Origin of the sequence: Porcibacter vitabionis (genome assembly GCF_046263795.1) — a bacterium.
GTDB lineage: Bacteria > Bacillota > Clostridia > Lachnospirales > Lachnospiraceae > Lachnocurva.
Genome location: NZ_JBJYZD010000009.1, coordinates 57,672 through 115,342, shown reverse-complemented (window position 1 = coordinate 115,342; position 57,671 = coordinate 57,672). Strand labels below are relative to the sequence as shown.

52 protein-coding genes, 1 other RNA gene and 2 pseudogenes (1 of these 55 only partly in view) are annotated in these 57,671 nt (G+C 48.5%); 50 read left to right on the top strand and 5 right to left on the bottom strand.

The genetic code is table 11. The annotated features are described in order from the left end of the window. Positions 1 to 117 precede the first annotated feature (117 nt). The 4 genes and pseudogenes from ACKX2L_RS08180 to ACKX2L_RS08165 all read left to right on the top strand — a co-directional run. Positions 118 to 591, top strand: a pseudogene (locus tag ACKX2L_RS08180) (MetQ/NlpA family ABC transporter substrate-binding protein); the annotation flags it as partial. 81 nt (positions 592 to 672) lie between these two features. Next, positions 673 to 957: pseudogene (locus ACKX2L_RS08175) on the top strand (MetQ/NlpA family ABC transporter substrate-binding protein); the annotation flags it as partial. 205 nt (positions 958 to 1,162) lie between these two features. Beyond that, positions 1,163 to 2,161, top strand: a complete 999-nt coding sequence (locus ACKX2L_RS08170; protein WP_497553048.1) for a methionine ABC transporter ATP-binding protein — start codon at positions 1,163 to 1,165, stop codon at positions 2,159 to 2,161. Further along, a complete protein-coding gene (locus ACKX2L_RS08165) occupies positions 2,162 to 2,863 on the top strand; it encodes a methionine ABC transporter permease (protein WP_497550165.1) in 702 nt (233 codons plus the stop codon). A gap of 128 nt (positions 2,864 to 2,991) precedes the next feature. Here the strand turns inward: ACKX2L_RS08165 and ACKX2L_RS08160 are convergent, their stop codons facing one another. Next, positions 2,992 to 3,558 (bottom strand): hypothetical protein, encoded by a 567-nt coding sequence (locus tag ACKX2L_RS08160; protein WP_497553047.1) that lies wholly within the window; start codon positions 3,556 to 3,558, stop codon positions 2,992 to 2,994. Next, entirely contained in the window at positions 3,555 to 4,673 is a 1,119-nt protein-coding gene (gene trpS / locus ACKX2L_RS08155; RefSeq protein ID WP_497550163.1) for a tryptophan--tRNA ligase, read from the bottom strand. Before trpS ends, ACKX2L_RS08160 begins: the two co-directional genes overlap by 4 nt. 211 nt (positions 4,674 to 4,884) lie before the next feature. Here trpS and ACKX2L_RS08150 point away from each other — a divergent pair, with 211 nt between their 5' ends. The 14 genes from ACKX2L_RS08150 (at position 4,885) to ACKX2L_RS08085 (ending at position 23,642) form a co-directional block, all read left to right on the top strand. After that, positions 4,885 to 5,913: a deoxyguanosinetriphosphate triphosphohydrolase gene (locus tag ACKX2L_RS08150; protein ID WP_497553046.1), complete on the top strand. Its 1,029-nt coding sequence runs from the start codon at positions 4,885 to 4,887 to the stop codon at positions 5,911 to 5,913. A 15-nt stretch (positions 5,914 to 5,928) separates the two neighbouring features. Next, complete coding sequence (gene dnaG / locus ACKX2L_RS08145; protein ID WP_497553045.1) at positions 5,929 to 7,758, top strand: DNA primase; 1,830 nt, start codon at positions 5,929 to 5,931, stop codon at positions 7,756 to 7,758. Positions 7,759 to 7,849: 91 nt separating this feature from the next. Then, complete coding sequence (gene rpoD / locus ACKX2L_RS08140; protein ID WP_497553044.1) at positions 7,850 to 9,232, top strand: RNA polymerase sigma factor RpoD; 1,383 nt, start codon at positions 7,850 to 7,852, stop codon at positions 9,230 to 9,232. 5 nt (positions 9,233 to 9,237) lie between these two features. Continuing rightward, positions 9,238 to 10,011, top strand: coding sequence for a tRNA (adenine(22)-N(1))-methyltransferase (locus ACKX2L_RS08135; protein ID WP_497553043.1), 774 nt, complete (start codon positions 9,238 to 9,240; stop codon positions 10,009 to 10,011). A 47-nt stretch (positions 10,012 to 10,058) separates the two neighbouring features. Next, the gene (locus ACKX2L_RS08130; RefSeq protein WP_497553042.1) at positions 10,059 to 10,862 is read left to right on the top strand and encodes a Nif3-like dinuclear metal center hexameric protein; all 804 of its coding nucleotides are present in this window, start codon (positions 10,059 to 10,061) and stop codon (positions 10,860 to 10,862) included. Positions 10,863 to 10,916: 54 nt separating this feature from the next. Further along, complete coding sequence (locus ACKX2L_RS08125; protein WP_497553041.1) at positions 10,917 to 12,566, top strand: nucleoside kinase; 1,650 nt, start codon at positions 10,917 to 10,919, stop codon at positions 12,564 to 12,566. Positions 12,567 to 12,732: 166 nt separating this feature from the next. Continuing rightward, positions 12,733 to 13,069: RNase P RNA component class A (rnpB, locus tag ACKX2L_RS08120), an RNA gene on the top strand. Between the two features lie 260 nt (positions 13,070 to 13,329). Then, a complete protein-coding gene (locus ACKX2L_RS08115; protein ID WP_497553040.1) occupies positions 13,330 to 13,809 on the top strand; it encodes a zinc ribbon domain-containing protein in 480 nt (159 codons plus the stop codon). 149 nt (positions 13,810 to 13,958) lie between these two features. Further along, positions 13,959 to 14,804, top strand: a complete 846-nt coding sequence (locus ACKX2L_RS08110; protein ID WP_497553039.1) for a DUF5685 family protein — start codon at positions 13,959 to 13,961, stop codon at positions 14,802 to 14,804. After that, positions 14,804 to 15,433, top strand: a complete 630-nt coding sequence (locus tag ACKX2L_RS08105) for a DnaJ domain-containing protein (RefSeq protein ID WP_497550154.1) — start codon at positions 14,804 to 14,806, stop codon at positions 15,431 to 15,433. The genes ACKX2L_RS08110 and ACKX2L_RS08105 overlap by 1 nt, the downstream gene beginning before the upstream one ends. A 29-nt stretch (positions 15,434 to 15,462) precedes the next feature. Continuing rightward, on the top strand, positions 15,463 to 16,068 hold the full coding sequence (locus ACKX2L_RS08100; RefSeq protein ID WP_497553038.1) for an HAD family hydrolase: 606 nt from the start codon (positions 15,463 to 15,465) through the stop codon (positions 16,066 to 16,068). Between the two features lie 214 nt (positions 16,069 to 16,282). Continuing rightward, entirely contained in the window at positions 16,283 to 21,172 is a 4,890-nt protein-coding gene (locus tag ACKX2L_RS08095) for an alpha-amylase family glycosyl hydrolase (RefSeq protein WP_497553037.1), read from the top strand. 256 nt (positions 21,173 to 21,428) lie between these two features. After that, on the top strand, positions 21,429 to 22,724 hold the full coding sequence (locus ACKX2L_RS08090) for a dihydroorotase (protein WP_497553036.1): 1,296 nt from the start codon (positions 21,429 to 21,431) through the stop codon (positions 22,722 to 22,724). 135 nt (positions 22,725 to 22,859) lie between these two features. After that, the gene (locus ACKX2L_RS08085) at positions 22,860 to 23,642 is read left to right on the top strand and encodes an alpha/beta hydrolase family protein (protein WP_497553035.1); all 783 of its coding nucleotides are present in this window, start codon (positions 22,860 to 22,862) and stop codon (positions 23,640 to 23,642) included. Positions 23,643 to 24,054: 412 nt separating this feature from the next. On the opposite strand, the gene ACKX2L_RS08080 is transcribed toward ACKX2L_RS08085, so the two are convergent. Both ACKX2L_RS08080 and pyrB read right to left on the bottom strand, forming a co-directional pair. Continuing rightward, entirely contained in the window at positions 24,055 to 24,483 is a 429-nt protein-coding gene (locus ACKX2L_RS08080) for an aspartate carbamoyltransferase regulatory subunit (protein ID WP_497550149.1), read from the bottom strand. A 218-nt stretch (positions 24,484 to 24,701) separates the two neighbouring features. Further along, complete coding sequence (gene pyrB, locus ACKX2L_RS08075; protein ID WP_497553034.1) at positions 24,702 to 25,625, bottom strand: aspartate carbamoyltransferase; 924 nt, start codon at positions 25,623 to 25,625, stop codon at positions 24,702 to 24,704. Between the two features lie 289 nt (positions 25,626 to 25,914). Here pyrB and ACKX2L_RS08070 point away from each other — a divergent pair, with 289 nt between their 5' ends. The 14 genes from ACKX2L_RS08070 to ACKX2L_RS08005 all read left to right on the top strand — a co-directional run bounded on the left by ACKX2L_RS08070 (position 25,915) and on the right by ACKX2L_RS08005 (position 41,523). Continuing rightward, positions 25,915 to 27,405 carry a UDP-N-acetylmuramoyl-L-alanyl-D-glutamate--2,6-diaminopimelate ligase gene (locus ACKX2L_RS08070; protein ID WP_497553033.1) on the top strand — a complete coding sequence of 497 codons (1,491 nt, stop codon included), beginning with the start codon at positions 25,915 to 25,917 and terminating at the stop codon, positions 27,403 to 27,405. Positions 27,406 to 27,462: 57 nt separating this feature from the next. Further along, positions 27,463 to 29,709, top strand: a complete 2,247-nt coding sequence (priA, locus tag ACKX2L_RS08065) for a replication restart helicase PriA (protein WP_497550146.1) — start codon at positions 27,463 to 27,465, stop codon at positions 29,707 to 29,709. Positions 29,710 to 29,741: 32 nt separating this feature from the next. Further along, positions 29,742 to 30,245, top strand: coding sequence for a peptide deformylase (def, locus tag ACKX2L_RS08060; protein ID WP_497550145.1), 504 nt, complete (start codon positions 29,742 to 29,744; stop codon positions 30,243 to 30,245). A 2-nt stretch (positions 30,246 to 30,247) separates the two neighbouring features. Further along, a complete protein-coding gene (gene fmt, locus ACKX2L_RS08055; protein ID WP_497553032.1) occupies positions 30,248 to 31,234 on the top strand; it encodes a methionyl-tRNA formyltransferase in 987 nt (328 codons plus the stop codon). A 27-nt stretch (positions 31,235 to 31,261) separates the two neighbouring features. Then, the gene (locus ACKX2L_RS08050; protein WP_497553031.1) at positions 31,262 to 32,005 is read left to right on the top strand and encodes a zinc metallopeptidase; all 744 of its coding nucleotides are present in this window, start codon (positions 31,262 to 31,264) and stop codon (positions 32,003 to 32,005) included. Between the two features lie 56 nt (positions 32,006 to 32,061). Beyond that, positions 32,062 to 33,408 carry a 16S rRNA (cytosine(967)-C(5))-methyltransferase RsmB gene (rsmB, locus tag ACKX2L_RS08045; protein WP_497553030.1) on the top strand — a complete coding sequence of 449 codons (1,347 nt, stop codon included), beginning with the start codon at positions 32,062 to 32,064 and terminating at the stop codon, positions 33,406 to 33,408. Positions 33,409 to 33,451: 43 nt separating this feature from the next. After that, positions 33,452 to 34,546 carry a dual-specificity RNA methyltransferase RlmN gene (rlmN, locus tag ACKX2L_RS08040; RefSeq protein ID WP_497553029.1) on the top strand — a complete coding sequence of 365 codons (1,095 nt, stop codon included), beginning with the start codon at positions 33,452 to 33,454 and terminating at the stop codon, positions 34,544 to 34,546. Then, on the top strand, positions 34,500 to 35,222 hold the full coding sequence (locus tag ACKX2L_RS08035; RefSeq protein ID WP_497550140.1) for a Stp1/IreP family PP2C-type Ser/Thr phosphatase: 723 nt from the start codon (positions 34,500 to 34,502) through the stop codon (positions 35,220 to 35,222). The genes rlmN and ACKX2L_RS08035 overlap by 47 nt, the downstream gene beginning before the upstream one ends. A gap of 79 nt (positions 35,223 to 35,301) precedes the next feature. Then, on the top strand, positions 35,302 to 37,251 hold the full coding sequence (gene pknB / locus ACKX2L_RS08030) for a Stk1 family PASTA domain-containing Ser/Thr kinase (RefSeq protein WP_497553028.1): 1,950 nt from the start codon (positions 35,302 to 35,304) through the stop codon (positions 37,249 to 37,251). 92 nt (positions 37,252 to 37,343) lie between these two features. Beyond that, on the top strand, positions 37,344 to 38,237 hold the full coding sequence (gene rsgA, locus ACKX2L_RS08025) for a ribosome small subunit-dependent GTPase A (protein WP_497553027.1): 894 nt from the start codon (positions 37,344 to 37,346) through the stop codon (positions 38,235 to 38,237). A gap of 48 nt (positions 38,238 to 38,285) precedes the next feature. After that, the gene (rpe, locus tag ACKX2L_RS08020) at positions 38,286 to 38,933 is read left to right on the top strand and encodes a ribulose-phosphate 3-epimerase (RefSeq protein WP_497550137.1); all 648 of its coding nucleotides are present in this window, start codon (positions 38,286 to 38,288) and stop codon (positions 38,931 to 38,933) included. Then, a complete protein-coding gene (locus tag ACKX2L_RS08015; RefSeq protein WP_497553026.1) occupies positions 38,933 to 39,607 on the top strand; it encodes a thiamine diphosphokinase in 675 nt (224 codons plus the stop codon). The genes rpe and ACKX2L_RS08015 overlap by 1 nt, the downstream gene beginning before the upstream one ends. 10 nt (positions 39,608 to 39,617) lie before the next feature. Next, a complete protein-coding gene (gene fliB / locus ACKX2L_RS08010; protein WP_497553025.1) occupies positions 39,618 to 40,787 on the top strand; it encodes a flagellin lysine-N-methylase in 1,170 nt (389 codons plus the stop codon). A 10-nt stretch (positions 40,788 to 40,797) separates the two neighbouring features. After that, entirely contained in the window at positions 40,798 to 41,523 is a 726-nt protein-coding gene (locus ACKX2L_RS08005; protein ID WP_497553024.1) for an SGNH/GDSL hydrolase family protein, read from the top strand. Positions 41,524 to 41,588: 65 nt separating this feature from the next. On the opposite strand, the gene ACKX2L_RS08000 is transcribed toward ACKX2L_RS08005, so the two are convergent. Then, positions 41,589 to 42,020, bottom strand: a complete 432-nt coding sequence (locus tag ACKX2L_RS08000; RefSeq protein WP_497553023.1) for a hypothetical protein — start codon at positions 42,018 to 42,020, stop codon at positions 41,589 to 41,591. Positions 42,021 to 42,108: 88 nt separating this feature from the next. On the opposite strand from ACKX2L_RS08000, the gene ACKX2L_RS07995 reads away from it, so the two are divergent. The 18 genes from ACKX2L_RS07995 to ACKX2L_RS07910 form a co-directional block, all read left to right on the top strand. Next, positions 42,109 to 42,780 (top strand): DUF1653 domain-containing protein, encoded by a 672-nt coding sequence (locus tag ACKX2L_RS07995; protein WP_497550132.1) that lies wholly within the window; start codon positions 42,109 to 42,111, stop codon positions 42,778 to 42,780. A gap of 20 nt (positions 42,781 to 42,800) precedes the next feature. Beyond that, positions 42,801 to 43,319 carry a CYTH domain-containing protein gene (locus ACKX2L_RS07990; RefSeq protein WP_497553022.1) on the top strand — a complete coding sequence of 173 codons (519 nt, stop codon included), beginning with the start codon at positions 42,801 to 42,803 and terminating at the stop codon, positions 43,317 to 43,319. Positions 43,320 to 43,381: 62 nt separating this feature from the next. Further along, positions 43,382 to 43,933: a DJ-1 family glyoxalase III gene (locus ACKX2L_RS07985; protein WP_497553021.1), complete on the top strand. Its 552-nt coding sequence runs from the start codon at positions 43,382 to 43,384 to the stop codon at positions 43,931 to 43,933. Between the two features lie 204 nt (positions 43,934 to 44,137). Next, positions 44,138 to 45,487, top strand: coding sequence for a trigger factor (tig, locus tag ACKX2L_RS07980; protein WP_497553020.1), 1,350 nt, complete (start codon positions 44,138 to 44,140; stop codon positions 45,485 to 45,487). 51 nt (positions 45,488 to 45,538) lie between these two features. After that, positions 45,539 to 46,141 carry an ATP-dependent Clp endopeptidase proteolytic subunit ClpP gene (gene clpP / locus ACKX2L_RS07975; protein WP_497550128.1) on the top strand — a complete coding sequence of 201 codons (603 nt, stop codon included), beginning with the start codon at positions 45,539 to 45,541 and terminating at the stop codon, positions 46,139 to 46,141. Between the two features lie 54 nt (positions 46,142 to 46,195). Further along, positions 46,196 to 47,497 carry an ATP-dependent Clp protease ATP-binding subunit ClpX gene (gene clpX, locus ACKX2L_RS07970; RefSeq protein ID WP_497553019.1) on the top strand — a complete coding sequence of 434 codons (1,302 nt, stop codon included), beginning with the start codon at positions 46,196 to 46,198 and terminating at the stop codon, positions 47,495 to 47,497. Between the two features lie 2 nt (positions 47,498 to 47,499). Beyond that, entirely contained in the window at positions 47,500 to 48,102 is a 603-nt protein-coding gene (gene yihA / locus ACKX2L_RS07965) for a ribosome biogenesis GTP-binding protein YihA/YsxC (RefSeq protein WP_497553018.1), read from the top strand. Further along, entirely contained in the window at positions 48,099 to 49,103 is a 1,005-nt protein-coding gene (locus ACKX2L_RS07960; RefSeq protein ID WP_497553017.1) for a metal ABC transporter substrate-binding protein, read from the top strand. The genes yihA and ACKX2L_RS07960 overlap by 4 nt, the downstream gene beginning before the upstream one ends. Before the next feature lie 36 nt (positions 49,104 to 49,139). Further along, positions 49,140 to 49,922: a metal ABC transporter ATP-binding protein gene (locus ACKX2L_RS07955; RefSeq protein WP_497553016.1), complete on the top strand. Its 783-nt coding sequence runs from the start codon at positions 49,140 to 49,142 to the stop codon at positions 49,920 to 49,922. Then, the gene (locus ACKX2L_RS07950; protein WP_497553015.1) at positions 49,919 to 50,722 is read left to right on the top strand and encodes a metal ABC transporter permease; all 804 of its coding nucleotides are present in this window, start codon (positions 49,919 to 49,921) and stop codon (positions 50,720 to 50,722) included. Before ACKX2L_RS07955 ends, ACKX2L_RS07950 begins: the two co-directional genes overlap by 4 nt. Beyond that, the gene (locus ACKX2L_RS07945; protein ID WP_497553014.1) at positions 50,723 to 51,988 is read left to right on the top strand and encodes an HlyC/CorC family transporter; all 1,266 of its coding nucleotides are present in this window, start codon (positions 50,723 to 50,725) and stop codon (positions 51,986 to 51,988) included. Positions 51,989 to 52,064: 76 nt separating this feature from the next. Then, on the top strand, positions 52,065 to 53,039 hold the full coding sequence (locus ACKX2L_RS07940; protein ID WP_497553013.1) for a tetratricopeptide repeat protein: 975 nt from the start codon (positions 52,065 to 52,067) through the stop codon (positions 53,037 to 53,039). A gap of 63 nt (positions 53,040 to 53,102) precedes the next feature. Next, a complete protein-coding gene (gene pyrF, locus ACKX2L_RS07935; protein ID WP_497550120.1) occupies positions 53,103 to 54,038 on the top strand; it encodes an orotidine-5'-phosphate decarboxylase in 936 nt (311 codons plus the stop codon). Between the two features lie 65 nt (positions 54,039 to 54,103). Next, positions 54,104 to 54,901, top strand: coding sequence for a dihydroorotate dehydrogenase electron transfer subunit (locus tag ACKX2L_RS07930; protein ID WP_497553012.1), 798 nt, complete (start codon positions 54,104 to 54,106; stop codon positions 54,899 to 54,901). After that, a complete protein-coding gene (locus tag ACKX2L_RS07925) occupies positions 54,901 to 55,809 on the top strand; it encodes a dihydroorotate dehydrogenase (RefSeq protein ID WP_497550118.1) in 909 nt (302 codons plus the stop codon). Before ACKX2L_RS07930 ends, ACKX2L_RS07925 begins: the two co-directional genes overlap by 1 nt. A 26-nt stretch (positions 55,810 to 55,835) precedes the next feature. After that, positions 55,836 to 56,513, top strand: coding sequence for an orotate phosphoribosyltransferase (gene pyrE / locus ACKX2L_RS07920; RefSeq protein WP_497550117.1), 678 nt, complete (start codon positions 55,836 to 55,838; stop codon positions 56,511 to 56,513). A gap of 129 nt (positions 56,514 to 56,642) precedes the next feature. Continuing rightward, positions 56,643 to 56,966 (top strand): hypothetical protein, encoded by a 324-nt coding sequence (locus ACKX2L_RS07915; RefSeq protein WP_497550116.1) that lies wholly within the window; start codon positions 56,643 to 56,645, stop codon positions 56,964 to 56,966. 58 nt (positions 56,967 to 57,024) lie between these two features. Beyond that, positions 57,025 to 57,671, top strand: the 5' end (the start) of a protein-coding gene (locus ACKX2L_RS07910) for an aminopeptidase (protein ID WP_497550115.1). Its footprint extends 1,471 nt past the window's final position; the window shows 647 of its 2,118 coding nt (coding positions 1–647); its start codon is at positions 57,025 to 57,027; the stop codon falls past the right edge of the window.

Here is a 57,671-nt window from a genome sequence, read left to right as displayed (position 1 = left end):
GTAGTTTACATAATAGACACAATCGTATAGGATATCGATTGTACAAAAGAACTGACGAATTCCATAGGGAAAAGTGATGACGGATCGAGAGATCCGGACAGAAAGTGAGGATCGATTATGAAAAAAAGGATTTTAGCTTTACTTCTTACCGCGCTTACGGCAGTTGGCCTTCTTGCCGGCTGTGGCAGCAGCAAAAAAGTAACGATCGCTGTTCCAAATGATACAACGAACGAAGCCAGAGCCCTTCTGCTTCTTCAGGAACAGGGCATCATCAAATTAAAGGATAATGCAGGGATCACTGCAACCGTAAAGGATATCAAAGAGAATCCTTACAAGGTCGACTTCAAGGAAGTTGAGGCAGCTCAGGTCCCCAATGTCTTAAAGGACGTGAATTACGCAGTCATTAATTCCAACTACGCACTGGATGCCAAGTTAAATCCCAAGGATGCCCTGGCTCATGAGGGATCTTCCTCCGCTTATGGCAATATCATTGCCGTAAAGAGCGGAAACGAAGACAAGCCGGAGACCAAGGCTCTGGTTGCGGCGCTGGAAAGCAAGCAGGTTCAGGACTACATTAATAAGAAATATAATGGAGCCATCGTTTCTACCGTTGATAACCCGGGCAATGGCTTTGATGATTCCGTTGATTATGACAGCCTGGCAGGAACGACCATCACAGTTGCTGCTTCCCCGACTCCTCATGCAGAGATCCTGAAGGAAGCTGCCAAGATCCTGGCAGAAAAGAATATCAAGCTGGATGTAAAAGAGTTCACGGATTACGTTCAGCCCAACAAGGTCGTTGATTCCGGCGAGATCTATGCCAACTACTTCCAGCACAAGCCTTATCTCGATGACTTCAATAAGGAAAATGGCACAAAGGTTGTTTCTGTAGCCACCATCCATGTAGAGCCGATGGGAATCTACGGCGGTAAGTCGAAATCTCTGGATGATCTGAAGAAATAAAGACCAAGTCCCAAATTCAGAAATAACAGATTCCAAAATTCCAATCAGAAGGAAAAGGCCACAGACAGAAGGATTTTTGCGGAAACGGAAAACCTTCTGTTTGTGGCTTTTTTTCTATTGGAATATAGGAGTATAATAAAAAAGTCGTGTAAAAACAGGGAAGACGATTCATCGCCTTCCGGATTATCAGGAGTAAACTATGATTCAGTTAGATCATCTGAATAAAACTTTTATGACAGGAGACGGGGCTGTCGATGCCTTGAAAGACATCAGTCTGACCGTGAATGACGGCGATATCTACGGAATCATCGGCATGAGCGGAGCCGGTAAGTCGACTTTGGTTCGCTGCATCAACATGCTGGAAAGCCCGACCGACGGAGCCGTGCTTGTGGACGGTGTGGATATGACAAAGCTCAGTCCCGCTGAGCTTCGCGAGAAGCGCCGCAACATCACCATGATTTTCCAGAGCTTTAATCTCCTCATGCAGAGGACCTGTTTAAAGAATATCTGCTTTCCTCTGGAACTTTCCGGGACGCCCAAGGACAAGGCTGAGAAGAAGGCCAGGGAGCTTTTGGAACTGGTAGGCCTTCCGGACAAGGCAAATGTATACCCGGCCCAGCTTTCCGGCGGACAGCAGCAGCGAATTGCAATTGCAAGAGCCCTGGCGACGAACCCTAAAGTCCTCCTCTGCGATGAGGCAACCTCGGCCCTGGATCCCAAGACCACCCATGCTATTCTGGAACTGATCCGGGACATCCACGACAAGATGGGACTGACCGTGATCATTATTACCCATCAGATGAATGTCGTCGAAGAGATCTGTAACCGGGTGGCTATCCTGGATCATGGTTCGGTCGTGGAAGAGGGTAATGTAACGGAGGTATTCTCCCAGCCCAAGTCCGATGCGGCAAAACGACTGGTCTATCCGGATGGCTTCCAGGATGCGGAATTCCCGAAGACCATGCATAAGATCCGTGTCGTTTATAATGGAGCCTATGCGACCAGTAAGCCTCTGATCGCCCAGATGGCACAAGAAGAAGGGATCCTGGCCAGCATTCTTTTCGCTTCTACAAGAAGCATTGGGAAGAAGGCCTATGGAACCATGATCCTGGGGATCGATGACAGTAAAGAAACGGTAGACCGGGCCATCGCTTATATCCGAAAAATCAAAGATATTGAAGTCGAGGAGGTAGAGTAAATGGGTATTTTTTCAGCAGAATCCTTACAGGAGACCTGGGAGATCCTGTCAACGGAGTTTCTTCAGGCGACTTGGGAAACTTTTTATGCAACGATTCTTTCGACCTTTTTTGCCATCCTGATCGGTCTTCCCCTTGGCGTTCTTCTGGTCGTTGGAGAGAAGAAAGGCATTGCTCCGCTGCCTAAGGGCCTGATGTCTTTCTTAAATATCCTGATCAACCTGCTTCGATCCGTTCCCTTTTTGATCCTCATGATCGTTGTCATGCCTTTGACAAGGCTTATCATGGGAACGGTTGTAGGAACCGGGCCCTCGATCATTCCACTGGTGATTGCATCCTTCCCTTTTGTCGCCAGACTTGTGGAGTCCAGTTTGAGAGAAGTCAATCCGAACGTGATCGAAGCGGCCGAGAGCATGGGTGCCACACCCTTTCAGATTATCTGGAAGGTTCTGATCCCGGAAAGTGTACCTTCTTTGATCTCGAATTTTACCATCGCCATTACGACCATCCTCGGTTATACCGCCATGAGCGGTGTCATCGGCGGTGGCGGACTTGGTAAGATTGCCATCAACTATGGCTATTATCGTTACAAATATCTGATTATGATCTGCGCCGTGATCCTTCTGATCATCATGGTCCAGGTATTCCAGTCGATTGGAACCCATCTTGCTGTAAAACTGGATAAGAGGTTGAAGAACCGGTAATTGGTTCATTGTGAAAGAATTAGAAAACATTCATATGATCTGATTACTGTTAATACGGAACGAAGAAGAAAGGCCCGAGAAACAGCTAGTAAGTTGTTTCTCGGGCCCTTTTTCTTTCTGGTCTGCATTTACGGAAAGTAATGATAGTGCTCTTTCGCGTTATAGCGGTCCAGATAATCATTCAGTTTTTCATTATCAATGGAAGGGGTCTGGTAATAATAACCGCCCTGGATCTTCAGAGTGTAATTATTGTAGTACCAGAACTTTATGGTTTGATCTCCTGCCGTAAAGGTTACCTGATAGATGTAGTTACTCTTGTCAAGATTCGTAGTGGTAGCAGAACCATAACGGTTTTTGGAACGAAAGAAGGTTCGGATGACCTCTTTCAATTCCTCTGCATTGTCTTCCTTGGTAAATTTGATGGTCTGCCCCTTCAGGGTACCGGCATTCATATAGATCTCGGCCTTGGTGATCTTCTTGGTATCGACATCCCGGAAAAGTTCGGATTCCCTGATATCCAGCTTCTTGCCGAAAAGCTCGAGATTGCCTCCGGTTCTCTGATGGATGGTCAGAACGGTTGTAAGGATAGCACAGGCAATGGCAAGGAAGAGGACGATGATGAAAATCTTCGCCCGCCGGGTCAGAGGTTTTCTTTCCTTTTTGCCTTCGGTTTTCTTTTCTTTTCTTTTTATCATAATTTCTGATTGGATTCCTTCAGGATCTCTTCCCACTGATCAATGATGGATCTGTCTTTGAAATAATCGATCCTCATAGCGGAACGAACCTCGGCCAAAGTCTGATTGGTCTCTTCAACAGCACGTTCGGTTCCGGCTTTTAAGATATCATAGACATCCGGGATCCGTTTTTCCCACTCGGCGCGGCGTGCACGGATCGGGGAGAGGAGCTCTTCTAAGACTTTGATCAAAAACTTCTTACATTTTACATCACCGAGACCGCCTCTCTTGTAATGCTCTTTCATCTCGTCGAGATTCTTATAATCCGGCAGATATTCTTGAAACAGGTCATCATTGGCAAAGGCATCGAGATAAGTGAATACGATATTGCCTTCGATATGGCCCGGATCCTCGATCCTCAGATGGGTCGGATCCGTATAGGTCCGCTTCATGATCTTCTCTTTGACTTCCTTCGGAGAATCCGAGAGATAGATGCAGTTGCCGAGCGACTTACTCATTTTCGCCTGGCCGTCGATGCCGGGCAGACGAAGCTGGGCCTTCACATCCGGAAGAAGGATCTGGGGTTCTACCAGGACATCGCCATAGATCTGGTTGAATTTCCGGACGATCTCTCTGGCCTGTTCCAGCATGGGCTCCTGGTCCTCGCCGGCCGGTACGGTGGTTGCCTTGAAAGCGGTGATATCCGCGGTCTGCGAAACCGGATAGGTGAAGAAGCCGGCAGGTAGTCCCTCATTGTCGAAGCCCTTCTGTGCCATCTCGGATTTTACGGTCGGATTCCGGGACAGACGGGCCGTTGTTACCAGGTTCATATAATAGAAAGTCAAGGCGTGGAGAGCCGGGATCTGCGACTGGACACAGATATTGGAGATCTCCGGATCGATGCCGACCGAGAGATAATCCAGGGCGACCTGGATCATGTTGTCACGGATCTTCTCGGGATTGTCCGCATTGTCGGTCAATGCCTGATCATCCGCTACCAAAATATAGATCTTATCATACTCTCCGGAATTCTGGAGTTCCACTCTTCTCCGAAGCGATCCGACATAATGTCCCAAATGAAGTCTGCCGGTCGGACGGTCGCCGGTCAGGATAATCTTTTCTTTTATTTCAGCCAAAACAAGCCTCCTTGTCAGGAATTTTAACTAGAATCCTAACTATTCTATCATAGAAGATCAAATCATGTCAGAAATTTAGACCGGCACGAAAATTGTACAAGAATAAAAACAATAATTCTTCGCCTGAAAAAAAGGTTTTTTAGATTTTTTACGGAATAATAAATATGTGACAGATCAGGTTCGATCAGGAACCGGGGAGGAGGTATTTCTTATGACCATTCGGGAACAGATTGAAGAAATTCAGGCAAAGACCCTGAGTCCTTATGCGACTTTAAGTCAGAATTCCAGGGGTCGTGACAGGGAAGAGGCTCAGTGCGATATTCGCCCCCTCTTTCAGAGAGACCGGGATCGGATTCTTCACTGCAAGTCATTTCGACGTCTGAAGAATAAGACCCAGGTTTTCCTCACTCCCCTCGGCGATCATTACAGGACCCGCCTTTCCCATACCCTGGAGGTTTCGCAGATCGCCAGAACCATTGTCAAGGCTCTGCGTCTGAATGAGGATCTGACCGAGGCCATTGCCTTAGGTCACGATCTGGGACATACACCCTTCGGCCATGCCGGCGAGCGGGCTTTGAATCAGAAGCTTACAGACGGCTTCCGCCACAACGAACAATCGGTTCGTATTGTCGAGAGACTGGAAAAAGACGGGCAGGGTCTGAATTTGACCTGGGAAGTCCGGGATGGCATTCGAAATCATGAACTGGAGCTTCATCCGCAAACACCGGAAGGACAGGTGGTCCGTCTGGCGGATAAGATCGCCTATGTGAATGCGGACATTGATGACAGTATCCGGGCGGAGATCCTGGATGAGGAGTCTATTCCTCTGGCAATTCGAAAGACCCTGGGCTTTAATGGCCATGACCGGTTGAATACCCTGGTCCATGATGTTATTGTGAATAGCTATGACAAACCGGATATCCATATGTCCGAGGAGATCTACCAGGCTTTGCTGGACCTGAGGAAGTTCCTTTTTTCCACGGTCTATACCAATCCGGTAGCCAAGGGTGAAGAGGTCAAGGCCATCCGTATGCTGGACGGACTCTTCGACTTCTATATGGAAAATGCAGACTCCATGCCGGAACTGATTCCGGAAAAGTATATGCAGTCCTACCAAAAGGGCGAGGTGTCAAAGGAACGGATGATTGCGGATTATATCTCCGGAATGACCGATCAATATGCAGTTACCAAATTCAATGAACTCTTCATGCCACAGGCCTGGCAGGTGGACGGTTTCTAAAGATGCGAGAGAAAAATGCCAAGATATTCGGAAGAAAAAATTGAAGAAGTCCGGGAGAAGAATGACATCCTCGATGTAATTGGCCAGTATGTCCATCTGGAACGACGGGGGTCGACTTATTTCGGCCTTTGTCCCTTCCATTCGGAGAAAACACCCTCCTTTTCGGTGACCCCTTCCAAGGGCATGTATTATTGCTTCGGCTGTCATAAGGGAGGCAATGTCTTCACTTTTCTTATGGAAAAGGAGAATATGTCCTTTCCGGAGGCAGTGGAGGAACTGGCAAATCGGGCCGGCGTCAGCCTGCCGCAGAGAGAGATGACAAGGGAAGAGAGGAACCGGCAAACAAAAAGAGACCAGCTTCTCCTCATACATAAGGATGCGGCGACTTATTTCTACCGCCTCCTCCATTCCCTGGAAGGACAGGTCGGTCTGAAGTATTTCCAGGGGCGGCAGCTGAGCCCCGAGATCATGAACAAGTTCGGCCTGGGATTTTCCGGAAGCCGAAGTGACGGCCTCTATCAATATCTGAAGGAGAAGGGGTATCCGGATGAACTTTTGAAGGCATCCGGCTTAATTACCTATAAGGATGACCGCGGACCGAAGGACCGCTTCTGGAACCGGGTTATGTTTCCCATTATGGATCCCAGGCGTCATGTGATCGCCTTTGGCGGACGAATCATGGGAAGCCCTGGCAGGCATACACCGAAATATCTGAATTCGCCGGAGACGGAGATTTTCAACAAGAGGCGGACTCTTTACGGTATGCACATTGCCGGAGGATCCCGAAGGAAGGAATTCATCCTTTGTGAGGGATATATGGATGTCATTTCCATGCATCAGGGCGGCTTTGACAATACCATCGCCTCTCTCGGCACAGCTTTAACAGAGGAAAATGTCGATGTCCTGAAGAATTATAGAAAACCGGTTCTGCTTTCCTATGACAGTGATACGGCCGGCGTGGATGCAACTTTAAGAGCCATTCAACTCTTCCGCAAAGCGGATATCCCCTGCCGGATCATCAATATGAAGCCTTACAAGGATCCGGATGAATTCTTAAAAGCGCTTGGCCCCGAGGAATATGAAAAGCGAATCGAGCAAGCGGAGAATGCCTTTCTTTTTGAGATCCGTATGATGATGGCAAATTATGATCTGAGAGATCCTCAGCAGAAGACGGGTTTTCAGAGGGAAATGGCCGATCGGGTGATCCGGACTTTCCCGGAAGAGATCGAGAGGAATAACTATATCGACGTTTTGTGCCGGGATTATCAGATGCCTAAGGAGAGCTTTCTAAAGCTGCTTTCCGACGAAGTGAAAAGAGGGGTCCGAAAGGATCCTGAGCCGAGGGAAGATGCGCCGAAACCCCTCCCCATCGAAAGGAGGGAGAAGCGTCTGCATTCTAAGAATGAAGGATATCGGGAATCGGAACGGCTCCTTTTATCCTGGATGGCAGAATATCCGGATGTCCTGAAGGAAGTCAGCCCTTATCTTAGTCCTTCCGATTTTTCAGAGGGAGTACATCGGGATCTGGCGGAAGATATTTATCAAGGCAGGAATCTGGAAAACGGATACAATCCGGCTGCCCTGATCAATCGATATGAGTTGGAAGACGAGCAGGCAGAGGTGGCCAGGATCTTCCATACCGGAGAAAATCTTCTGGAGACTCCGGATGACTGGTCTAAGGCCTTGAAGGAAACGGTCTTTCGATTAAAGGAAAGAGCAATACAAGAGGAAGAAAAGAAGATGGATCCCAGGGATCCGACCCGTTTTCCTCGGGTCATTGAGAACAAAAATCTGCTCCAGAAGATCCGGCGGACCGAATTTTCGCCTCCGGCGGGAGTGAAGTAAGAAACGAAAAAAAATCATAGATTTTAGATCATTACATTCTTTGACCAGAGTGTCAAAAGGTACATATCATTCTTTGAAGGAAAGGAAAAGTATGGAAGACAATACAAGGGAAGTAAAGAAGACAGAAGAGCTGAGTCCGGCTGCTAAGGCTAAGACCAAGGCTTCGAAAGCTGCAGAGGATAAGAAGACGGAAAGCAAGGCTGTAAAGTCAGAAAGTAAGACCGAAAAGGCCGGGACAAAGACGACAAAATCAGAAACAAAGACCGGTGCAAAATCGAAAGCCAAGACTTCTGCCAAGAAGACAAAGTCTGCAAAAACCGGCGAAAAAGAGAAGGACAAGAAGAGCCAGGGCAGCGAAAAGACGGTAGAAGAGGCCGGAAAAGAGGAAATGTCCAGGCGTCTGCAGGAACTTCTGGCCGATGCCAAGAAGAACAATAATGTCCTGGATTATTCCATGATCAATTCCCATTTTCAGGGCCTAAAGCTTCGGGATGAGCAGTTTGATCTGATCCTGGATTTCCTGGAAAAGAATAATATTGATATTATGCGGGAAGATGATGCCGAAGTCGATGATGATGACATTGATCTCAGTGAAGAAGAGGAGGTCGATACAGCCAATCTCGATCTGTCCGTACCGGATGGTATCTCGATAGAGGATCCGGTTCGTATGTATTTAAAGGAGATCGGTAAGGTTCCCCTTCTTACAGCAGATGAGGAGATCGAGCTTGCCAAGAGAATGGAACTTGGCGATGAATCCGCAAAGCAGCGTCTGGCAGAGGCCAACCTCCGTCTGGTTGTTTCTATTGCCAAGCGTTATGTGGGAAGAGGCATGCTTTTCCTTGATCTGATCCAGGAAGGAAATCTGGGCCTGATCAAGGCGGTAGAGAAGTTTGACTACCGGAAGGGGTATAAGTTCTCGACCTATGCAACCTGGTGGATTCGCCAGGCCATCACCCGTGCCATTGCAGATCAGGCACGTACCATTCGAATCCCTGTCCATATGGTTGAGACCATCAATAAACAGGTCCGTGTGGCTCGGCAGCTGCTCCAGGAATTAGGCCGGGAGCCTACCCCGGAGGAGATCGCCGAGAAGATGGATATCTCGGTGGACCGTGTTCGTGAGATCTTAAAGATCTCTCAGGAGCCGGTTTCCTTGGAGACTCCGATCGGTGAAGAGGAGGACTCCCATCTCGGAGACTTTATTCAGGATGACAATGCACCGGTTCCTGCGGATGCTGCAACCTTCACTCTTCTGAAGGAACAGCTCCAGGAAGTTTTAGGAACTCTGACCGATCGGGAGCAGAAGGTTCTGATCCTTCGTTTCGGTCTGGAAGACGGTCGCTCCAGAACGCTGGAAGAAGTCGGCAAGGAATTCAATGTCACACGTGAAAGGATCCGGCAGATCGAGGCCAAGGCACTGCGTAAGCTTCGTCATCCCAGCCGTTCCAGAAAGCTCAAGGATTATCTGGAGTAAGGAAAATGAAAGAAACTTATCATCCCCTGTCCCCCCGGCTTCAGGCGCTTTTTGACATGGTCCCGGAAGGACTTCGTCTGACCGACATCGGGACAGACCATGGATGGCTGCCTATTGATCTCGTAATGAGCGGGAAGATCAAAAGTGCCATAGCCATGGATTTAAGAGTTGGCCCCCTGGAGCGGGCCAGAAGTCATATTGAGGAAGCCGGCCTGACCGGACAGATTGAGACCCGGCAGTCCGATGGTTTTTCTGCCTTGAAAGTCGGCGAGGCTGATGCAGCAGTGCTTTCCGGCATGGGCGGAAACCTTATGATGAGAATCCTGGATCAGCAGAAGGAGATCGTTTCTTCTATGAAGGTCCTGATCCTCCAGCCCCAGTCGGAACTCTATGATTTCCGGCTGTTTCTCCATAGGGAAGGCTATCGGTTGGTCGATGAAACGATCGCAGAAGAGGAAGGAAAGTTTTACTTTCTGATGAAGGTGCTTCCACCGGGATCTGACTTTTTCAAGGCAAAGGACCTGTCCTCCTTCTGGAGAGGACTTGGTCTGCCGGAGCCTCTTGCCTTAAAACTTGGTTTTACATTTGGACCAGTCCTTCTCATGAAAAAGGATCCGGCCCTGGTCCGCTATCTCCATCATGAAGAGGAGATTCAACTGGGCATTGCCCGTTCTCTGGAAGAAGCGGATTCAAAGGATGAGAGGATCCGGCAGAGGCTTACAAAACTTCGGGAAGACATGGCTCTGTTACATCTGGCTCTTCAGATCGTAGAGGGATAAGCTTGCCTTCTACCATTGTTTCTTTTGTAGTGAGATAGGAAAACAGCATGACAGTAAATGAATTGTATCAGGAGCTGGATCAACTGGCTCCTTTTTCGGATCAGGAAGACTGGGACAATTCCGGCCTTCAGGTCGGGCGATCGGACTGGAAGGCGGACAGAGTTCTTCTCTGCGTGGATGTCACAAAGGAAGTGATCGATCAGGCCGTCGAATGGAAGGCGGATGTGATCTTAAGCCATCATCCTTTGATTTTCCATGGCTTGGATTCTGTAAGTGACAGGAATTTTGTCGGTGAGCGTATTCTTCGCCTGGCAGAGAAGCATATCGCATATATTGCCATGCATACCTGTTTTGACAAATATGGGATGCGGGATGCCATTGACCAAAGGCTTGGATTCTCCAGGGGAGAGCTCTTTCTTTCGGATGGCAGAAGGAATCCTACCCCTTGCCGGCCGCTCGATGAAAAAGCCATGATGGGGTCGCTTTCTGACCTGGATCAGGAAGTGACTTTGGAAGAGATCTGCCGAAAGGTGAAAGAAGGGTTTGATCTTCCCAATGTTCGGATCTTCGGAGATCCGAAAAAGCCTATCCGAAGGATCGCAGTAATCGGAGGATCCGGGAAAAGTGAGATCCAAAATGCTCTGGATGCCAAGGCAGATCTCTTAATCACCGGTGATATCGATCATCACAGCGGGATCGATGCAGTAACGCAGGGACTTTGTGTGATGGATGCAGGTCATTATGGTCTGGAGCATGTTTTCATGGATTATATGGAGGAGGCTTTGCATCTTCGCCTTCCGGATCTTTCCGTGAAAAAAATGCCGGTGAAGGAGCCTTTTCTGGTTCTGTGAGAAAAAGTCAGATCATCTTTTTATTTTTCGGCTAATAACGGGGGTGACAAGGATATGGAAATTAAGGTAGACAAGAAGATTTACAAGCTTCCGCCGAAGTCCGTCTATCAGTCTCTGGCGGATCTGGCAAAAGAAGACGTTCGGGATGATATTGTCCTGGCAAAACAGGATAACCGGCTGCATGAACTTACGGCAGAGATCGAGAATGACCATCCCGTGACGATGATCACCACAAGTGATACGGACGGGCGGAGAGCTTATCGGAGATCGATGATCCTCCTTATGCAGAAGGCCATGGATCTCATTCTCCCGGAGGAAAATCCGGATATTCAGGTTCTTTTTTCTCTGGATCAGGCCTTCTTTTGCAAGTTGGAGTCTAAGACCGGGCTTGATCAAGCCCTCCTGGATCAGCTGAAAGAAACGATGTGGAATCTTGTCAAGCAGGATCTCCCAATCAGGAAATATACGACAACGACCCGGGAGGCCAGAGAAATTTTTCGAAAGGCCAAGATGCCCAATAAGGAAAAACTTCTGAAATACCGCAGTGCATCCACCATTCATCTCTATGATCTCTGCGGTTTAAGGGACTATTTCTATGGCTATATGGTTCCTTCGACCGGCTTCCTTCGTTATTTTGATCTTCAATTATATGAGGATGGCTTTGTTTTGCTTTTTCCCTATCAGGATGCAAAAAAGGTGGCTCCTTTTCATCCGTCGCAGAAACTATATCTCACCCAGCGTCATTCCGGCGGCTGGAGTGAGGAACTTGGGATCCCGACGGTAGGCGCCTTGAATGATGCAGTTTCTCATGGAGGCGCCAGGGATATCATCCTGATGTCCGAAGCACAGATGGAGGAGCGGATCGGAAATTTAGCCCGACAGATCGCAAAGGATCCCAAAAAACGCTTTGTTATGATCGCAGGTCCTTCTTCTTCGGGGAAGACTTCTTTTTCCTACCGCCTGTCGACGCAATTGAGGGCTCAGGGGATTTCGCCCCATCCGCTCTCTCTGGATGATTATTATATGGACCGGGACCGCTGTCCAAGAGATCCCGTGACCGGGGAAATCGATCTGGAGAGTATTGACTGCCTGGACATTGAACGATTTAATCAGGACATGAACGCCTTGCTGCGGGGAGAGCGGGTAGAACTTCCCGTTTTCAATTTTAAGACCGGAAAAAGTGAAAACAGGGGTCGTTTTATGGAGCTGAATAAGGGCGATGTGATGGTAATCGAGGGGATTCACGGCCTGAATGACAGACTCTCTTATCTGATCCCGAGGGAAAATCAATACCGGGTCTATATTTCTGCCCTGACCCAGTTGTCAATAGATGAACATAACCCCCTGTCGACAACGGACGGGCGGTTGATCCGGCGGATCGTAAGAGATGCAAGGACCCGGGGGACTTCGGCAGAGGAAACCTTAAAGATGTGGCACAATGTCCGTGCCGGTGAAGAGAAGAATATTTTCCCTTATCAGGACGGAGCCGATGTCATGTTTAATTCTGCTTTGATCTATGAGATGGCAGTGCTAAAACTCTATGCCTTACCCCAGCTTTATGCCATTGAAGAGGACAGTCCGGTGTTTCCGGAAGCGGTCCGGCTGATCAAGCTCTTGCAGTATTTCCTGTCTATTCCCCCGGAAGACATTAATAATACTTCTCTGGTCAGGGAATTTATCGGAGGGTCGGTTTTTCCGGTCTGAAAAAGGAAGATGGCCTGGGAAAGCGGCTTTCCCGGTCTGAAAAAGGAAGATGGTCTGGGATCTGGCTTCCCGGTCGACAGAATTGGAGACCAGAAAGGCGGATCCCCGGTTCACAAGAAAAGACTTGTCGGATGGCCTGCCTCTCATGTATAATAGACTTTCGGTAAAAGCAGGACAGATGATCGCTGCCGCCTTCGGGCGGGAGAGGAAAGTCCGGGCTTCACAGGGCAAGGATGGCGGATAACGTCCGCCGGAGGCGACTCCCGAGACAGTGCAACAGAGATATACCGCCGGCTTTGGCCGGTAAGGGTGAAAAGGCGGTGTAAGAGACCACCGATTTCCTGGTAACAGGGAATGCCATGTAAACCTCATCCGAAGCAAGTCCAAGACGGAACGTACGCGGCCCGCCAGTTCCAGGTTGGACGCTTGAGGCGTCTGGCAACAGGCGTCCTAGATAGATGATCATCCAATGACATAACCCGGCTTACCGTTCTGCTTTTACTTTGAATTTTAGATCCAGGCTCTCTTTACCAGCGTAAAGAGGGCCTTTTTTGTGGATGATGGACCATGGAAGGATTCGTTTTGTGAACGCTTTCTGACCGGATTCTAAAATGTTTCTTAAATAAAGCCGGCTTCCATTGACAGAACCGGTCTGTCCTTTACAATAAATGCAGTAGCTGGCAAAAAATCGCCATTTGGAATAAGATAGATAGCGGATTGGAATGAAATACTCTCTGTGAAGATCGTGAAAGGAGAGATCAATATGGATTTTAGATTTCAAAGATGGCTTTCGGGAAGGAACGGATTGGACGCACTGGCTAAGACCAGCCTTGTTTCCAGCCTGGTTCTCTTTTTTATCACAGCGATCACCAGAAGTCAGATCCTTTACTTCGTGACGCTTCTGCTTCTTTTTTATTCCTGCTTTCGGACCTTCTCAAGGAATTTGTCCAAGCGGTATTATGAAAACCAGAAATTTTTACAGATGACTTCTCACATTCGTGACTTCTTTTTGAATTTCAAGGACATTGGCTGGAAAACACGGGCTTTTTTTACCGAGTTAGGTAGAAGGATCCGTTTTGGAAGCAATTCAAGTCAGGAAAGAGCAGAGAAGAGGAGACAGAACAGGGCATTTCGGATCTACGCCTGTCCGACCTGCGGTCAGAAGGTTCGCGTCCCAAGAGGCAAGGGAAAAATTGAGATCCGTTGTCCCAAGTGCCAGACCACTTTTGTCAAGAGAAGCTGATGAGATCAGACCGAGAAGACCGGCCGTGAAAGAAAGCAAAGAAAGCAATGATCGATCAGCAGAGTAAGCTCTGCCTGCTGCCAGGCAGATTCGAGGGTCCTGATTCTTGAATTCGAGGATCCTTATTTTTGAAATAGAAAGCGAAATGAATGTTTGGCTATGTGAATGCGAATAAGAAGTCTCTGGCGGAAAAAGACCAGAAGACCTATCAGAGTTACTACTGCGGGCTCTGTCAGAAATTAAAGGAAATTGCGGGAAGCAAAGGCCAGGTCCTTTTGAATTATGATCTGACCTTTCTGGCCCTTCTTCTGTCCGGTCTCTATGAACCCCGGGAGGAAAGCAGACTCTTTACCTGCGCTCTCCATCCTAAGCAGAAAAAACTTGTGGTCTCCAGTGAGATCATGGACTATTGCGCCTATATGGATATCGTCCTGAGTTATTATAATCTTCTGGATGATTACGCGGATGACGGCCGGAGGGCCAAGAAAAAGCTGGCAGATTCCCTTCGCCCGGTGGTAGAGATCGCAAAAGAGAAATATGCCAGGCAGACAGAAGCAATTGAGAAATATATAGCGGAGCAGAATCAGGCAGAATTGGCCAGGGAGAGTAACCTGTCGAAGGTCACATCCCTGACCGGCGAAATGCTGGGTTGTCTTTGTCAGATGAAGGAGGACGATCCCTTCGCGGATGACCTCTATACGCTTGGATTTTATCTGGGACGTTTTATTTATGTATTGGATGCTTATGAAGATCTGAGCGAAGATGTGAAGAAAAAGCACTATAATCCTCTGATCCTCCGTCGGGATGAATGTCCGGAGTGTTTTGAGACATTTATTCGGCAATATCTGACCACGCAGATGGAAGAGTGTGCCAGAGCCTTCGAACATATGCCAATCTTAAAGAATGCGGAAATCATCCGGAATATTCTCTATTCCGGTGTCTGGACCAAATATGACTATCATCGACTGAAAGAAGAACGTAGAAAGACGAGCTGATGGATCCTTATCGTGTATTAGGCGTCTCGGTGGATGCAACCGATGACGAGATCAAAAAAGCATATCGAACCTTGAGCCGGAAATACCATCCGGATGCCAATGTCAATAATCCCAATAAGGCAGCTGCAGAGGAACGCTTTAAGGAAGTTCAGCAGGCTTATGATATCATTATGAAGGACCGGCAGAACGGCTATCGAAACCGGGGCTATTCTTATACCAATCGAAGCGGTCCGACTTCCGGCGGAAGCGAGGGAAGTGCGGCCATGCAGGGGGCGGCAAACTTTATTCGAATGAGTCGCTTCCAGGAAGCCATGACGGCTCTGTCCGGAATTCCGGATGCTGAGCGAAACGGCAGCTGGTTTTATCTGGCTGCAATGGCAAGCATGGGCCTTGGACAGATGGGAGATGCCAATCGTTACATCGACCGTGCGGTTTCCATGGAACCGTCTAATTTCCAGTTCCGCCAGCTGCAGAACCAGATCCGGTCCGGAGCCGGCGGTTTCGGTGGGTCTGGCTTTGGCAATTGGTATGAGACCAGAAGCAGTCGCTATGGCAGGCCTTATGATGAAATGCAGAACAGCTGGTGCCTGGATCTGGCCATGATTCCGATCTGCTGTTTCTGCTGTTAAAGATGGCTTGGAAAAGGAAGGATAAGAAATTGAAAGCATATAAGACGATCGTTTTCGATGTTGGTGATGTTTTGATGCAGTACCGCTGGAAGGACATGCTGATGGATTACGGCCTGTCGGAAGCGGAGGCCTTACGGATCGGACAGGAGATGTTCGACGATCCGAGACAGCTCTGGCATCAATTGGATCTGGGTGAGAAAACGGACGATGCGATCATTTCGGAGTATGAAGAACAGTTTCCTGACGACATTGAAGTGATCCGCTGGTTTATCCATCATGGAGAATATATGAATGTGGCAAGGCCCAGGACTTGGAAACGGGTCCATGAGCTGAAGGAAAAAGGCTACCGGATCTATCTCCTTTCCAACTATTCTTATCGCCTTTTTAAACGTCATACCCGTTATGCGGATTTTATGGCGGATATTGACGGCATGATGGTTTCTTATATGATCCACAAGGCAAAGCCGCAGGCGGACATCTATCAGGCATTGTTTTCTGTCTATGATCTGGATCCCAAGGACTGCATTTTCTTCGATGATCGGGCAGAAAATGTAGAAGCATCGATTGCCCAGGGCATGGATGCTGTGCAGATCTTCTCGGAAGAGGACCTCTTGGAAAAGTTGAGAGATCTATGACAGCAGGTCGAAAAGATTAGTGTATTTGTCCTGTGATCCTCGAGACCCTGCTACTATCATACTGCACAAAAAAGATTCCTAAAATTCATATAAAATCCTGGATTGAAACTGTGTATTAAGTCGCGTACAATATTTTAACATAATGAGTCGAAAGATAACCCGATCTTTCGACTGGGGAGTTTATTAACAAGTGGAGTTATGAGGAGGTAGTACTGTGAGTAAGTACACAAAAACCAGGGTCAAAGTCTATTCTGCTACCATGGCGGCTGCTATGGTAGTAAGCATGCTGCAGGGATTTTCACCTCTTGTACATGCAGAAGATCTGAAAGCAAATCCAAATCTGAATCTGAATCAAATCACTGTTCAAACCACATCAGATGCCAAGGAAAAGACGCCGGCTTCGACAGAACCGGACTGGGACAAGGTTCCGGTGGACAGCAATGCAGATTTCAATGTTCTTTCGACCGTCACTCTTTCCGACGGGAAGAATTCCTATACCATGAAACAGTATCAGAAGGGATGCTATGAGACCAAGCTCTCTTTGAAGAAGGGGTCTTATAGTTTCCAGGTTCTGATCGACGGCCAATCGAAGGAAACCAAGGATCAATTCCAGGTGGACAGCGATGATACAGCGGTTTACCTCCGTTATCAGGACGGAAAACTCTATGATTCGATTCAACATTCTGGAAAGAATGGAGTCTTCCACAGCGAGACATGGGTTGGATCTCTTGAAACATTGAATCTTAAAACAGATGGGAATAGCTCTCATCCCGGGAATTGGGCTCCGGCAGATTCAAAGCTCCATCTGGATTATCTGGGCGGAGGGATCTATCAAAAGACCTTTACTTTCGATCCTTTGGCGGAAGAAACGCACTACGAATACAAGGTTGCGGAGGATGATGCCTGGGATACCAGCTATGGAAGTAATGGGAATAATATTTCCCTGACTCTTCCCAAGGACACAAGCTCTCTTACGATCCTGGTCAATACCAATGACGGTAAGGTTTATGATTCCATAAATCAGCCGGAGGCCTTTGACAAGAAGGTGCAGATCATCGGGGATGCCCGGAATAGTGATAATACGGATACCTGGTTACAGGAAGCTTCCGGTTATGAATTCACCCAGCTCTCCGATGATGTCTATGTCTATTCAGATGTCTATCAAAAGAGCAAAGTGGAATACAAGCTGCTCTTGAATGGCCAGTGGTTTGGCCCGGCTGTCGGGAACTATTCCTTTTCCCTTCCTGCAGGTGCCGAGCAGAATGTGACTTTTGTCTATAATGATGCCACAGGACTTGTCTATGATTCCATCAATAATCCGACCGCCGTTGCTTATTATCTTGGTGCAAGTGTTAAAAATGTCACTTCTCAGGTCGTAGAAAACAGCAATCATACCTATCAATTCATCCGGCCGGCAGAGGACAATCAGAAGGTGACCCTTCACTATGCTTTGCAAGAGGATCTGAAAAAATCCGGCGACAAGGCTTTTCAAACGATCGATTTAAAGTCTGCGGGCAAGGGCAAATATGATGTCAACGGTCTGTATTTCGGAGACCGGGCCGGGACAGTCCTCTATTATTACGAGATTAATGGGAAACGTGTTCAGCCGGATACGAATACGATCACGGTGGGGAAGGAGAAGTATAATTCTCTGACCCTTCATAAATATGAGGGCCGGACTGTTACGGTACCCGGAACTTTCCCCGGAGAAAGCTGGAATCCGGCTTCGAATCAGATGAAGTATCTCGGCAATCAGCGCTATCAGCTTGTCTTCAAAAATGTTCCGGCAGGGAATTATGAATATAAGATCGCTATTGACAAAAGCTGGTCGGAGAACTATGGAGCCGATGGTGCGGCGAATGGTGGAAATGTGAAGGTCGCTGTGCCGGAAACAAAGGATGTAACAGTTCTTTATAATGATATGTCGCACCGTATGGTTACCAGTGTCGAGTATACAGAGGCGGATATTCGCTTGAATGGAAGCAGCATTTCGGAACAGAAGTTCAGTGATGACAATTTGTCCGGTATCTATTCGGCTGCAGTCGAGCTTCAGCCCGGGGAATACAATGATATCAAGGCGGTATACGATGGAAAGACCTATATTTATCCTGCCTTTACATTAACAGAAGCAAAAACAGTCCACTTTTACTTCGATCCGACCTCTCTGGTTTTTTATGATGACGCATCTTCTGTCAAGGTGGAGACAGAAAATATTTCTTATGATACCGAAAAGACAGAAGACAAGAGCATCTGGGGTGCCGTTCCGACCGATACCGATGTGACCTTCCATCTGACTACGGGCACGGATGTAAGCCAGGTTCGGATGGTTGTGAAGGGGAAGCCGAAAGATCAGAAGAATCTGGAACTGAAGAAGGACGAAGAGGCCAAGGATGGCAAACAGAGCTGGACGGTTACGACCCGTTTCTCAGATATCGGGGAACTGACCTATTACTTTGTTATTTCCAATGGCAGTGATGTCATTACTTATGGGGATGACGACGGCTACTACGGAAGCGGCAAGACCGGCAGTTTAAAGGATGTAAAGCCCTATGATCTCGTGATCTATCAAAAGGGTTACAAGACGCCGGATTGGATGAAGAATGCTGTGATTTATCAGATCTTCCCGGATCGTTTTTCGAACGGGGATCCGACAAATGATTTCGCTTCTGCAGTCAAGAGCGACTATACTTCCCGCGGAACGACCAATTATGAACTGATGGACAACTGGTATGCTCTGCCGGAAAATCCTGAGCAGGAGGCAAAGCTTTCGAAGGAAGACTATGAGAAGACCGGCGCCTATTATGGAGACCAGATCTGGAACAATGAGATCTATGGCGGCGATATCAAGGGTATCACTGAGCACATCTCCTATCTCAAGGCTCTCGGCGTCAATGTGATCTATCTGAATCCGAGCTTTGCTTCGATCTCCAGTCACCGTTATGACACCAGCGACTACGGTAAGATCGATCCGATCCTGGGAACAGAGGGCGATTTCAATGAGCTTGTAAAGGCTGCCAGGGCGAATCATATGCACATCATCCTGGATGGAGTCTTCAACCATGTTTCCGACGATTCGATTTACTTTGACCGCTATTATAAGTATCTGGAGGGTGGCACTTCCGTAAATCACGGTAAGATCGGCGCTTATCCTTACTGGGCTTATGTCTATGACGAGATGAATGAGAAAAAGGTAGACCAGGCGCAGGCGGAGAAGGATGCCAGAGACTACTTCAGCAGTCAGTATGGAATCACGGATTTCTCCTATACCAAGTGGTTTGACATTGAAAATAAAACCTTGAAGGAGCAGGATGGTACAGATGCCAAGCCGGATGAGATCGGCCTTCGGAAGGGCAAGAATGTCTATAGCTATTCCGGCTGGTGGAGTTATTCCAACATGCCGGTCATCAAGGCGACCAATGGATCCGAGTATCAGACCGGAAGCTGGGCCAAAGAGATCATAGGAGATGAGAAAAAGGATAATGGCTCCATTACCCAATACTGGATGGAAAAGGGCACAAGCGGCTGGCGTCTGGATGTGGCCAATGAAGTCTCGGATGAAACCTGGCAGCATTTCCGAAAGTCCGTCAAGGCCTTGAATGATGGAACGAATGATGGTGTGATCGTCGGTGAGATCTGGACGGATGCGACCAAATACCTCCTGGGAGATATGTATGATTCTGTCATGAATTATATGTTCCGCGGCTTCGCTACGAATTTTGCAATGAGTGGCTCCGATGAAAAGGGAAAGTCTTCTGATGATATCATGAAAGAGATGCGAAAGCTTCGCGAGCGTTATCCCAAGGAAGCTTTCTATGCCATGATGAATCTGGTGGATTCCCATGATACCACAAGGATCCTGTCCTATCTGGATGGTATTTCTGATGACAGAGCAGATAAGAGTCTGGCATCGGCCTTCCCGACCTATGATTCGACTTCGGAAAAGGCTAAGAAGGAACAATATCTGGTTTCTCTCATGCAGTTTACCTATGCCGGTGCTCCGACGATCTACTACGGAGATGAGCTTGGTATGGTAGGCGCGGACGATCCGGATGACAGAAGAGCCATGACCTGGGGAAAAGGCAATCGAAATCTGACACTTTGGTATGCATGGCTGGGCTATCTCAGGAATCATAATTCTGCCCTCCGTACCGGTACCGTTGAGGAATTCTCAACCGGGAATAAAAATGTCCTAGGCTATATCCGCCGGGATCAGAAGACCGGTCAGGCATTGACGGTTCTTCTCAATAATTCCGACAAGGATCAGGAAGTGACGCTGGATCTTAAGACCTTACAGCTTTTGGGTACAGATGGAAGTGAAACATCTTATCAGGATCTTCTGGATGGAAGTAAATTCGAAAGCAAAGATGGTAAACTGATCGTATCTGTTCCGGCTTACAATGGCCGGATCATGGATGCTTCCACGAAGGATCAGACGACACTTTCAGATTCTATGAGAGTAAGTCCGATGCTTGCAAAAGCAAGCGGGAAGGCGCTCCTTCCGGTAAGCCTTTTGAAAGCAGATGCGTCTGCTCCTTCTATGATCAATACAGACTGGATCGAGTCCAAGCTTTCGACAGACAGTCTGCATGCACTGGAACAGGCCTGGGATCCGAAATATAAGGTTGCAAACGTGGACCACGAAAAGCTGAAGAAAGAAATCGAGGAAGCTTCGAAACCGTCCGATCCTTCCAAAACAGATGATGACAAAAAGAATCCGGATCAGGGGCAGACGGATAGTGGTAAGGCCGAGACGGATCATGGACAGGCCGAGACAGATACAGATAAGGCCCAGACGGATCATGGAAAGGCCGGGACGGAGACGGATCAGGTCAAGGCAGACTCCGGCAAAGCCGTTTCCGATACAAAGCTTGCAGAGAATCTGGAGCAGAAGATCGAAGGCTCGGGAAAAACAGGCGCACCTTCCGATCAGAAGGCGAAAGCTTCTGCCAAGAAGACCGGCGTAAGCCCGAAGACAATGGATGCCAGTCAGACCCCTCTTCTTCCGATCACCCTCCTTATGGTTTGCGGAGGAGCCCTTGTGGCATACGAGGAGAAAAAGAGAAGGAAGGCCGGAAGGAAAGGTGAAATGGATGGAAGAAAGTAAATTACACCTGTAAAACTGTTTCATAAGAATGGAAAAGGCTGTGAGAACGAAAAGAGTTCTCGCAGCTTTTTTTCGCAGGACAATTTTTCTCTGCTATCTATCATTTTGTGTAATCTGATGATTATACTGTCATTTGACACTCATATCATCAGATCACTGTTCGCAGGATCGATGTCCCATTGAGTTATCGTGAATTTGATGTCGTGTTTCTGTTCTATATGAACTATAATCATTCCAGATGGAGAGGAGAAATTGGATGAAGATCATTCAAAATGTCAGAGTTATGGATCCGGCCACAGAAAGAGATGAAGTGACAGATATCATACTGGAAGAGGATCACATCAAAGCAATCCGTAGAGCCACCCCGGAAGAAATAAAGGCGGCAGAAGAAGAGAATAGCCTGTTGCCGGGGCATGGCCTGGTGGCAGCGCCTGGACTTGTCGATGTCCATGTTCATTTCCGGGATCCGGGACTGACTTACAAGGAGGATATCTATACCGGATCCTCTGCTGCGGCGGCAGGCGGGGTCACTTCCCTTGTCTGTATGGCCAATACCAAGCCGGCGGTGGATTCTGTTGAGACTCTGGAGGATCTCCTTAGGAGAGAAGAAAGGCTCCCTGTCCATGTCTATCAGACAGCAACGGTCACCAAAGGTTTGAAGGGGCAAGAACTAACCGATATGAAGGCTTTGGCTTCTTCCGGGGCCATCGGATTTACTGATGACGGGATCCCGATCAAGGATGAAAAGCTCTTGCTGGAGGTTTATAAGGAGGCAGCTGCTCTGGATCTTCCGATCAGTCTTCATGAAGAAGATCCGGATCTGATCGGATCGGCCGGCGTCAATCAAGGCAAGGTCTCTGAACAACTGGGCGTTCCGGGAGCATCGGCCCTGGCGGAAGAAACATTGACAGCCAGGGATTGTCTTTTGGCCAGGGAGTCCGGTGTCCGACTGGATATTCAGCATGTTTCTTCCGGAATTACGGTCGATATTCTCCGCTTTATGAAGCAGGAAGGAGTCCGTGTCTGTGCAGAAGTCACGCCGACACATTTTTCCTTTACAGAAGATCTGCTGTTAGAAAAAGGAACGCTTGCCAAGGTCAATCCGCCTCTTCGAACAGAGTGGGATCGTCAAAAACTTATCGAGGGCCTTCAGGACGGAACCCTGGATATGATCGTTACCGACCATGCGCCACACACTTTGGAAGAAAAAGCCAAGGGCTTTGATCCTAAAAACCCGGCTCCATCCGGTCTCATCGGTCTTGAGACTTCTCTGGCTCTTGGCATCACCCATCTGGTTGAGACAAAGGATCTGTCTCTTATGGATCTCCTTCGAAAGATGACCTGTAATCCTGCAGACTTCTATCAGCTGCCCGGCGGCAGACTTTATGAGGGTGGCCCGGCGGATCTGGTCCTTTTTGATCCGAAAGAGAAATGGGTCCTGAAGAAAGAGGATTTGCATTCCAAATCGAAGAATTCGCCTTTTATCGGTATGGAATTGACTGGAAGGGTACATATGACGATTTGCCGGGGACAGGTGGTGTATCAGTTGTGAGAAGGGAGTATGGAAAGGGGACGATTGACAGCATAAGGGGAGTGAATCAATATAAGCCATGTGGGCGAGAAAACCCAGGTTTTTAGCCGTGAGGATGATTAAGAGTATTGTGGGACAGAATGAAGAAAGGGAAAAATGATGAAAGAATTTTATATTCCTTGTGACTGTATGCAAGTGCATGCAAAACTGGATCTTCCGGCAGGAAAGACCGAAGGCGAGAAAATGCCGCTTCTGGTCGTCTTTCACGGATTTACAGGACACATGGAAGAAAGGCACATTATTGCAGTGGCAGAGGCTGCCAGAGAGGAAGGCTTTGCAACGCTCCGCGTGGAGCTCTACGGTCATGGGAAAAGTGATGGAGATTTTTCGGATCATACCATATTGCATTGGATGACACAGGGAATGCGGGTGATCGATTATGCAGCCGGCCTGGATTGGGTCAGCTCGATTTATCTCACCGGGCATTCGCAGGGAGGACTGAATGCCGTTCTTGTGGCCGGAATCATGCAGGATAAGATTCGCGGACTGATCCCCATGTCACCTGCGATGGTGATAAGAGATGGGGCAAGAGAGGGAGAGCTGCTTGGGTTTACATTTGATCCGGAAAATCCTCCGGAAAGCATTACCAATGATTCCGGAGTCACATTGAAGGGAAACTATGCCCGGGTGGCGAGGATTCTGCCTGTGGAGGAGTGCATCGCGACTTATCATGGTCCGGTCTGCGTCATTCACGGAACGAAGGACCTAACGGTGCCCTATCAATACGGTGTGGATCTGGCTGAACAGTACCAGGCCCAGGGGAATGACGCGGAGCTTGTGACGATCGAAGGCGCGGACCACTGTTACGACCGGGATGAGGAACTGTCGCAGGTATGCGATGCTGTGAGGAAGTTTCTTCGACGCGAGGAAGTATCTTAATAACGATGCGGGGCTAATCCAAAAGATTGCTGGAAGTTTCTTCGACACGAGTTTTATTACGATGCGGAGCTAATCTAAAAGATTGCTGAAAGTTTCAGCAACGCGAGGAAGTATCTTTATAGCGGATCTCAATTATCATATGATAAGCTGATTTTTAAAATCACGATAGTCTAGGGCATAGAATAAGCCGATTTTGACCTCATTTATCGTAATACAGTTTAAGTTTAAAAAATCCGATAGTGAATTCAAGGATTCACTATCGGAATTTCTATATTGAGTCAGTATTACGATAATCAGCCCCGATTCAGGTGCTGAGACTATCGGAATATTTATATTTGGTCAGTATTACGATATCTGGCCCTGAAGCGGGGATCCGGTTCATACTAGCATGATTGCAAATGAATTTTCTTATTCATTTCCGCTCGTACTTCTCTTCGCAATACTTGCAGCGGTAGACTTCATGCTCGGGGTCGGTCAAAATGAAGACCTGTTCGAGTTCCTGCTCAATGGTCGAGATGCAGCGCGGATTCTTGCAGCGGATGACATTGTGTACTTCTTTCGGAAGTTCCAATTTCAGCTTGTCTGCAATGAATCCGTTTTTTACGATATTGACTGTAATATTATGATCGATGAAACCGAGAACATCAAGATCGATGGATCCGATGGGACATTCGATTTTCAGGATATCCTTTTTTCCCATTTTATTGGATTTCACATTCATGATAATGGCAACGGTATAGTCGTGCTGCTCGAGCCCCAGGTCATGGTAAACCTTCAGGGCTGTTCCCGCCTTGATATGATCGAGGACATATCCTTCATTGACACCACTGATGTTCAGCATCTTTTCTTCCTTTCCTTTATTGAAATATAGACCGAATTGAAAAAATGAAACATTGCCTATCTGTATACATCGTAAGCTTCAGACCTTCAGATCTTGTTTACGTCCTATCCTGAAATATAGACCGACTTGAAAAAATGAAGCATTGCCTATCTGTATACATCGTAAGTTTCAGACCTTCAGATCTCATTTGCTTCATATGAAAGTTTATTTTTGAAAGTTTATTCTCCAACGTGAATTTCAAGAAGAGTCAATATCAGAGCCATCCGCATGTAGACGGCATTCTGGGCCTGTTCGAAGTATTTGGCGCGGGGATCATCATCGACATCGACGGAGATCTCATTGACCCTGGGAAGGGGATGAAGGACATAGGTGTCCTCTCTGGCCAGCTTCATCTTCTCTTCATTCAGGATATAGAAGCCCTTCATACGGAGATATTCCTCTTCATTAAAGAAACGCTCCTTCTGGATTCGGGTCATATAGAGGATATCGAGATCCGGCAGGGCATCTTCCATACGCTCGACCTCAGTATAGGGAATCTGATTTTTGTCGAGGACGTCCTTCCGGATGTACTCGGGAACCCGGAGTTCCTTCGGGGAGATCAGGATGAAGCGGATGCCCTCGTAGCGGGACAGGGCTTCAATCAGAGAATGAACCGTCCGGCCGAATTTCAGGTCGCCGCAGAGACCGATGGTCAAGTGATCCAGGCGGCCGTGCAGTTTTCGGATGGTATAGAGGTCTGCCAGGGTCTGGGTCGGATGCTGATGCCCGCCGTCGCCTGCATTGATGACCGGGATCCGGGAATGCAGAGCTGCAACCAAGGGTGCGCCCTCCTTGGGATGACGCATGGCAACGATATCAGCGTAGCAGGAGATGACGCGAATGGTATCTGCGACGGATTCGCCCTTACTTGCAGAGGAAGAAGATGCCTCAGAGAAACCCAGGACGCTGCCTCCCAGATTCAGCATGGCTGCCTCGAAGGAGAGCCGGGTTCGGGTACTGGGTTCATAGAAAAGAGTTGCCAGCTTCTTTCGGTCACAGGCATGGGCATATTTATCAGGATTGGCCTCGATGTCCATCGCCAGATTCATCAGCTGATTCAGCTCATCCGTTGAGAAGTCGAGCGGATTCATTAAATGACGCATTTTTTCACACTTTCTGCAAGACAGGTCTGACTGATTCCGAATAGAGAGAATTGCAAGAGTTACCGGTAAAACTCCCCTCTTCTGCACAATCATAGCATGATGTTTATGGAAATCATACTTGCTTTCTTGTGCTTTTTCCAGTCCTTTTCCTTGCCTTTAGATTGCGGTATAATGATTCTGATTTTTTCTGCACAGAATAGAGACACGAACATTCAAATTAGAAAAGATCATTAAAAAAGAGAAAAGAACATTAAAAAAAGAGACAAGAACATTAAAGGAGACCTCTCATATGAAGAAAATAAAAGACTTACTTTCCAACTTAAAAGGAAAGATGATCCAGGGCAGTGATGACGGAGAAATTACGGAACTTGTTTATGATTCCAGGAATATCGTTCCCGGCTGTGCCTTCGTATGCCTCAAGGGCGCGTCTTTTGACGGTCATGATTATGCAGAGCAGGCTGCTGTCGAGGGTGCAGCACTTCTGATTACGGAAAAGCCTGTAGATCTGGGTGACAGCGGCCCGGATATCGCTGTATTCCAGGTAGAGGATACCCGACTTGCCCTGGCAGAACTCTCAGCTGCCTACTTCGATTATCCGGCCAAGAAATTGAAAGTGGTCGGTGTTACCGGAACCAAGGGAAAGACGACAACAACTTTTATGATCAAGTCCATCCTCGAAGATGCCGGTCATGACGTCGGATTGATCGGAACCATCGGAACCATGATTCACGGCCATATGACGCCAGGCAGCAATACCACACCGGAGTCCTTTGTGATTCAGAAAGCCTTCCGGGAAATGGTGGACAGTGGCTGTGATTCCTGCGTCATGGAAGTCTCCTCTCAGGGACTGAAGATGCATCGCGTCGCTGCCATCCCTTTTGAGATCGGCGTTTTCACCAATTTGTCTCCGGATCATATCGGCCCCAACGAGCATGCTTCGTTTGAAGAATATCTGGAATGCAAGGCTATGCTCTTCAAAATGTGTAAGATCGGAATCTTCAATGGGGACGATCCGCATTTCAAAGAAATTTCCAAAGGTGCGACCAGTACGGTTGAGACCTTCGGGATGAAAGAAGGGGATGACCTTAGGGCGAGTAACCTGTCTTTGATTCATAAGCCGGGTTATCTGGGCATCGAGTTTGACTTGTCCGGCCTCATCAATGCGCATGTGGATGTTGACCAGCCGGGCAAGTTCTCGGTTTACAACGCCCTGGCGGCAGCTGCCGTTGCCCGTCACTTCGATGTCTCCCTTCAGGACATCAAGAAGGCCCTCCACACTATCAAGGTCAAAGGCCGGATCGAGATCGTGCCGGTTTCCGACCATTTTTCTCTGATGATCGACTATGCCCACAATGCAGTTGCTCTGGAGAGTTTGCTTCTGACCTTGAAAGAATATAAACCGAAGCGCCTGGTTACGGTCTTCGGCTGCGGCGGCAACCGGTCGAAGCTTCGTCGCTATGAAATGGGCGAAGTCTCCGGAAAACTATCGGACTTTACCATTATTACATCGGATAACCCCCGTTTCGAAGAGCCTTTGGCTATCATGCAGGATATCGAGACCGGCATGAAGAAGACAAGCGGCAAGTATATCATGATCGAGGATCGAAAGGAAGCCATCCGCTATGCCATTGAAAACGGCCGGGAGGGCGATGTCATTATCCTTGCCGGCAAGGGGCATGAAGACTATCAGGAGATCCGCGGTGTCAAGCATCCTATGGATGAGAGAGATCTGATCCGGGATATCCTGGAAGAGTTGAAACTGGAAGGGAAAACCGTCTGATTGGAAGGGAAAACCGTCTGATCCAAAAGAAGATCGGTAATGGGACAGGGGTTTGAGATGAAATACGCAGATGTCATTGTGGATATCACATTGGAAAAGCTGGACCGGACCTTCCAATATGGGATTCCGGCCGAAATGGAATCTGACGTAACTGTCGGCTCTGAGGTTTTGATCCCCTTCGGCAGAGGAAATCGGAAGATCGCGGGATTTGTGCTTTCCCTTTCCAACGAAGCAAAAGTTCCAAAGGAATCCATGAAGGAGATCCTCTCCGTCCAAAAGGCCAAAAAAGAAAGTGAGAATACCACAGGCCAGTTGATCGCCCTTGCCGGATGGATCTCGGATCACTTCGGCTCTACCATGAATCAGGCCTTGAAAACGGTCTTCCCGACCGGAAATCGGGGGAAGATTCAGGAGAAGAAGCTGGTCCGCCTGGCTGTAGGAGAGGCAGAGGGAAGGACAGCTCTGGAGGATATGAAGAAGGCAAAGAGGCATTCCCTGGCCAGGGAACGACTTCTGTCGGAACTCTTGGACCAGAAAGAGATCCCCTGGGATCTTATTACCGGAAAGCTTCATATCGGAAGCTATGTCATCCGGGATCTGGAAGCCAGGGGTCTGGCCATTGTAGAGTCTGTCCGCGCTTTCCGTGACCCCTTGTGGGATCTGAAAAGGGAAGAGAAGGACCTGCATTTGACCGAAGAACAGGCTGCCTGCATAGAAACCGTAAGACAGGATCAGGCCCGGGGCATTCGAAAACCCTATCTCCTTTATGGAGTGACCGGATCCGGGAAAACGGAAGTCTATATGGAACTGATTCAGGATTGCCTGGACCGGGGAGAAGAAGCGATCGTTTTGATTCCTGAGATCGCCTTGACCTATCAGACCGTCATGCGTTTCTATCAGCGCTTTGGAGATCTGGTTTCCATTTTAAATTCCAGGATGTCGCCAGGTGAACGGATGGATCAGCTGGACCGGGCCAGAAACGGCAGCTGCCGGATTATGGTTGGACCGAGAAGTGCCCTGTTCACACCATTTTCACATCTGGGTCTTATGATTGTGGATGAAGAGCATGAATCTTCCTATAAAAGTGAACAGGCACCCCGTTATCATGCAAGAGATGTGGCCATCCGGCGCGGAGAGCTTTCTCATGCGACCGTGATCCTGGGATCGGCGACTCCGTCTGTGGAAACTTATGAAGCTGCAGCGGATGGGAAGATCGGTTTCCTTCAAATGAAAAAAAGAGTTGAGGAACGCCCCCTTCCAACCTGTGAGATTGAGGATCTGAGAGAAGAATTAAGATCCGGCAATCGCTCGATCCTTTCCCGGCGTCTTCAGGATCTGATGACGGATCGCCTGAATAAGGGAGAGCAGATCATGCTCTTTCTGAACCGAAGAGGCATGATGGGCTTTGTTTCCTGCAGGTCCTGCGGCAAAAGTATTAAGTGTCCCCACTGTGATGTCTCTCTGACACTTCACAGGGATGGAAAACTCCATTGCCATTACTGCGGCTATACCAGGCCCATGCCGAAAGTTTGTCCGACCTGCGGGTCTCCCTATATCGGAGGCTTCCGGGCAGGTACCGAGAAAGTGGAAGAGGCAGTGAAGAAAATTTTCCCCAAGGCCCGGGTACTTCGCATGGATGCGGATACGACGAGGACCAGGGGAAGTTATCGACAGATCCTGGAACAGTTTTCCAACCGGGAGGCGGATATCCTGGTCGGGACCCAGATGATCGTAAAAGGTCATGATTTTCCCTATGTCACCTTGGTTGGAATCCTGGCAGCAGATATGTCATTAAATGCCGCGGATTTCCGCGGGGCGGAACGTACCTTTCAGCTCATCACTCAGGCTGCCGGCCGGGCCGGACGGGGACAGATACCGGGACAGGTCGTGATCCAGACCTACCAGCCGGATCACTACAGTATCCAATGTGCGGCAGCCCAGGATTATCCGGCTTTCTATCAGGAGGAGATCCAATACCGGAGGCTTCTGGATTATCCGCCGGCAGGGCATCTACTGATGATCCTTTTGACCTCGGAGAAGAAAGACCATCTCGAAACAGAAGCGAAGGAACTCGCATCTTACCTTCGAGAAGAAGGGAAGACCGAGACCTTGTCACAGGTCAGGGTTTTAGGCCCGGAGGATGCCGGCATTGCCCGGATCCGCGATGTCTGGAGAAAGACAGTCTATCTAAAACACAGCTCTTATGATAAGCTGGTCCTGGCAAAAAATCTGGCCACGGTCTATATTCAGGAAAAACAAAGATACAGTGATGTTTATATCTGGTTTGATTTTGATCCCCTGTAAGCAGATCGATGAATTAACCAAAGGAGGAAACTATGGCATTAAGACAGATTCGCCTGGAAGGCGATCCAATCCTTTTAAAGAAATGTAACCCGGTCAAAGAGATGACCCCGCATCTTCTGGAACTGGCTCATGATATGGTGGAAACCATGTACGAAGCCAATGGTGTCGGCCTGGCCGCGCCCCAGGTCGGAGTCTTACGAAGAATGGTCGTGATCGATGTACAGGACGGCAATGGCCCGTATTATCTCATCAATCCGGTCATTACAGAAAAGGACGGGGTGCAGACCGGACAGGAAGGCTGTCTGTCTGTTCCCAATAAGGTGGGCATTGTCACTCGTCCCAATCATGTGATCTGCGAGGCATATGATCTCGACATGAAGCCTTATAAGCTGGAGGGCGAAGGCCTTCTGGCCCGCGCCATCTGTCATGAATTGGACCATCTGGACGGCGTTATGTACACAAGTAAGGTCGAAGGAGATCTGATGGAAGTTTCCGCAGATGACGGAAATGATGAGGACTATGAAGGAGAAGAATAAGGATGAAGATCATCTTCATGGGGACACCGGACTTTGCAGTCACAAGCCTGGATGCCCTGTATCGTGCCGGTCATGAGATCCTTCTGGCGGTCACCCAGCCGGACAAGCCCCGGGGACGAAAGGGAGAGCCACGGTTTTCCGAGGTGAAGACGTGGGCTCTGTCTCATAAGATCCCTGTATTCCAGCCGGATCGGATCCGAAAGCCGGAAAATATAGAAGTATTACGGAAATATCCGGCTGACATCATGGTCGTAGCAGCCTATGGTCAGATCCTTCCGAAGGAGATCCTGGACATGCCGCCCTTCGGCTGTGTCAATGTCCATGCCTCTCTGCTTCCAAAGTATCGGGGAGCAGCGCCCATTCAGTGGTCCATTTTGAATGGTGACAAGGAGACCGGTGTAACGACCATGCAGATGGGTGTCGGCCTGGATGATGGTGATATCCTGGAGCAGGAAGCGGTTCCCATTGATCCGGAAGAGACCGGCGGATCCCTTTTTGAGAAACTGGCTCTGGTCGGCGGTGATCTGATCGTGAAGACTTTACAGGATCTTTCCGATGGAAAGGTAAAACCGATTCCTCAGAATGAGGCAGAAGCCAGCCATGTCGGCATGTTGAAGAAGAGTATGGGTAATCTCATCTGGAGCCGGCCGGCAGAAGAACTGGATCATTATGTCCGGGGCTTAAATCCCTGGCCCAGTGCTTATTCTTTCCTGAATGGCAAATTGGTAAAGATCTGGAAGAGCAAGGTCTTCTATTCCAAACAGGATACGAAGCAGGATCAAAAGTTGAGTCAGGACCAGGGAAATGAAACAGTTGTCTGTCCGGGAACCATTCTCGCCCTGTCAGATCAGGGGATCGAAGTGGCCTGCGGCCGGGGCAGTCTCTTACTCGAGGAGATCCAGATGGAAGGAAAGAAACGGATGGATGCGAAGACTTTCCTTTTGGGACATGCTTTAAAGATCGGCGATGCTTTTTCCATGGAGCGCTAAAGTGCCTGAAAGACTGGAGGAATATCTATGTATTATGGTGGTTATGGATTTGGCTATGGCTTTTTCGATCCGACCTATATTTTGATCTTGATCGGTATTCTGATCTGTGCCATTGCATCAGCCAATGTCAATGCGACTTTCCGTCGTTACCAGAATGTTGCAAGCAGACTGGGCATGACCGGGGCTGAGACGGCGGAACGGATCCTTCATATGGCAGGAATCTTTGATGTACAGATCCTCCATGTTTCCGGCAATCTGACGGATCATTATGATCCGAGAAATAAGACGCTCTCGCTCTCTGACAGTGTCTATCAGTCGCGGTCGGTTGCAGCAGTCGGTGTGGCAGCCCACGAATGCGGCCACGCCATCCAGCACCAGGTCGGTTACTTCCCCCTGATCTTTCGGGGCTGGCTGGTTCCGGTTGCCAATTTCGGCTCGGCGATTTCCTGGCCTCTGATCCTGATCGGTATCTTCTTAGGTTATGGCGGAAGTGCGACGACATCATCGAGCCTGCCGGGCATTCTGATCCGGATCGGTATCTGGGCCTTCTCCCTGGCGGTCCTCTTCCAGATCGTGACCTTACCGGTGGAATTTAATGCTTCGCACCGTGCCATGCAAATGCTTCGCGACGGACATATCCTGGAAAGGGATGAATTAAAGAAGACACGGAAAGTCCTTGTTGCAGCCGCTCTGACCTATGTCGCAGGCGCTTTGTCTGCGATCCTTCAGCTGCTTCGGATCCTGATTTTGACCAGAGATGACAGGGATTGACAGGGGATCGTTTCACGTGTCAACGATCCATTGCGGTATCAAAAAAGGAAGCTCCTATGACATCTACTGTAAATACGAGAGGACTTGTCCTGGACATGCTGATGGAGATTCTGGAAAAGGGCGAATTCAGCCATCTGATCCTCCATGCGGTCCTGGAAAAATATGACTACCTCCCGGAGAGGGACAAGCATTTCATGGTCCGCCTGACCCGGGGAACCATCGAAAAGATGCTGGAACTTGATGACATCTTAAATCAGATCTCAAAAACCAAGGTCAAAAAGATGAAACCGGTCATTCGGGAAATCCTTCGAATGAGCCTCTATCAGCTTCGTTTCATGGATCACATTCCGGATTCCGCCGTCGTAAATGAAGCAGTGAAACTTACGAAAAAACGCGGTTTTCCGGGCCTTAAAGGCTTTGTTAATGCCGTTCTTCGGACCTATATCCGAAGAATGACATCGGATCCCTTGTTCCCTTCCACATTGGAGGCGAAAACCAACATTCCAAACTGGATTCTCGATCTCTGGCAGAGGGACTATGGAGAAAGCATCCGGGACCGGATCTGTCAGGGCTTTTCTGATCCCGCGCCCCTGTCGATCCGGACGAATGAAGGAAAGATCCGGCCTGAAATTTTAAGACAGAGACTGGAGAGTCAGGGCATGACTCTTACAAATGTAGACCGGGCAGAACTCTTTCAGAGAAGAGAGACACAGGATCAATCGAAGGACGGGGATTCTCTCTCGGACAGTGAGTCAGGTATTTTCCTCCTGGAAGGAGGGGGTAGTCTGTCGGATCTGCCGGAATTTCAGGAAGGCGATTTCTATATCCAGGATCTCTCCTCCATGCTTCCGGCAGAGGCTGCAGGGATCCGGCCCGGAAAAGTGGTGATCGATCTCTGTGCTGCGCCCGGCGGAAAATCCATAGATGCAGCCCTTATCATGGGAGACGAGGGAGAGATTCTCTCCCGGGATCTGACTGAAGAAAAGGTGGAAAAAATCCGGGAAAATGCAGTGCGGCTTGGACTTACTTCCATTCGGGCAGAAGTAGGCGATGCGACGGTCCATGATAAGAGCCTGGAAGGCCGGGCGGACTTTCTTCTGGCAGACCTCCCCTGTTCCGGCCTGGGCGTACTCAGGCGAAAGCCGGAGATCCGCTATCGCCTGAAAGAAGAGGATATCAGATCCTTACAGATGCTGCAGAGAAAGATTCTTCTCGCTTCGCTTTCTTATTTGAAAGAGGGTGGAAAACTGGTCTATTCCACCTGTACGATCGATCAGGCAGAAAACCAGGAGAACCGTGACTGGATCTTACAGACCTGGCCGGATCTTACTCTGATAGAAGAGAGACAGATCCTTCCGGATCTTCATCATGACGGCTTCTATTATGCTGTATTTTCAAGATAAGCATGTAAGCATGTTCTGTCAGCATGTGAAAAGGATAAAAGAAATGAATGATCAGGAAAAAACAGATATCAAGTCCATGACCTTAGAGGAGCTTATGGATTACTGCACTTCTCTCGGCGAGAAGCCTTTCCGGGCCAAACAGATTTATGAATGGATGCATGTCCGCCTGGCTTCTTCCTTTGACGAGATGACGAATCTTCCGAAGAGCCTGAGAGAGAAATTGAAGGAAGAGGCAAGCCTGACCATTCTTACGGAAGAGGATCTGCAGATTTCAAAGATCGACGGCACCAGGAAGTATCTTTTTGCTCTCTCGGACGGCAATATGGTCGAGTCTGTTTTGATGAAGTATGAACATGGAAATTCGGTCTGCATTTCCTCCCAGGTGGGCTGCCGCATGGGCTGCCGCTTCTGCGCATCGACACTGGATGGCCTGGTCCGGGGCCTTCGGCCTTCGGAAATGCTGGACCAGATCTACCGTATACAGGCGGATATCGGAGAAAGGGTCTCCAATGTGGTTGTGATGGGAACCGGAGAACCGCTGGATAATTATGACAATCTGATTCGTTTTATACATCTTCTGACGGATCCGAATGGCCTGAATATCAGCCAGAGAAATGTGACGGTTTCGACCTGCGGTCTTGTTCCAAGGATCTATGATCTGGCAAAGGAAGATCTCCAGATCACACTGGCCTTGTCCTTACATGCATCGACACAGGAAAAACGCCGGGAACTGATGCCGATCGCCAATCGTTATGATATCCATGAAGTGATTCAGGCGATGAAGGATTATGTCAAAGCAAGCGGCCGGCGGGTAACTTTTGAGTACAGTCTGGTCGGCAATGTCAATGACAGTGATGAGGATGCTGTCCGCCTGGCGGCTCTCTTAAAGGGCTGTCTCTGCCATGTGAATCTGATTCCTGTGAACCCGATCAAGGAGAGATCCTATGTCCAGTCCAATCAGAAGCGGATCCACTCCTTCCAAAAGAAACTTGAAAATCTGGGGATAAATGTTACTATTAGGAGAGAATTGGGCCGTGATATCGATGGGGCCTGCGGGCAGCTTCGCAGACGGCATTTAAGGGGAAAATGTAATGCAATATGCAATGAAGACGGATCCGGGAAGGGTCCGGTCGAATAACGAAGACTATATCTATGCAAGATCTTCGCCTGTTGGCTTGCTGCCGAATGCCTTCTTACTTGCAGATGGCATGGGCGGCTATCAGGCAGGAGAATATGCTTCCAGTAAAACCGTTCAGATCGTTTTAGAGGATCTGTCAGAACATCCGTCCGGTCAGCCGGTGGAAGTTTTGAAGAATGCGATCAGCCATGCAAATCAGCTGATTTTTCGGGAAGCTATGGAAGATGAGACCAAGAAAGGAATGGGGACGACTTTCATCGCATGTTCCTTCGAGAATGGAAGACTTCTGACGGCTAATGTGGGTGACAGCAGGGTCTATATTTCTGATCCGGATGGTCTCCATCAGGTGACCAGAGATCATTCTTATGTCGGGGAACTGCTTCGATCCGGGAAAATCGATGAAAATGAGGCCAAGGTTCATCCCAGACGCCATTATATCACCCGTGCGATCGGCGCAGAAGAAGAGGTAAAGCCGGATTTCTTTGAAGAAGATCTGGCGGATGGAGCCAGGGTCCTCCTTTGTTCCGATGGCCTGACCGACATGCTTTCCGATGAGGAGATCCGGGACATCCTGTCGGATGGCCGTTCTGTCGAGGAAGAATGTCAGGAATTGATGGATCTTGCCAATGAAAAGGGCGGCAGGGATAATATCTCTGTGATTTTAGTAGAACCTTAGCCTTTGTCCGTAAAATTGATATCATCCATGAGAATATAATCCACGAGAATATAATCCATGAGAATATAAGGAGATTTCTATGTTAATACCGGGAACCATTATAGGAGATCGTTACGAGATCCAGGAGCAGGTCGGAGCCGGCGGGATGGCAGATGTCTATCGGGCCAAGGATCATGTGCTCGAGCGGGATGTCGCTGTCAAGATCTTAAAGCCGGAATTTGCCGAGGATAAGACCTTCGTAAGTAAGTTCCGCCAGGAAGCACAGGCAGCTGCAGGGCTGGAACATCCCAATATTGTCAATATCTATGATGTCGGCTTTGAAAATAATCTCTATTACATCGTAATGGAGTATGTGCAGGGAATTACCTTAAAGACCTATATTTCCAAAAAAGGCCGCTTGAACTATAAGGAAGTTCTGTCCATTGCCATTCAGGTGGCAAGAGGCATTGAGGCAGCCCATAATAAAGGCATTATTCATAGAGACATTAAGCCGCAGAATATCATTATTTCGAACGAGGGCAAGGTCAAGGTTACGGACTTCGGCATTGCCAAGGCTGCGACTTCAAAGACCATGAGCACAGATGCCATGGGATCCGTGCACTACATTTCGCCGGAACAGGCGAGAAACGGTTATGTGACCAAGCAGAGCGATATCTATTCTCTGGGTATTGTGATGTATGAGATGGTGACCGGCAAAGTGCCCTTCGATGGGGAGACTGCCGTTTCCATTGCCATTCAGCATTTGCAGGGTCATATGACAAAGCCGAGTGAGCTCGTGGATGATGTTCCTGTTTCTCTCGAGCACATTATTGAGAAGGCAACACAGAAGAGCCCGGAACGCCGTTATCCGACCATGGGAGATCTCCTGGTAGATCTGAAAAAAGCCCTGATCAATCCGGATGAGGATTTCGTTCAGGATATCGACCCGGATTCTGAGGGAAAGACTAAGATCCTGACTCCGGAGGAAATGGAGAAGATCCGTCAGGACAGGCCGAAGGAGGATAACTTTGTCTCGGAGAGAGACATTGATGATGAGGAGGATGACGATGATGAAAAGGTAAATCCTAAGATGGAGAAAGCCATCACCATCATGGGAATTGCCGCAGCAGTCATCATTGCAGTCATTGTTCTGGTCCTTCTTGCATCCTTCATGGGCTGGTTCCATTTCGGAACAACAAAGAAATCGACACAAACAACGACAAAAACCGAGGAAAGCAGTGAGAAGGATAAGGTGACCGTACCGGATCTGACCGGCCTCACAGTAGACGAAGTCCGGACCAAGCTGGATAAGACAGGTCTTAAGTATGAGGTGGTCGGCAAGGAATCTTCCGATAGCTACAAGGAAGGCCAGGTGGTCCGTCAGACACCGAAGAAGGGCAAGAAGGTCGCAAAGAATACGACCATTCAGCTGACCTTGTCCAGCGGCCCGGCGGAGACGACCGTAGCTGTTCCGAATGTCGTCGGAAAATCCAGATCGGCAGCAGAATCTGCTTTGAAAGAACTGAATCTGGAAGTCAATGTCCAGTATCAGACCAGTGACTCCGTTGCCCAGGGCGTTGTCATCAGCCAGTCCCCGAAAGGCGGTTCGGACGGCGTCAAAGAAGGAGACACCGTGACGATCGTGGTATCCCAGGGTCAGGAGACCGTTTCGGTACCGAATGTTGTAGGTATCAGCCAGTCTGCGGCAGTCACATCACTTCAGAATAACGGACTGACTGTTGGAAATATCAGCCAGGCTTACAATGACAGTGTCGCTGCAGGCATGGTCATTTCCCAGAGCGTAAGCGGAACCCAGGTCAAGGGAACCAAGGTAGATCTCGTCGTCAGCCTCGGAAAGAAGCCGGAAGAAAAACCGGCGAATTCCGGCAATAGCCAGCCGGCCGGCGGAAACAGCAATGGAAGTGACGGCGGAAGCGGCACCGGCGGAAATGCTTCTGACGGCGGTAACAATAATAATGGTAATCCGTCAAACCCGGGTGACAGCAGCAATCCTGACAATTCTCAGAATACGACACCGAGTGGTCAGTAAACTGAAAAGAACTTTTGCACCATCTATCTGCTTTTCGCGGGTGGATGGTGTAAATTTTTGTCTTTTACAACAGAGGATAAGAAAGAAGGTTTATGAAGGGCCGAATCATTAAAGGAATTGCAGGATTTTATTATGTTTATATTCCGGGCCGGGGACTCTATGAATGTAAGGCCAAGGGAATCTTTCGAAAGCGCGGTCAAAAGCCCCTGGTCGGTGATGTCGTCGAGATGTCAGTCATTAACGAAGAGAAGAAAATTGGAAATGTCGACCGGATCCTTACCAGACAAAACGAATTGATCCGTCCTGCCGTAGCAAATGTAGACCAGGCTCTGGTCGTCTTTGCCGCCGCCAGTCCTACCCCGGATCGAAACCTTCTGGACCGCTTCCTTGTCATGATGGAATATCAGGATCTGCCCTCGATCATCGTCTTTAACAAGATCGATCTGGCGGACCCGGAAAAACTCTCGGATCTGGTCAAGACCTATGAGAAGGCTGGCTATCCGGTTCTGACCGCCTCGGTCAAAGAGAAAAGAGGACTTTCAGAAATCCGTAAGGTTCTGGAAGGAAAGACCACAACCGTGGCCGGACCCTCCGGCGTCGGAAAATCGTCTCTGATCAACTGTCTCCAATCCGGAGTTAAGATGGAGACCGGAGAGATCTCCAAGAAGATTGCCCGGGGAAAGAATACAACAAGGCATGCACAGATCATTCCCCTTCATACCAGAGAAGAGGAAGAGGAAACTTATATTGTAGATACACCGGGTTTCAGTTCGGTTCTGATTCCCGAGATGAAGAAGGAAAGTCTGGACGACTGCTTTCCGGAGTTCCATGACTATATTCCCAACTGCCGCTTTAAAGAATGTGCCCATATCCATGAGCCGGACTGCGCTGTCAAGGAAGCCGTTTCGACTGGTGCAATAGCAAAAAGCCGTTATGACAACTACCTTCTTCTCTATGAAGAGATCAAAAACCGACGGAATTATTGATATTAAGACCGAATATGGAAGTCTAAATAAAGCAAAGGAGAAGCAGTTATGAATTGTCTATCACCCTCCATTCTGTCAGCGGACTACTGCAATCTGCAACGGGATATCCAGGCTGCGGATGATGCCGGGGCTCAGTATATTCATATCGATGTCATGGACGGCCTCTTTGTCCCGCGGATCACGATCGGTGCGCCGGTGGTTCGCAGCATTCGGAATGTCACAGATAAGATACTGGATGTGCATCTCATGGTGGAACGACCGGAACGTCTGGTCTCGGATTTCATTGATGCGGGAGCAGATCTTATTTCCGTTCATGCAGAGAGTACGGATCACCTGGACCGGGTCATTCATCAGATCAAGGCCGGCGGGGCTATGGCCGGAGTGGCTTTGAATCCCGCAACACCGCTCTCTGTCCTGGACTATATTTTACCGGAAGTGGATATGGTCCTTATCATGAGTGTGAATCCGGGCTATGGCGGACAGAAGTTCATTCCATATACCCTGGACAAGCTTAGGGATCTTTCGACCATGCTTTATGAGCGCGGCTTAAAGACCGATATCGAAGTGGATGGCGGTGTGAAACTCGACAATCTGGACGCGGTCCTTTCGGCCGGTGCGAATGTGATCGTCGCCGGTTCTGCCATTTTCCACGGGGACATTTCTGAAAATATTGAAGCATTTCTGGAGAAAATGTAATGCGAACCCTTATTTTGTCCGGCGGACAGATCGCGGAAGAAGAAGTGAAGAAAGTCCTTGCAGACGTTCAAAGCAGGGGAGAGAAGCTGATGGTGATTGCAGCCGATAAGGGAATGGAGGCTGCCGACCGCCTGGGGATCTGCCCGGACTGGATCATCGGCGACTTCGATTCTGCGGATCAGACCATGCTGGAAGAGTCCAGGCAGCTCGAAAAAGAGGGGAAGAGTCATCTTGTTCTCTTAAATCCCATCAAGGATGACACCGATTCAGAGGCGGCACTTCATCTGGCATTCCGGGAAAGCGAGGGCGAGATCGATCTCTTTGGGGGAAGCGGCACAAGAATCGATCATCTCCTGTCGAATCTCTGTATGATGAAACAGGGACTGGAAGAAAACCGGCTGATCTTTCTCATTGACCGGAATAACCGGATCCGGCTTATGGATGCTTCTCATCCGGTTTCTATAGCAAAAAAAGACCAGTTCGGAACTTATGTCAGCCTCATTCCTCTGTCCGGACCGGCAGAGGGTGTGACTCTGAAGGGTTTCTATTATCCCCTGGAGGATGCAACTTTAAGCGGCAGGGATTCTCTTGGAACTTCCAATGAGATCGTGGAAAGCGTCGGAGAAATTCGGATCAGAAGCGGGGTCTGCGTCGTGATTGAATCAAGAGATTGAAGGGAAATACATGATTTTTGAATACCCGGATTATTATAAGGACTTCCATTGTATCGGCGGGACTTGTAAGGATAGCTGCTGCGCCGGCTGGGAAGTGGATATCGATGATGATACGGCAACAATGTATCGAAATGTCCCGCTCCCGATTGGAGACCGGCTGAGGGAAAAACTGATTGGTCAAAAGGGGTCTTATCGCTTTCAGTTATGTCCGGACAAGAGATGCCCCTTCTTGAATTCGGATGGGCTTTGTGACATTATTCTTGCTATGGGTCAGGGTGGCTTGTCGGTCACCTGTACGGAGTATCCCAGATATACCATTGAAACGCCCTTTTACCAGCTGACGGATCTGACACTGTCCTGCCCGGAGGCATCACGGCTCTTTTTTTCCAGCGAGGATCCGGTGGAATATGAAAAACGGGAAGAAGAGTATCATGATACCGACTGGGAAGAAGATCCTTTCGAGGAAGAAGGCTTTGATGAAGATTTCGATGAAGACTTCGATGAGACTTCTGATGAAGACTTCGACGAAAATCCGGATGAGACTTCTGATGAAGACTTCGACGAAGATCCGGATGAGACTCTTGACGAAGACTTCGAAGAGAATGTGGACAAAAGAGATACCACTGAAAGCCGAAAGGATCAGGCTCGCCTGGATCGGGTTCTGGCTCTCCGCAGGGATATCATGGAGATCTTAAGAGACCGGTCCCTGCCCCTGGCAGAAAGGGATCGAAAGATCGCTGTCCTTTTCGGGGAAGATCCGGACCGGATTCTGGCAGGAACGAGGGAAGAGGACGAGCTTCTTTTACAAAAACTCTGCGCCATGGAGGAAGTCAATTCGGACTGGCATAAGATCAAGGAGTCTTTGATCGCGAATCTCAAAGACCTGGAAAATGCAGCGGATCATTTGCTCTCGAATAATGGACCGGCATTGGAGAACAGACTGGAGCGTTTCCGCTCCTATCTCTACTTCCGCTATACCATTGAGATCTATGAGAACCGGGATCCCGGCATGGTCTTACGTTTTATCCGGCGATGCTGCCGTTTCTTAGATCTATTGTTAGCAGAGTGGTGTTTCCAATATGGGGATTTGATTCCGGTTCCGGTCCTCGAAGACCGGGCCAGGATTTTCTCGCGGCAGGTGGAACATTCCAAAGAGAATGTAGAGGACCTGCTATTTTAAGGAGAAGAAGATGAAGAAAACTGTGATTGAATTTATTGTGACACTGATCATCCTGCTATTATCGGTTTCCATCGGTGTCTATGTCCTTCGTTTGATGATCGTACGGAAAGGCGATCTCTTCGGGCGGAATGGCAGCACTACGACAGAACAGACGACGAAGACAGAAAAAAGCGGGAGTAAGACGAAGGCGGCTTTGGAGACGGATGACTATACCGGAACCATGTGGATCGGCGATTCCCGTTATGTCGGAATGGATAAGGTTGTTGATATCGAATCCCAGGACCGGAATTTCGTTGTTGCCAAGATCGGTCAGGGCCTGCCCTGGTTCAAGAATACAGCCCTGAAGACAGTAAATAAGATCCGGAAACAGAATTCTGCCTTAAAGACCTGGCGTTATGTCATCTGTCTTGGTGTCAATGATCTTGGCGATATCAACAATTACATCGAAGAATATAAGACCCTGACCGAAGAAGATCCTTCCATCCGGCTGGTTCTGGTTTCCGTGAATCCGGTCAAGGATTATCCGTCGATCTCCAATAAAGATGTTCAGTCCTTTAATGAGAAATTGAAGGATGCGTGCGATGAAAACGATTGGTATTATATCGATACTTATTCTAAACTCATGAAGAGTGGTTATACGACAACGGATGGCCTGCATTATAACGATGAGACCTATCAGGAGATCTATGACGGGATCAAAGAGGGCCTGTCGGAATATGAAGAGAAGAAGGATTAAGGATTAAGGAAACTTGTCCTGACAGCCGATTGACACCGGGAAGAGTTAAGGATTGCCTCCTTCGGTTAATGGTTGAAGCCTTCTGCTTCTTCGTTCAGCCACTGACAGATGGCAGAGATCCCCTCGCTTGAGAAGGCCTCCAGATGGGAGGTCTTTTTTTCTTTGGTATGGGCGAAAGCATAGGGCCCCTTCCAGATGGTGGCCTTGAGGCGCTTGACCATCTCAACCGGTTGATCTTCGGCATCTACTGGCTTTTCTTCATCTGGTTTTGCAGATTTTTCTTCGGCGCCTGTCGGCTCCTTTTTTGATCCTGCTTTGCCTGCCGCCTCCTTTTGAGATCCTGCTTTGCCTGCCGGCTCCTTTTGAGATCCTGCTTTGCCTTCCGTCTCCGCAGGGACTTCGACCTTTTCGATTCGAAAGCACATTTTTCCGGCGCTTCCGGTGTAGGCGGATTTCTTGTAAAATTCCAGTGATAAGAGATCTTTTTCGGCAATCATGGTTTTCTCCGTTGGAATGCATTTGACCAGGGGTTATAATAGTACAGATCATTATAAGAAATATAGATCGGAAAGAAAAGAGGTTCTTATGCCGCAGGGAAGTCCGAAAGCAGGAGAATTCTACCTGCATTTTAAAAAGAAACTGTATCAGGTTCTGACGATTGCGACCCACTCCGAGACCCGGGAGCAATTGGTCATCTATCAGGCACTCTATGGGAATTACGGAGTTTATGCCAGACCTTATGATATGTTCATTTCAGAAGTAGATCATGCCAAGTATCCTGAAGTGAAAGAAAAGTATCGGTTTACATTTCTCTCACCGAAAGATCTGGCAGAGCTGACCGGAGCCGCTTTACAAGAAAGATCCGAAGGAAGAACCGAAGAAAAACCGGAAGAAAAACCGGAAGTAAAACCGGAAGTAAATACGGAAGAAAAACCGGAAGAAAATACGGAAGTAAATACGGAAGATAAACCGGAAGTAAGATCCGAAGAAACGGAAGAAGGATCGGATCTTTCCGATGAATCTTCTGGTGTGGATCCTCTGCTCCTGGAATTTCTGGATGAGGAGAATTTCGGGAAAAAATATAAGATCCTGGAGGAAATGGAAGAGGAAGGATCGATCAACGATACCCTGATTGATAATATGGCAGCATCGATCGACGTTGTCATTCCGGACGGACCGGTCGATGACCGTTTCAGTCATTTGAAATATGCCGTGTCCAAGCGGATGCAGTTTGAAACCGAGCGTTTCCGAAGATGAGAGACAGGGAGGAAAGAGCATTGGAAATTGAGAGAAAATATCGCCTGACATCCTTGCCTCAAAATCTTTCGACTTACCCCCATTATGACATTGAACAGGGCTATTTATGCTCTGATCCTGTTGTCCGGGTTCGAAGATCCGGCCCGCTGACCGATGGGAAAGAAGTGTTAAGGGAAGGTCATTGCAGTCTCGTTTATAAATCCAGCGGTCTTCTGGCCCATGAAGAGGAGACATTTTCCCTGAAAGAGGAAGCCTATCAGCATTTGAAAGCCAAGGCGGACGGGATCGTGATCCAAAAGACCCGCTACCGGATCCCCTTTGATCCTTATGTGATTGAACTGGATCTCTTTCATAATGTGAGAGACCCCGAGGATCCGGGAAAACTGCTTTGCATGGCTGAGGTAGAGTTTCCAAGTCTGGAAGAAGCGAATGCTTTTCAACCGGCTGACTGGTTTGGAGAAGATGTGACCATGGATCCGCGTTATCATAATTCGGCCATGGTTCAGGGAAGCGGTGAAAACACGCCGAATCATAAATGAGTGGCACATGGCACTCATATCACAGAGCGTATTCAGGATAGAGATAAGTGAAAGGAGTTCTTATGAGTAAGATCGCAATCTGCATGGCAGACGGAGTGGAGGAAATTGAAGGCCTGACAGTCGTTGATCTCTTACGGAGAGCCGGACTGGAGATCGATATGATCTCGACCCAGAACAGAGGACGCGCTATGGGAAGCCACAGGATTCAATTTGAGACCGATCTCAATTTAAAAGAAGCAGACCTGAAGTCCTATGACGGCATCGTCCTTCCGGGCGGTATGAAGGGCACCGAAAATCTGATGAATAATATTACGGTTTTAAATACCATTCAGAATTTCTTTGAACAAAAGAAGCTCTGTGCAGCGATCTGTGCCGCTCCGACCGTTCTCGGGAAAGCCGGTATTCTTCGCGGGAAAAAGGCGATCTGCTATCCGGGCATGGAGGACAAGCTTCTGGGAGCGGAAGTCACCGTGCAGCCGGTCGTAGTAGATGGCAATATCATTACCAGCAGGGGCCTCGGCACGGCTATCCCTTTCGCTCTGGCCATCATTTCTTACTTCAAGGGACAGGATGCCGCGGACCTTATCGCAAAGCAGATCGTTTATCAGGCATGAATTACGGGCATCACATAAATTGAAGAGGTGGTGAAAAGCAGATTGTTTTTCCCAAAATGATATGTTATAATTCTTTACTGTCTGCACGGGTATTTTCTGCCCGTTTCAGGAAATCATTTAGAACAGCAGTATCTGTCTGTGAAAGAATTCACGTTTCCAGAATAGACCAGGCACTTTTAAACCAAGGAGGAATAAATAAACAAAATGAGCGTACAGGTAGAAAACTTAGAGCACAATATGGCCAAGCTGACCGTCACTGTTGATGCAGCTGCATTCGAGAAGGCACTGAACCAGGCCTATAATCGTGAGAAGCGTCAGATTTCTCTTCCCGGCTTCCGTAAGGGAAAGGCTCCGAGAAAGCTGATCGAAGCTGAATATGGTAAGAATGTTTTCTATGAAGGCGCAGGCAATATCCTGATTCAGGATGAATATCCCAAGGCTTATGATGAGTCCGGCCTGGAAATCGTATCTCAGCCTGAGATCGAGATCACTCAGATCGAATCCGGCAAGGACTTTATCTTCACTGCAACCGTAGCTGTAAAGCCGGAAGTAAAGCTTGGCAAGTATGCCGGCGTAACCGTAACCAAGATCGACACCAGCGTATCTGACGAGGATGTCGACAAGGAGATCGAAGCACAGCTTACAAACAATGCACGTACCGTAACGGTGGATCGTGAGATCCAGGAGAAGGATACCGCAGATATCAACTTCGAAGGCTTCATCGATGGTAAAGCATTCGAGGGTGGCAAGGGCGAGAATTATAAGCTTGAGATCGGTTCTCACAGCTTTATCGATACCTTCGAGGATCAGCTGGTAGGTAAGAAAGCCGGCGATGACGTGGATGTCAATGTCACTTTCCCTGAGAACTATCAGGCTTCTGAGCTTGCAGGCAAGCCTGCCCTCTTCAAGGTTCACATCAACAGCGTATCCGGCAAGGAGATCCCTGAGCTGAACGATGACTTCGCAGGCGACCAGGGCTTCGATACCGTTGATGAATATAAGGCAGATGTCAGAAAGACTCTGGAAGAAAATAAGGAAAATGCCGCAAAGCGGACCAAGGAAGAAGAAGCGATCGCCAAGATTGTTGCTGATGCCGAGATGGATATTCCGGATGCAATGGTAAAGACCCAGGAAGATTCCATGATCAATGAGATGGCTCAGAACATGGCCCGTCAGGGACTTTCCATGCAGCAGTACTTCCAGTTCACCGGTACAACCATGGAACAGCTTCGTGAGCAGGTAAAGCCGGATGCACTGAAGAGAATTCAGAATTCCCTGGTACTTGAAGCAATCGCAGACGCTGAGAAGCTTGAAGCAAGCGATGAAGATGTTGATGCTGACATCAAGAAGACTGCAGAACAGTATGGTATGACCTATGATGATCTGATCAAGAATGTATCGGATAGCGATAAGGAGAATATCAAGGCAGATCTTCGGATCCAGAAGGCAATCGACTTCGTAATGGATAATTGCAAAGAACGTAAGAAGCCGGAAAGAAAGGCTAAGGCAGAAGATAAGGCTCAGGATGAGAGCAAGGAAACTTCCGAAGAGTGATCATCGGTATGCCTGACCAGAAGATACAGACCGGCGTGAAGGAGGCAAAATATGGCAACAATTCCCTATGTCATTGAACAAAATTCCAGAGGAGAGCGTAGTTATGATCTCTACAGCCGTCTTCTGAAAGACCGGATTATTTTCCTCGGAGAAGAGGTCAATGAGACTACTGCTCAGATCGTAATCGCTGAGCTCCTTTTCCTGGAATCCCAGGATCCCAATAAGGACATTAACCTCTACATCAACTCCCCCGGAGGAATGGTTACAGCAGGACTTGGTATCTATGACACCATGCAGTATATCAAGTGTGATGTATCTACGATCTGTGTAGGTATGGCTGCTTCTATGGGAGCCTTCCTTCTGGCCGGCGGAACCAAGGGCAAGCGTTATGCGCTTCCCAATTCCGAGATCATGATTCATCAGCCTTCCGGCGGAACCAAGGGTCAGGCAACAGAAATTCAGATCGCTGCAGAAAACATCCTGAAGGTGAAGGAAAAACTGAACCGGATGCTGGCTGCAAATACCGGACAGCCTTATGAAAAGGTTTGTCAGGATACGGAACGTGATCATTATCTGGATGCCAAGGAAGCCCTGGATTATGGTTTGATCGATCAGATCATCACAAATCGCCAGGATGGCGAGAAAAAGGATTGATAGAAGGAGGGTATCCCTTGTGGGGTACCCTTTCTCTCACAAGAAAGGATAATTATGGCACAGAGAAAAGATCATGAGATCCGCTGCTCATTCTGCGGAAAGACGGAATCTCAGGTCCGGAAGATGATTTCCGGCCCCAACGGAGTATTCATCTGTGATGAGTGCGTAGACATCTGCAGTGAGATCATAGATGAAGATTTCGGTTTGGATAATGATCCGGTGAAGGATGAGGAACCGGCAGAGATCAACTTGAAGAAACCGGAAGAATTAAAGGCTTTTCTGGATCAGTATGTCATCGGACAGGACGAGGCCAAAAAAGTGCTTTCCGTTGCTGTCTATAACCACTATAAGAGGATCATGTCCAAGAAGAAGACGGACGTGGAACTGCAGAAGAGTAATGTCCTCCTTCTGGGACCGACCGGTTCCGGAAAGACGCTCCTGGCGCAGACCCTGGCCCGGGAGCTTGGGGTTCCTTTTGCCATCGCCGATGCGACCACTCTGACTGAGGCAGGTTATGTCGGTGAAGATGTTGAGAACATTCTTCTGAAACTGATTCAGGCGGCAGATTTTGACATCCGCCGGGCTGAGATCGGAATCATTTATATCGATGAGATCGACAAGATTGCAAAGAAGTCTGAGAATGTATCGATTACCCGTGATGTTTCCGGCGAGGGTGTTCAGCAGGCTCTTCTGAAGATTCTGGAGGGCACCGTTGCCTCCGTTCCTCCACAGGGCGGCCGTAAACATCCCCAGCAGGAACTGATTCAGATCGATACCACCAATATCCTCTTTATCTGCGGCGGTGCTTTCGAAGGTCTGGATAAGATCATTGAGGAGAGAACCGAGTCAGCCACGATGGGATTCGGAGCAGCCGTCAAGGCCAAGGAAGACAGGAAAGTCGGCGACATTTTAAGAAAGGCCCTTCCTCAGGATTTTGTAAAGTTCGGCCTGATCCCGGAATTCATCGGCCGTGTTCCCATCAATGTTGCCTTGGATCAGTTGACCGAAGAGGACATGATCCGCATTCTGACGGAACCGAAGAACTCCCTGACCAAGCAGTATCAGGCCCTCTTCGATATGGATGGTGTACATTTGACCTTTGACCGCGATGCCTTAAAAGAGATCGCCGAGAAGTCCATCCAGCGTAAGACCGGTGCCCGAGGCCTCCGTGCCATCATGGAAGCCGTCATGATGGATGATATGTATCACATTCCTTCGGATCCTGCTGTCAAGGACGTCCGGATCACTAAGGAAAAGGTAGACCGGAATCTGATCTTAAGTGATCATGAAGCAGAAGTTCCTGCCATCGAAGACAAGAAAGATGACACTGACACAGAAGATAAGAAGAGTGCCTGACCATGAAGATCATTGATGCAGAACTGGAAACCGTATGCGGGGTCACCAGTAAGCTCCCGAAAAACCATCTGCCCGAGATCGCTTTCTGCGGCCGCAGTAATGTGGGGAAATCTTCTCTGATCAACAGCCTGATGGAGAGGAAAAAACTGGCCCGGACCTCTCAGCAGCCCGGAAAGACCCAGACTTTGAATTTCTATAAGGTGAATTCCGCTCTCTATCTCGTCGATCTTCCGGGATATGGTTATGCAAAGAATTCCCAGGCCAATCGGGAGGCCTGGGGCGTGATGATTCAAAACTATCTGACCGGCTCTGATATGCTTCGTTATGTCTTCCAGCTGGTGGATATCCGTCATGATCCGTCCACTGATGATCAGAAGATGTATGACTGGCTGACTTATCTGGGCTTTGATCCGATCATCATTGCAACGAAATCCGATAAGTTAAAACCGAGAGAGATCGAGTCCCACATGGACCGGATCTCTGAGGTCTTGGGACTCGGCAGTGATGCCATCATTGTGCCCTTCTCGTCCGTGACAAAACAAGGTTTGGATACCTTGAATGACTTTATGGATCAGGTTGTCGAAAACGAAAAGGATTTGAAATGAAAAAACGTAGAACAGGACTCTTTGTATTTGTTCTGCTGCTTTCCATGAGTGCAGTTTCTATCTTGGGGACTGCACTTTTTGTGAATTCAGAGCAAAAAAACAGGACGACAGGGAAAAAACTTACGATTGTTACTTCCTTCTATCCGGTCTATATTTCCGCTATGAATGTGACAGACCATGCAAATGTCCGATTGGAGAATCTGACAGAACCGGAGACCGGCTGTCTGCATGATTATACCTTGAAGCCGAAGGATATGAAGCTTTTGTCTACGGCGGATGTCTTCCTCGTGAACGGCGGCGGTATTGAAAATTTCTTAACGGATGTGGCAGAGAGCTATCCCAAGCTTAAGATCATCGATCTGTCCAGGGACTTCACAGAAGAAGAACTGGACTTGATCCATGAGGCGGGAGGCGAAGGAGGTCACGACCATGCCTCGGATGGAGAAAAAGAAGAGGATCATGATCATACCGCGGATCAAGATGAGGCCAATGCTCATTACTGGATGAGCATTCCTTTGTTGAAAACGCAGGTGGAGACCATGGCCAAAGGGCTTTCAGAGGCGGATCCGGTCAATGCCTCTCTCTATACGAAAAATGCAGAGACCTATCAGAAGAAGTTGGATCAGCTCTATTTGAAGGAAGAGGAAGCAGCCGGCAAGCTGTCCTCCGCAGTGATTTTCCATCCGGCATTTTACTATTTCTGTCATGACATCCAGTGCCCGGTCGCTTATACGCTGGATCTCGATGAAGAGCGACAGGTCAGCGCGGGAGAAAGCAAGGAAACGGTGGAAGCCCTGAAAGGCATGAAAAAACCCCTGATCCTTGCCGAGAAGACCTATGGACAGAAGATGGCAGAAAGCATGCAGAAGGAAACGGATTGTCAGGTCATCTATCTCGATCCTATGACCCGGAGCAAGGGAAAATACGAGAAGGATGGCTATCTGACCGGCATGGAAGACAATTTGAAGAAAATCGAAGCCGCTTTTGCCGCCGAGAATTAAAGGATCATGTCCCCTGCCTGTCAAAAGGAGAATGCTTTGGAAATCGAAAAGAAACAAAAAAAAGGATCTGCTTATCGAAGAAAGCTGATCAAGCCTTGCGGCCTCCATTGCGTCAGAGTCAAGGATCTTGGCGTGACATTCGGCGACCAGGTGGTCCTTTCTCATGTGAATCTGCATGTTCACTGCGGACAGATGCTGGCTGTGATCGGAAAAAACGGCGCCGGGAAATCTACTTTGATCCGGGCCATGCTGGATGAAGTTAAGCACACCGGAAGCGTCGAATTTCGGAATCGTGAGGCCGGCATGGTGAAGAAACTAAGGATTGGCTATGTCCCGCAGAAATTAAATATCGACCGGAATACTCCCATGAATGTCTATGATTTGATCGCTTCTTTTAAGAGCCGTTTTCCGATCTTCTTGAAGAGTAAAAGGCTTTACCGGGAGATTCAGGATGCTCTGGATGTCTTCCAGGCCAAAGAACTGATCGATCAGCCGGTGGGCCAGCTTTCGGGCGGCCAGCTGCAGAGAGTCCTTCTGTCCATGGCAGTCATGGATGATCCGGACCTTCTCCTTCTGGACGAACCGGTCTCCGGTATCGATCAAAACGGTCTGGACCTTTTTTACAAGAATATGACCTATTTAAGAAATCACTATGATGCAGCCATTATCATTATTTCTCATGACCTGGATTATGTCCGGAAATATGCAGATGAAGTGGTCCTTTTGGATCAGACCGTCAGGGCCAGCGGCAGTCCTTCAGAAGTCTATTCCAGTGAGGCCTTCCGGGAAGTTTTCGGAGGGGAGGAAAGTTTAAGATGAGTTCTCTATTTTCTTATCAATTCATGCGGCTGGCTTTTGCGGCCGTGCTCTTGATCACACCCCTGCTTGGTATCCTCGGTACTATGGTTGTTCGAAAGAAAATGGCCTTTTTCTCAGATGCTCTGGGCCATTCTGCCCTGACCGGCATTGCATTGGGACTCTTTCTGGGGATCAGTGATCCGTCTCTTTCCATGGTGATCTATGGGATCCTCTTTGCCATCCTCCTGACAAGGATCCAGAGGAAAAATCTCTCTTCGACCGATACCATTATCTCTGTTTTTGCCAGTGGCAGTACGGCAATTGGCCTGGCCATTCTTTCACATGGAGGAAATTTTTCAAATTATTCCGCTCTTCTGATCGGCGATATCCTGTCCATTAAGAAATCAGAAGTTCTCTGGCTCTTTCTGATCCTCTGCCTGACCATTGTTTTCTGGATCCTTGCCGTGAACCGCCTGAATGCCATCAGTATTCATGCCACCCTGGCAAGGTCTGCCAATATTCAGGTCAAGCTGATTGAAGACATCTTTTCGATTCTGATCGCTGTCGTTGTCATGCTTTCCATCCGCTGGATCGGCATCCTTTTGATCAGCGCTCTTATGATCATCCCGGCGGCATCTTCCGCCAATATCTCCGGAAACATGAGAGAATATCATCTTTATAGCATTATCTTTGCAGTATTTTCAGGCGTGGCAGGCCTTTTCATAAGCTACTATACTAATGTGGCGACCGGTCCTATGATCGTCATTCTGGCTGCCTTTATTTATTTCGCCACTTATCTCTATGGCAGGAAAGGAAAATAAATGTCATCTGCATTGATCCTCCGCTTTATTATCATGCTGATCTTATTAGCCATGTCCGCTTTCTTCTCCGGATCTGAGACTGCCCTTACCACCGTATCCCAGATCAAAATGAAGACCATGGCCAAAGAGGGGGACGGGCGGGCCAAAAGAGTGCTTGCTGTCCTGGAGAAAAAGGACAAGATGCTTTCTGCCATCCTGATCGGAAATAATATCGTGAACCTCTCCGCATCCTCTCTGGCTACGACGATCGCTACGAAACTTTTGGGAAGCGTGGGAGCCGGTATCGCAACCGGTATTCTGACCTTTTTGATTCTGATCTTCGGAGAGATCACACCGAAAAACAGAGCTCAGGCCAATAATGTCAACCTGTCTCTCCGCTATGCCGGCATCATCTGGTATCTCATGACCATTCTTACGCCTCTGATCTTTGTGATCAATCATATCTCCAGTGCCATTTTACGGCTGATCGATGGAAATAATTCCGGCGATGATCAGAAAATGACAGAAGAAGAACTGCGAACGATCGTGGATGAGAGTAAGGAAGAGGGCGTGATCCTGACCAATGAGCAGAAGTACATTCATAACCTCTTTGATTTCTCGGATGCCACTGCCAAAGAAGTCATGATTCCCCGGATCGATGTCACCATGGTCAATGTCAACTGGTCCTATGACAAACTGATGGATCTGATCCGGGAGGAAATGCTGACCAGAATGCCGGTCTACGAGGGAGATAAGGATCACATCATCGGAATCATCAATGTGAAGGATCTCCTTTTGAAAAAAGAGGGAGACTTCCATATCCGGGACTATTTGAGAGATGCCTATTTTACCTATGAAATGAAGAATACCCTGGAGCTCTTCCAGGAGATGCGGAAGAACTCGATCTCCATGGCCATTGTCCTGGATGAATACGGGGCAGTCGCAGGCCTTATCACCATGGAAGACCTCCTGGAGGAGCTGGTGGGAGAGATCCGGGATGAATATGATTCCGATGAAGAGGATGATATTGTGGTTCTTTCCGACCGGGAATTTCTGGTGCAGGCTTCCATGAATCTCGAAGATCTCTGTAAAGTCCTGCCTTTAAATTTCGAATCCGATGACTATGACACCCTGGGTGGATATCTGACCGGGCTTTTTGATCATGTGCCTGAAGTCGGGGAAACCTATGTTACCAAGGAGGGAATCCTCCTTCGCGTTGTGGCAACCGGCCACCAGAGAATTGAAAAGGTTCGTATTCGTTTTCCGAAAGCTGTGAAAATCGAATAAAAGACGCCCAAAGTGGCAGGGAATATGCTACTATAAACAGGTATGCATTGAGATATTTATTTTCCAATATCAGGACATGAAGAAAAATATGTGGAACCATCCTTTTTTACAAAAATCAGCTTTCGTATTTCTTGCTTCGGCATCCTTACTTCTTACTGCCTGCGGGGCAGATGTAAAAGCCCAGTCTTCCTATAAGAAGGCCGGTATTTCTGCTATGAATCAGGGACATTATAAAGAGGCTGTCAGTGATTTCAACAAGGCCTTGAAGAAGTCGGGGACCCGGATCACTTCGGAGGTCATTGATATCAATTATTACAAGGCAGCTGCCCAGACCCTTGCCGGTCAGAATAAGGATTCGATGAAAACCTATACCAGTATCATTGATTACAAGGAAAGCGCGGATGCCTATTATCTGAGAGGTGCAGCCTATCTGAAAGAGGGGGATACAACGAAGGCAGTGACGGATTTTCAGAAGTCCCTGTCTCTGGATAAGTCCGATAGTGAGAGATATCTCCGGATCTATCATTGCCTGGCCAATGCCGGACATGAGAAGGAGGCGGACTCTTTCCTGGATCTCCTTCTGGATCTTCCCGACAAGGATAAAGAGGTACTGCAGGCGAAGGGCCAGGCAATGGAGATCCGAAAGGATTACAAGAATGCCATCCGTTATTATAAGAGAGCCCTGGACAAGGATCTCCCGGAAGCCAGGATCGATCTGGCCCGTGCTTATCTGGCATCGAATGAAAAAGAAAAAGCGGAGGCAGAGATCGCTTCTTATCAGAAGAGCGAGAAGGAAACAGCCAAGTCCTTAAATGCGATCGGGGAACTTCAAATGACGGAAGAGAAATATGGAGATGCTTTGAAGTCTTTCCAAAAGGGCCTTAAAATGAAGGATAGCGAAATGGACAGGGCCCTTCGCAGGAATGAGATCATCGCTTTGGAATATACAGGTGATTTTCATAAAGCCAAGAAGCAGTGCGAATCCTTTATCAAGGACTATCCCGAAGACCCGGATATGACCAGGGAGTATCAATTCTTAGAGACCCGATAAGGTGAAAACCGTGACGGATCCGACCAGGCACTTGAATAAGAAGCAGAAGAAAAGGAGAAAGTTATGATTCAGAAGTTGATCAAAGAGATTCAGGCAAAAAATGCACCGATCGTTGTCGGACTCGATCCGAAACTCTCCTATATTCCAAAAGATATGCTGCAGAAATCCTATACAGCCTATGGGGAAACCCTGGAAGGGGCTGCAGATGCCATCTTCCGTTTTAACCGGGGCATCGTGGATGCGGTTTTTGATCTGGTTCCGGCGGTGAAGCCACAGATCGCTATGTATGAGCAGTTTGGTATTCCGGGGCTTATGGCTTTTAAGAAAACCGTAGACTACTGCCATTCCAAAGGGCTTCTCGTGATCGGTGATGTCAAGCGTGGTGATATCGGTTCGACTTCTGAGTCTTATGCCATTGCCCATCTGGGAAAGATTCAGGTCGGAAGCAAGACCTATGAACCCTTTGCTGAGGATTTTGCTACCGTGAATCCCTATCTCGGAACGGATGGCGTCAAGCCCTTTGTCGATATCTGCCGGGAGGATTCCAAGGGAATCTTCGTTCTCGTAAAGACTTCCAATCCATCCTCCGGTGAGCTTCAGGACCGGCTGGTTTCCGGCAAACCCCTTTATGAGCATGTTGCGGATAAGGTCTATGAATGGGGCAAGGATTGCATGGACGGTAATTACAGTGAGGTCGGAGCCGTGATTGGAGCGACATATCCGGCTGTGGGAAAACAGCTTCGTCAGGATCTGCCACATTCCTACATTCTGGTTCCCGGCTACGGTGCCCAGGGAGGTAAGGGAAAAGATCTGGTTCATTTCTTCAATCCGGACGGTCTCGGCGCCATTATCAACAGTTCCCGTGGCATTATTGCAGCTTATCAGAATCCGGCCTATGAGAAATTCGGACCGGACCATTATGCGGACGCCTCCCGCCAGGCAGTTCTTGACATGAAGGCGGATATCGAAGAAGCACTGGATGTCGCTTTGAATTCCTGACTTTCGTAAGAAATCACGATGAATCCTTACTTTAAAATCTGTGAATGCTAAGTCTGGAGGCAGAAATGGGAGAAAAAAAGGCCATGGCATGGGCCAGGGTATTATCACAGGAAGTATTGAATGAGAAAGAAGGAATCTTCAGTCTCTGGATCGAGACGGATCTTTCGGATCATGCCCGCCCCGGTCAGTTTATCGACTTCTATCTGGCAGATCCTTCCCGGATCCTGCCCCGTCCCATCAGTATCTGTGAGATCGACCGGGAAAGACATGCCATGCGTTGTGTTTACCGGATCGCAGGGGAGGGGACCTGGCAATTGTCTGTCTTAAAGGCAGGCGATGCGGTTCGCATCATGGCTCCCTTGGGCAACGGCTATCCTGAATTGGACGGCCGGGCCCTGATGATTGGCGGCGGTATCGGCATTCCGCCCTTACTGGAACTTACCAAAGAGCTTTCCGGCCGGGGAAATAAAGACCTTACCGCCGTTTTAGGCTATCGCTCGAAAGACAGCTTTCTTCTGGATGAATTTGAACATCTGGCTTCGGTTTATATTTCCACGGATGACGGATCTGCCGGAACTCATGGAACGGTGATCGACTGTATTCGGGAGCATGGCATCAGCGGGAAAGACGTGGACACGATCTATGCATGCGGCCCTCTTCCTATGCTTCGGGGTGTCAAGGCTTTTGCCGAGGCTGAGGGGATCCGCTGTTACCTGTCTTTGGAAGAGCGGATGGCCTGCGGTGTCGGTGCCTGCCTGGGCTGTGTGACGAAGTCTGTGGAAGTCGATTCCCATTCCAAGGTGAAAAACAAGAGGGTCTGCACGGACGGACCGGTCTTCGATGCGAGGGAGGTGGACATCTGATGGCAGATCTTAGGACAGAGCTTTGCGGAGTGACATTGAAGAATCCGGTCATGACTGCATCCGGTACCTTCGGCTCCGGCATGGAATACAGTGAATTCATCGACTTGAACCGGCTGGGTGCCGTGGTGACCAAAGGGGTTGCCGATCAGCCCTGGCCCGGCAATCCGACGCCGCGGGTGGCAGAGGTGCCGTCCGGTATGCTCAATGCCATCGGCCTGCAGAATCCCGGCATCGATACATTTCTGGAGAGGGATCTTCCCTTCCTGAAGCAATATGATACCAAGGTCATTGTCAATGTCTGCGGCCACAGTGAAGAAGAATATCTCAATGTTGTGGACCGGCTTTTTGATCAGGCAGTAGACCTTCTGGAAATCAATATCTCCTGCCCCAATGTGAAAGAAGGCGGCATCGCCTTCGGTACGGATCCGAAGGGTGTGGAGCATATCACATCCCTTATCAAAAAGCATGCAAAACAGCCGGTCATTATGAAGCTTTCTCCCAATGTCACTTCCATCGCGGAGATCGCAAGGGCGGCAGAGGCAGGCGGCGCGGATGCTGTTTCTCTCATTAATACCATTACAGGCATGAAGATCGATGTGGAAAAGCAGCGCTTTCTTCTGGCCAATAAGACCGGAGGCATGAGCGGGCCGGCTGTTCATCCGGTTGCCGTCCGCATGGTTTATGAATGCGCACAGGCAATTTCCATTCCAATCATCGGTATGGGAGGAAATACGACCTGGCAGGATGCGGTGGAAATGCTTCTGGCCGGGGCTTGCGCGGTTTCGGTCGGTACAGCCAATTTCATGGATCCTTTAGCAAGCATACATATGATCGATGGCATCGATGATTATCTGAACCGGCATGCGATTGAAAAGGTCAGTGATATCATTGGAGCAGTACATAGCTGATATAAGGAAGGGAAAGGACAAAAACAATGGAAGACTATCAGAAGGAATTTATACATTTTATGATCGACAGCCAGGTCTTGAAGTTCGGCGACTTCATCACAAAAAGCGGTCGAAAGACCCCCTTCTTTGTGAATACCGGCTTCTATCGGACCGGCATGCAGTTGAAAAAGCTGGGTGAATACTATGCCAGAACCATTTATAATCAGTTCGGCACAGATTTCGATGTGCTTTTCGGACCGGCTTATAAAGGCATCCCCCTTTCCGTTGCAACAAGCATCGCCCTGCATGACCTCTATGGCGTGGATGTCCGTTATTGCAGCAACCGGAAGGAAGCCAAGGATCACGGCGAGAAGGGTATTCTCCTGGGCGGACCCATTCAGGACGGGGACCGGGTCCTGATCATTGAAGATGTGACAACTGCCGGTACTTCCATAAAGGAGACCATGCCGATCTTGAAGGCACAGGGCAAAGTCGATGTCGTTGGGCTTGTTGTTTCCGTGGACCGTATGGAGCGGGGCCAGGGAGACAAGAGTGCTCTGACGGAGATCGGAGAGACCTATCAAATGAAGACCGCATCGATCGTAACGATGGAAGATGTGGTAGAAACACTCTACCGGAAGCCTTATCAGGGTAAGATCTATATCGGTGAGGAAGAGAAGGCCAGGATCGACAATTATTATAAGGAATATGGCGCCAGGGCCTGATTGATTGAGAAACGAAAGCGAACCTGACAAGACTGGAATTGAATCGGGCAAAAAGCGGTCATGAGAAGCCATGATTGAATGTCGTGTGACGTTCAAATCATAGAATGTAAGCGGAAGAAGGACAGATGTATGAGTAACAGAAGAAGGCGGAGAAGAAGTGAGAAGAAACCGGTGAACCGGGTGAGTCTTTTGACCATGTCATTTGGCATTTTTTTCTGCATTCTTTTTCTATGGATCCTTCTTCGGGCTTTGAATGGAATCGGAAACGGGCGGCCGGAGATTGCAGCGGGCCTTCTGTCGATTCTCTTATCCATTGTATGTTTGATCCGCGGACTGATCGAGTACCGGAAGGATAATTATAATAAGGGTTCCCGTCTTCTGGGCTTCCTTATGCCGCTGATTTCCCTGGGACTCTGGCTTTCGGTCTACATTTTAGGCCTCGTCCGGGGATAAGAGAAAAAGATGTAAGACGAAATTTACGACAGTGATAGGGAAGGAAAAGAATTTATTTATGACAGAAGATATGGAAGAACGTTTCAAACTGGTGACCGACCGGATCCGTGAGATCCGTACGGCCTGTGATATTGAGGATGGGGAGCATTTTTCGGAAGGCGCTCTGGATTATTTCTTTGAGCTTTCCAATCTGGCCATCGGTATCCTCCCGGTTTTGAAACGGACGGAAAAGAAGGAGACGAAAAAGGCGGATCTGCCGGACTTTGTCGACGAGCAGAAGATGTTCTATGACCGCTTCGAACCGGATTCCTATGAGAAGAACTTCTTGAATCCGGAATACAGTGCAAAGAGGCTGGGAAAAAAGCTGGGCGGTATTCTTTCTGCTTTTTATATGGATTTTACGGCGATCATTCCCTGGAGTTATGAGGGGAGAAAAGAATGGATCACCTATTACTTCGAATTATTCGATGAGATCTATACCTTATTTGAGGATCAGGAGCGGGCAGTGACTGCCGGCGAGAAGTACACGGATATGGATCTTTTCAAGGCGATCAGGGATTCCCTGCATTCTTTCTATCAGGATTATTCCGAAGAATTTATCGCAGACGGGATCGAGGGTCTGGTGGATCCGAATCGGAGCTTTTTTACGGATATCCTGATGAAGTCGGATCTGTCAGAACCCCGTTATCTCTATTTCTACGGGGC

Excerpts from the sequence above, each read along its gene's own strand:
- clpX (WP_497553019.1), top strand. The coding sequence starts at position 46,196 with ATGGCACAGAGAAAAGATCATGAGATCCGCTGCTCATTCTGCGGAAAG.
- pyrF (WP_497550120.1), top strand. The coding sequence starts at position 53,103 with ATGATTCAGAAGTTGATCAAAGAGATTCAGGCAAAAAATGCACCGATC.
- ACKX2L_RS08130 (WP_497553042.1), top strand. The coding sequence starts at position 10,059 with ATGACAGTAAATGAATTGTATCAGGAGCTGGATCAACTGGCTCCTTTT.
- rpoD (WP_497553044.1), top strand. The coding sequence starts at position 7,850 with ATGGAAGACAATACAAGGGAAGTAAAGAAGACAGAAGAGCTGAGTCCG.
- dnaG (WP_497553045.1), top strand. The coding sequence starts at position 5,929 with ATGCCAAGATATTCGGAAGAAAAAATTGAAGAAGTCCGGGAGAAGAAT.
- ACKX2L_RS07985 (WP_497553021.1), top strand. The coding sequence starts at position 43,382 with ATGAGTAAGATCGCAATCTGCATGGCAGACGGAGTGGAGGAAATTGAA.
- pyrB (WP_497553034.1), bottom strand. The coding sequence starts at position 25,625 with ATGCGTCATTTAATGAATCCGCTCGACTTCTCAACGGATGAGCTGAAT.
- ACKX2L_RS07940 (WP_497553013.1), top strand. The coding sequence starts at position 52,065 with ATGAAGAAAAATATGTGGAACCATCCTTTTTTACAAAAATCAGCTTTC.
- rsgA (WP_497553027.1), top strand. The coding sequence starts at position 37,344 with ATGAAGGGCCGAATCATTAAAGGAATTGCAGGATTTTATTATGTTTAT.
- ACKX2L_RS08165 (WP_497550165.1), top strand. The coding sequence starts at position 2,162 with ATGGGTATTTTTTCAGCAGAATCCTTACAGGAGACCTGGGAGATCCTG.
- yihA (WP_497553018.1), top strand. The coding sequence starts at position 47,500 with ATGAAGATCATTGATGCAGAACTGGAAACCGTATGCGGGGTCACCAGT.
- ACKX2L_RS07945 (WP_497553014.1), top strand. The coding sequence starts at position 50,723 with ATGTCATCTGCATTGATCCTCCGCTTTATTATCATGCTGATCTTATTA.
- tig (WP_497553020.1), top strand. The coding sequence starts at position 44,138 with ATGAGCGTACAGGTAGAAAACTTAGAGCACAATATGGCCAAGCTGACC.
- ACKX2L_RS08090 (WP_497553036.1), top strand. The coding sequence starts at position 21,429 with ATGAAGATCATTCAAAATGTCAGAGTTATGGATCCGGCCACAGAAAGA.
- def (WP_497550145.1), top strand. The coding sequence starts at position 29,742 with ATGGCATTAAGACAGATTCGCCTGGAAGGCGATCCAATCCTTTTAAAG.
- fliB (WP_497553025.1), top strand. The coding sequence starts at position 39,618 with ATGATTTTTGAATACCCGGATTATTATAAGGACTTCCATTGTATCGGC.
- clpP (WP_497550128.1), top strand. The coding sequence starts at position 45,539 with ATGGCAACAATTCCCTATGTCATTGAACAAAATTCCAGAGGAGAGCGT.
- ACKX2L_RS08015 (WP_497553026.1), top strand. The coding sequence starts at position 38,933 with ATGCGAACCCTTATTTTGTCCGGCGGACAGATCGCGGAAGAAGAAGTG.
- pknB (WP_497553028.1), top strand. The coding sequence starts at position 35,302 with ATGTTAATACCGGGAACCATTATAGGAGATCGTTACGAGATCCAGGAG.
- ACKX2L_RS08085 (WP_497553035.1), top strand. The coding sequence starts at position 22,860 with ATGATGAAAGAATTTTATATTCCTTGTGACTGTATGCAAGTGCATGCA.
- ACKX2L_RS08110 (WP_497553039.1), top strand. The coding sequence starts at position 13,959 with ATGTTTGGCTATGTGAATGCGAATAAGAAGTCTCTGGCGGAAAAAGAC.
- ACKX2L_RS07930 (WP_497553012.1), top strand. The coding sequence starts at position 54,104 with ATGGGAGAAAAAAAGGCCATGGCATGGGCCAGGGTATTATCACAGGAA.
- ACKX2L_RS08105 (WP_497550154.1), top strand. The coding sequence starts at position 14,804 with ATGGATCCTTATCGTGTATTAGGCGTCTCGGTGGATGCAACCGATGAC.
- rlmN (WP_497553029.1), top strand. The coding sequence starts at position 33,452 with ATGAATGATCAGGAAAAAACAGATATCAAGTCCATGACCTTAGAGGAG.
- ACKX2L_RS07960 (WP_497553017.1), top strand. The coding sequence starts at position 48,099 with ATGAAAAAACGTAGAACAGGACTCTTTGTATTTGTTCTGCTGCTTTCC.
- ACKX2L_RS08135 (WP_497553043.1), top strand. The coding sequence starts at position 9,238 with ATGAAAGAAACTTATCATCCCCTGTCCCCCCGGCTTCAGGCGCTTTTT.
- ACKX2L_RS07925 (WP_497550118.1), top strand. The coding sequence starts at position 54,901 with ATGGCAGATCTTAGGACAGAGCTTTGCGGAGTGACATTGAAGAATCCG.
- ACKX2L_RS07995 (WP_497550132.1), top strand. The coding sequence starts at position 42,109 with ATGCCGCAGGGAAGTCCGAAAGCAGGAGAATTCTACCTGCATTTTAAA.
- rpe (WP_497550137.1), top strand. The coding sequence starts at position 38,286 with ATGAATTGTCTATCACCCTCCATTCTGTCAGCGGACTACTGCAATCTG.
- ACKX2L_RS08000 (WP_497553023.1), bottom strand. The coding sequence starts at position 42,020 with ATGATTGCCGAAAAAGATCTCTTATCACTGGAATTTTACAAGAAATCC.
- ACKX2L_RS07950 (WP_497553015.1), top strand. The coding sequence starts at position 49,919 with ATGAGTTCTCTATTTTCTTATCAATTCATGCGGCTGGCTTTTGCGGCC.
- rsmB (WP_497553030.1), top strand. The coding sequence starts at position 32,062 with ATGACATCTACTGTAAATACGAGAGGACTTGTCCTGGACATGCTGATG.
- ACKX2L_RS08050 (WP_497553031.1), top strand. The coding sequence starts at position 31,262 with ATGTATTATGGTGGTTATGGATTTGGCTATGGCTTTTTCGATCCGACC.
- priA (WP_497550146.1), top strand. The coding sequence starts at position 27,463 with ATGAAATACGCAGATGTCATTGTGGATATCACATTGGAAAAGCTGGAC.
- ACKX2L_RS08035 (WP_497550140.1), top strand. The coding sequence starts at position 34,500 with ATGCAATATGCAATGAAGACGGATCCGGGAAGGGTCCGGTCGAATAAC.
- ACKX2L_RS08070 (WP_497553033.1), top strand. The coding sequence starts at position 25,915 with ATGAAGAAAATAAAAGACTTACTTTCCAACTTAAAAGGAAAGATGATC.
- ACKX2L_RS08150 (WP_497553046.1), top strand. The coding sequence starts at position 4,885 with ATGACCATTCGGGAACAGATTGAAGAAATTCAGGCAAAGACCCTGAGT.
- ACKX2L_RS08115 (WP_497553040.1), top strand. The coding sequence starts at position 13,330 with ATGGATTTTAGATTTCAAAGATGGCTTTCGGGAAGGAACGGATTGGAC.
- pyrE (WP_497550117.1), top strand. The coding sequence starts at position 55,836 with ATGGAAGACTATCAGAAGGAATTTATACATTTTATGATCGACAGCCAG.
- ACKX2L_RS08125 (WP_497553041.1), top strand. The coding sequence starts at position 10,917 with ATGGAAATTAAGGTAGACAAGAAGATTTACAAGCTTCCGCCGAAGTCC.
- ACKX2L_RS08005 (WP_497553024.1), top strand. The coding sequence starts at position 40,798 with ATGAAGAAAACTGTGATTGAATTTATTGTGACACTGATCATCCTGCTA.
- ACKX2L_RS07915 (WP_497550116.1), top strand. The coding sequence starts at position 56,643 with ATGAGTAACAGAAGAAGGCGGAGAAGAAGTGAGAAGAAACCGGTGAAC.
- ACKX2L_RS08170 (WP_497553048.1), top strand. The coding sequence starts at position 1,163 with ATGATTCAGTTAGATCATCTGAATAAAACTTTTATGACAGGAGACGGG.
- ACKX2L_RS08080 (WP_497550149.1), bottom strand. The coding sequence starts at position 24,483 with ATGCTGAACATCAGTGGTGTCAATGAAGGATATGTCCTCGATCATATC.
- ACKX2L_RS08160 (WP_497553047.1), bottom strand. The coding sequence starts at position 3,558 with ATGATAAAAAGAAAAGAAAAGAAAACCGAAGGCAAAAAGGAAAGAAAA.
- fmt (WP_497553032.1), top strand. The coding sequence starts at position 30,248 with ATGAAGATCATCTTCATGGGGACACCGGACTTTGCAGTCACAAGCCTG.